The sequence below is a fragment of the Clostridium tertium genome, assembly GCF_017873245.1.
Lineage (GTDB): Bacteria > Bacillota > Clostridia > Clostridiales > Clostridiaceae > Clostridium > Clostridium tertium.
On sequence record NZ_JAGGJY010000012.1, the window covers coordinates 1 to 57,671 of the forward strand.

A 57,671-nucleotide genomic window follows, 5' to 3' on the forward strand; every position below is an offset into this window, starting at 1 on the left:
ACTCAATAGTATAAAATAGTTATATCTCTTACTAAATATTAACTCTATATCATACCTTATATATAATATGTATTACCTATAACTTATTATTATGTTAATTATTTTTACATTATAGGAAATCTCTATATACCCACTTTAAGTTGACTACCTTATGTTTAAATATACTAAAAAAAGTATATTATATATTTTACTGATAATAAAATAGGAGATAAATTTCTAGTTTATCTCCTGTTTTATTATTCCAATTGCAACTCCTAATATATTGACTTCTTTATTTTCCAAACTAATTGGAGCATATAAAGAATTTGCAGGCATTAATTTTGGTAAATCTCCATTTAGGTTTAGTGTTTTTAATGTTGCCTCACCATCTAAGCTTGCAGCTACTATTTCATTATGATTTGCAGTTCCTTGTTTTTTAATAACAACTAAATCACCATCACAAATATCTTTTTCTACCATAGAGTCACCCTTTACTCTTAATATAAAGGTATCTTTTCCTCTTTCAAGCCAATATTTAGGTATATAAAAACTTCCCTCTATATTGTCATCCATTTCTATAGGTGTTCCTGCCGCTATATTATTAAACATTGGAATATCTTCTAATTCATTTTCATTATAACAAATATCATTTCCTTCAAATACTTCTTTTCTATTCGAAGCTGTATCTATATTAAACTCCACAATCCCCTTATTTTTCAAGTTTATATACTTATACTTTTCAACTGTGTCTACTTGTTTTTTCTTTTTTAAATCATATTTAGTTTTAAAGTTAAAGCTCTTTCCCTTTACATCAATCCCTAAAGTATTTACTTTTCTACCTTTTATCATCCAAGAATTTTCTTTATTATTAAGTTCGCTATTTAATATAAAAACAAATGAAGAATGTGGTTTATTTTTATAAATAGCTTTTATAAAATCTATTTCTCCCTTAGTAAACTTCTCCATATCATCTAATATAACATGACTATATAATCCGCCATGATTATTTATATATGAAATAGCATATATAACATGATCATACTCATCCATTAAGCCTTTATTAATTAAATTTTCATTATATAGATCTTTAATTTTATAAATAGATTCTCTTGTATAAGAAGATTTTTTAATTCTTCCTCCACGTCCTTTTCTATCAACTTCAAGATAGTAATCCTTAGAAAAATTACTAGCTTTTATCCATAAAATTTCTTCTAATATAAAGTTCATTGTTGCCTTTTGAAGAAACTTAGATTTTTTATAAAATGATGATATTTCATTTTCTAATTCTTTTAAAATTTCTATACCTCTTACTTTATCTATAACTTGCATAGCTAGTCCCTTTTCTCTTCTAAAGGCTTTAGAATATGTATCAATAAGTTCTTCTAACGTTATAATGTTTAATCTATCCTTTTCTAACGAAAACAATGAATAAAAATAATTCTCATTACTTTCTTTTTTATAAAGTTCCATTGCTTCATATGTCTTAGTATAATTAGATGTTACAAATAAAATTTTATCCTCTTCATAAATACAATAATTATTTTCTAAATTTATAGCCTTATAAATTGATGCAGTACTCTTCCCTGTTCCTTCTTTGCCTTTCAAAAGTTGATATCCAGAACTTTTATGATTTATAAATCTATTTTGAACTTTCGAAAGTTCCATACTTTCACCACCTTAAATCTATCTTATGTTTTCTGTATTTTAATAATATATTTTATAATACCTTATGTCAAATAATCGCTATTAAAAATTCAGCATTCTATTTATAATTAATAAATATCTTTATTCTAAATCTACATAGTTTATTCACACACAAAAATTAATATGTTATATAAAAAAAAGAACCAATAAAATTTCTTTCTTTTACAAGAGTCCATTTTATTGGTTCTTTCATTAAATCTATCACTTAATATATTTTCCAAAGCAATTTAAATAAAATTTTAATTATATATAATCATTCTTAAATCAATAACCTACACCATTAATAATTATATAATTTTAAAAGTAAAACTAAATAAGTTTTAATATGCAATTTCTATTACAGCTTTATTTAAAAGGATTATAAAAGCGACCATGGTTAACTATAGTTGCAATAATCGCTATAATAAATATTAAGCTAACTATTAATATCGCTATATAATCTCTTTTTTCAAACTTTCTTCCACTATACCAAGTACGTTTTTTATTTTTTCCAAAAGCTCTTAGCTCCATTGCTGAACTTATAGTATCTATTCTATCTAAACTTGAAAAAATTAATGGCATCAATATTGCTGCAGAATTTTTAATTCTTTTTGTTACTCTTTCTTTTTTAGACATATCAATTCCTCTAGCTTGTTGTGCAAATGATATATCTTGATAGTCACGTTGAACATCAGGGATATATCTTAATGCTATTGAAACAGAATAAGCAACTTTATAGCTAACACCAATTTTGTTTAATGAAGCTGCAAACTCACTTGGATTAGTTGCAACCATAAATAATAATGCCATTGGTATTATAGAAAAATATTTTAATGTTATATTAAACTGATAAAATAATTGTTCTAATGTTAGTGTATATGGACCTGCAATTTTAAATAAGTCAGTTCTACTTCCATAAATTTGAACACCTTCATATGGTGAAAAAATAAAAATAGCTAAATTATTTAACAATAAAAATATTAATATAAAATAAAGAACAAAGGATACTTGCTTAAATTCTACTTTTGAAATTTTAAATACAAATATACTTAAAATAAACATAAGTATAAGTACGCGTGTATCATATGTAATCATTGAAGCTAATGCCCATATTATCAAAGCAATTAACTTAGACGCACCTGTCAATTTATGAATAGGTGAATTTATATTTGTATATTCAAGCATTTTGCTCATATGCCTCTAATCCTCCTATCATAGTCAATAAACTTTTTAACAAACTCTCTTGGATTATCTAATTTAGCCTTTATTGCTAATTCATATAAAGATGTTTCTTTTAAATTAGCTTCAGATATTACTCTTTTATCTGTAAGTATATTTGCTGCTGTATCATCTGCTAACTTCAACCCATTAGATAATACTATTGCTCTATTTGTGTATTCAAGCATTAAATGCATATCATGAGTTATCATGATTATAGTGACACCTTTTCTATTTAATTCTTGCAAGAATTCCATAATTTCAGTATAGTGCCTAAAATCTTGCCCAGCAGTTGGCTCATCTAAAATTATAACTTCTGGATTTAAAACTAGTATAGATGCAATAGTTACACGTTTCTTTTGCCCGAAGCTAAGTGCTGAAATTGGCCAATTACGAAACTCATATAACCCACAAACTTTTAATGTATCAAGTACTCTTTCTTTAATTTCTTCTTCACTAATTCCTCTAACTTTAAGTCCTAATGCGACTTCATCAAAAATCATAGTCTTAGATATCATTTGATTTGGATTTTGCATAACAATACCAATTTTATCTGCACGCTCTTTAATTGTATCGTTAACTAAATCCCTACCATTAAATAATATTTGCCCTTTAGTTGGTTTATAAAAACCACAAATAAGCTTCGATATAGTAGATTTTCCTGCCCCATTTCTTCCTACTATACTAACCATTTCACCTTTATTAATATTAAAAGAAACTCCTTTTAATATTTCTCGTTTTTCTTCATATCCAAACTTTATATCTTTTAATTCAAGTATAGTTTCAGAATTTATATTAACACTCTTGTCAACAGTTTCATCATACCATTCTTTAAGTTTTTCTCTATATGTATTTAAATTTAATGTATCAATATGTTGTGGATTAATATCTGGAGTAACCTCACAGCCTGCATATTTTAAAGCAGTAATATATAATGGTTCACGTATGCCTGTTTCCGCTAATATATTCGAACTTAAAAGTTCTTCTGGAGTTATATCCGCAGCAATTTCTCCATTATCTACTACTATTATTCTATCTACAGAGCAATGTAACACATCTTCTAATCTATGCTCTATAATTACTATAGTTTTATTTGTTTCTTGTTGTATTTTGTCAATTAATTCAATTGCATTTTTACCTGTTGCAGGATCTAAACTTGCAAGTGGTTCATCAAATAAAAGTATATCTACATCTCCAACCATAACCCCTGCTAAGGTTACACGCTGCTTTTGACCACCTGATAAACTATATGGAGCTGCTTCTAAATGCTTATCTATTCCAACAATTTCAGAAACAATTTCTACTTTCTTTTTCATTTCATCTTGAGGTATACAATCATTTTCTAACTTAAAAGCAATATCTTCTCCTACAGTTAATCCAATGAACTGGCTATCTGGATCTTGAAGAACAGTCCCCACTGAATTAGATAATTCAAAAATGCTCATTTTACTGGTTTCTTTCCCCTTGACTTTCAGACTTCCTGAAATCTCTCCTTTATATGAAAATGGAATAAGACCATTTATACAACTTGAAATCGTGCTCTTACCTGATCCAGAAGGACCAACAATAAGAACTTTTTCGCCTTCATATATAGTTAAGTTTACATTATTTAATGTTGGCTTTGCTTGAGCTCTGTATTGGAATGTAAAATTATCGAACTCAATTACAGGTTTTTTCATAGCAAATCTCCCTTTATATATAAATTATATGTTCCTCGAAAACGTTATTTATGATTAAAAATAATATTTATGATTAAAAATAATAATATATTGTTTGTAATATATACGTAAAAAATACCAGAGACCTAAAGCCCCCAGTATTTTAATTAGATATTACTCTCTATCTAAACTTCCTTTTTTAACTCTAGTCTTAGCATATGTATAAAGTAAAATACTGCCTAATATTCCAACTGTAATTGAATTAGAAATTGCAGCAACTACACCTTGTAAATAAACTTTATTAGCTGGCTCTGCATATATAAGTATATCTAATGTAGGAGCAACTAAAAGCCATGCAATTAAATTAGCAATTACTTGGTATATATTAAAAACAATAATTTCTTTTTTGCCAAATTCACCGTCATTAACTTTTAATTTTTTCCATGATAATCCTATTATAAGACCAACAACAGCTGAAGCTATAACCCAACTAAACCAAGGTGAACCAAAAAATACCAAATCCTTCAAAGCATGACCTATAAAACCTATAGATATTCCTGCAATAGGACCATATAATACTGACATTAATGCTAAAAAAGCATAACTTGTTTCTATATTAGTATTTGGGATACCTGATGGAATAGCTCCAAAACGCCCTAGTATCATAAATACAGCTGCACCTATACCAATCGCTACTATTGTTTTAATAGACATTTTATTTTCCATTATAATTCCTCCTCATTTCATATACAGTGAATAAATACTATTCGTGTTTTAAATTAATTTCTAATCATATATTACTCTAGGAGCTTTTCTGATAGATATTATCCAATTTGTTCCAGTTTGTATATTATAGGCTTTTGAGAATGATCCTTGATTTATAGCAACAGCTAAATTATCTAATGAGTTAACATAAACCAAGGTTTCACCTACATAAACATCAGCAAACGACTTTGCATAAACCATTATATTTCTATAAACTTCTCTTGTATTATTTCTAATAGAAACTTCAACTTTATCTCCATACTTAATACCTAAGCTAGTAAATAATTCTCTTCCAATATTTGTCCATAAGCTACCAAATCTTACATCTAAAACATCTATAGTTCCTGTTACTAAATCATTTTCTTTTATGGATTCAACAACTGGTAATTCTACTATTTCATCAACTGGAATTTTTGGACCAACATGTTCAAAATCTATAACTCCAGCTGCAAGTCTTGCTCCTGTATAGGCATATATATCTCTTCCATGGAAAGTATAAGATGCTCCAGAATTAGGTAATCTATTTATAGTTTCATCGATTTCTCTGGCCTCGACTATCCCACATATTCTTTTAATGTGAGTAAGTGTTCCATTATCTGGGGTAATTATATATTGTCCACTTGCAGTCTTAACTCCTATACTCTTTCTATTTGATCCAACTCCGGGATCGACTACAGATACAAATACAGTGCTTTTAGGCCAATAGACTACAGTTTGAATTAACCTATATGAAGCCTCCCAAATGTTATATTGTGGTATTTCATGTGTTAAATCGAATAATTGAAGTGTCTTATCTACATTATAAGCAACCCCATACATAGCACTAACAGCACCATCTCCAATTCCAAAATCTGATTGGAATACTAAAGCATTTTTCATAAATACTCCTCCTTAGTAATATATCACACCAAAAGTATATAATACGAATATTATTCTAGTCAATATTTTTTTTATTCGCATATATGTATATTATTTTTGGACTTTTTAATAAATACTTCACTATAAACGAAATTTACAATATTCCAAATATAAAATTAACATTTTTCATTCATTAAAAATAAAAAAGTTGACACTTTACTTCCACTAGCTATCTTATTTTGTTATTAAATCACGATTTTTTTAATCATCTAAATAATATATTCATGATATCTCATATTTAAACACTTTCAAAATTCAATGTTCAATTTTAATTTGGTCTATTAATCACCTATATGAATATTTCTTGTTTAAAATACATATTTTTGCTATAATTTAACAAACAACTTATGGAGGTGTTTTAATGAACGATTTAAAAGTTTTAGTCTATTTAGATCTTTTAAAAATTAAAAATTTCTTTTTTCAAATTTTTCATCATCCGCTTTTATTCTTAAAGAAATTATTTTCTATAATCATATTTTTCGGACTTTGCTTTTCTTCATTTATAGTTTCAATATTTAAAAATGAATCTAAAGCTTCTATAGCTCCAGAAATGCAGAAATCTGCTCTAGGAATTATAGCTATAATATCATTAGTTTTTATACTATTTGTATTAGCAAATTATTTAAATGATTATGCTCCAAGTAACTTCTCAATTTCAGATATTAGCTATCTATTTCCTTCCCCTATAAATAATAAATTAATACTATTTTATTCAATGATTCGTAGTGCAATAAAAGGTGTAGCAAGCTTCTTTTTAACGTTTATTTTTATTATATTAATGCTCCTAGCCTTTACTAATTTATCATTAATAGGATTATTGCCAATAGCTTTAGGATTTTTCTTTATATTCTTATTTTTTATTTCTTTATCTTATTTGTTTTTTGCAATAAAAGTTAAAACAGGATTAGTTAAAGGCTTAAAATTTATCTCTTACATATTACAAGGTATTGCATGTTTAATACTTTTATTTTATTTATATAAGTTTTGGAGTCTAAACTTTAACTTTAACGAATTGTCTATGTCTATTTTTGATAGCTTTCTTGTTAAATTACCTATAATTTCTTCTATAGTTAAATTTATATCTTTACTTTTAACAGAAACAATTACACCGCCAATATTTGATATATTATATTTATTATCATTAATTATTATTAATTGTTTCTTATTTATAACTCTTAATGTTGAATATTATGAAGAAATAGCTGAAAAGGTATCTACACAAAATGAAAAATTAAAGCAGTTAAAAAACAACAAGAGAGATGTTCATTCACAAATGGAAAAAGATATAAAAAAAGTTAATTTAAATAGTAGTTCTAAAGAAAGATGGGGATCATTATCATTATATTGGAAAGCTTCAATTATTAGAAAAAGAAAACAGACTTCATTAAAAAAATATTTATTATTATTAGTTAATATTATTATTGGAATAATCGGAGGATATGTTACTTTAAAAGGAAATCAATTAGTTTCATTGTTAGTGATTTCAATTGGTACAGTTTATATAGTTCTTATTTCATCTAATTTTTCCGAGTTATCTAGAGAATTAAAAAATGTATATATTTATATTATCCCAGGAAAACCAATAAATAAAATTCTTTCTACAGTCTTAGACGAACTTTTAATGTTAGCAATTAGAATCAGTATAATGCTTATTCCTTCTATTATATTAGATTATAAATTCTTAATCTTAGGAATAGGATGTTACTTAATTACTATAGCATTCTCATTAGTAGTAAAATTACTTAACTTAATCGTAATACTTCTTATGCCAAAGGATAATGAATCTGGGCCAGGAATGCTTGTAACTTTCGTGCTAATGATACTTATAATGATTCCATTTGTTGCAACTGTAGCTACTTACAGTATAACTACTAATCCATATATAGCATTTGGAGTATTAACTGTAATTGTTGGGATTTATATAAGCTTATTAATGTTGTTATGTAATAAAATATTTGATTTTATAGAATATTAATTTGGAGGAAATTATGTTAGAAGTAAAAAATTTATCTAAATCTTTTAAGAAAAATAAAGCAATTGATAATATATCATTTAAATTAAACACTGGTGAAATATCCATATTATGCGGCCCCAATGGTGCTGGTAAAACTACTACATTAAAGTGCATACTTTCTTTATTAAGAAAAGATTCAGGTGATATTTTAATAGATGGAAAATCTACAAAGGATAGAACCATAAGAGAAAATTTAGCCTATATACCTGAAACCCCTGATTTATATAATTTATTAACAGTTTGGGAACACTTTAAATTTATAGCCTTAGCTTATAAAATTAAAGATTGGACAAGTAAAGCTGATGAGTTAATGAATGCTTTCAACTTAGCAAATAAAAAAGATTCTCTTGCTAAAGACTTGTCTAAAGGTATGAAACAAAAGGTATCTATTATAATGGCTTTAATTCATGATCCAAGTATAATTTTAATTGATGAACCTTTTGTAGGTTTAGATCCTAATGGAATAAAGGAATTTAGAGAAATACTATCAAAAATAAAATCTCTTGGAAAAACCATACTAGTTAGTACTCATATCCTTGCTTCAATGGAAGAAATAAGCGATACAATGATTTTAATGAAGGAAGGCAAAATAGTAGATTCTGGTAGCAAAGAATACTTAAAAGAAAAATATAACGAATTAGGTAATATAGAAGATTTATTCTTTAAGATAATTGATAATGCTTAATTAAAATGAAAAATGCTAATACTCTATTTTGAAGTATTAGCATTTTTATTTATATCAAGTTTTGCAATCATAGGGTAATGATCTGAAGGATATTTACCATTTTTGTTATACTCTAATATTTCAGTATCTAAAACTTTAAACTCTTCGGTTACAAATATATAATCTATATGAAGACCTTTTTTATTTCCTTTAAACTTACTCATAGTAGACATATTATAAATTTCTTTCTTGTGATCTTGTACAGCTATAAATTTTTTACTACTATATTTACCTTCCGAGAAATTTTTAATGGCTTTACTTGTTGGACTTGCATTAAAATCTCCCATTAGTATAGCTGGATAATTGTCTTTTTCATGTTGTTTATCCATATACTCACCTATTTTTTTAAGTCCATATTCCCTAGCCTTTGATAATAAAAAATCTAAATGTGTATTATATACTCTAACTATATTACCATCATTTAATCTTATTAAAGCTGTTGTGCATATTCTTGGATAAACAGAATACCAAATAGCACTTCCTATTTTTTCAGGATCTTCTGAAAGCCAAAAAGTACTGTATTCTAATATTTTATGTTTCTTAGAAACTAATATATCATTTCTTTCTATAAAATACTTAAGACTTCTAGGGCTCCCAATTATATTATATCCTGGAGATTCTTTTGAAATATCCTTAAACATTTTATTATTTAGCTCTTGAACACCTATTATATCGCAATCATTATTGTTTAATATATCATAAACTATTTCTTTTCTTTTATTCCATCTATTATTTATATCTAATAAGAAATCTGTCCTTAAGTTAAAGGTCATAACCTTCATACTTCTACCTCACGCCATATTCTAAAGTTATTTTGCTTCTATAGATAATCTTTGTCTAATTTTCACCCTATCTAAAGAATAACCAGCTATTAAAAATATTATACCACTTCCTATAGGTTGCATTATATCTATAAAGAAAGTTGCAAGTGGAGCTACAAAGCTACCTGATATAACAGCTCCTGCTAAATAATATCCAAACCATCCTACAATACCAGCTATAACTATTGCTAGTACATTTTTTTTACATATTATACTATCTCTTTTAGAAGTAAAAAATAATACCATTATAGGTTTAATTATTATTGTAGGTAACACCCATATCATTCCACCAGCCAATGCATCTGCAAGTCCAGCTCCTATACCCGCTGCAAGCATTGCATATGGAGTAGGTAAAAGTACTGCTGCAAGATATATGAATGTATCTCCTAAATGTACATATCCTCCATTAAATCCTGTTGGGATATGAATAGATATTGTAATACATATAAAAGCTGCAAATAATGCTGCCAAAACTAAACTTCTTGTTTTAATTTTTGTTTTCATTTATCAAAATCAACTCCTTTAAAAATACTTCAAACATTATTCCTTCTTTTGGATTAGTTTTAAATTTAGATGTATAACTAATTGCTTCATATATAAAGTTAGTTGCACTTTTAATTGCAAAATTTAAATTATGATTATTTAATAATAATCCTATAATAATTGAAGTAAAAATATCCCCTGTTCCGCTATATGATTCATTATTAAAAACTGATTTTACTATAAAAAATTCATCTCTTTCTTTATCGTAAGCAAAATTATAAATTTCACTTTCTCTTATTATTCCTGTAATAATAATCTTTTCTGGTCCCATTTGTGCTAGTTTTTTAGCAATTCTCATAACTTTTTCATTACTTGTATCATACTTTTTATATTCTTCTCCTGTTAATATACATGCTTCTGTTAAATTTGGTGTTACTATACTTGCAATAGAAACAAGTTCTTTCATTTTATTACACATATTTTTTGTAAAAGTATCATAAAGTATTCCATTGTCTCCCATAACTGGATCTATAACAATTAAAGAATCTTTATTATCTAATACAAAATCTAAAACTATGTCAATTTGCTTTTCAGAACCTAAAAAGCCACTATATATGCAATCAAAGTTTATATTGAGCTCTTTCCAAACATTTTTATAATTGTTCATTTCATTAGTTATATCTAAAAATGAAAACTTATCAAATTCAGTTTGAGAAGAAAGTATAGCTGTAGGAAATGGACAACATTGAACTCCTAAAGTCGATAATATAGGAAGTGCTGCTGTTAGTGAACATCTTCCTATTCCAGATAAATCATTTATTGTAGCTACTTTTTTTACCCCATTCATAAGTGCACCTGCTTTTTAATTAAGTTATTTATTTTATAATAATCCAATAATTACATTTTGTCCATTGTACCGATACAATATTAATTTGCAAAAAAATAGAACTATTTATGCTTAATAGTTCTATTTTTTATTGATTTCATTTTTAAGATATTACTATAATTCTATTACTTTATTTAATAACTCATTACTTCTATTAATAAAGTCATTCATTTCTTCAGAACTTAACTCCTTATTAGCTATTAAAGCTAAATCTAAAATATACTGACATATTAAATTAATATCATCCTTTTTACTTTCAAAGTCTACAGATGCTAGCTTTTTAATTATTGAGTTATTATTATTTATAACTAAAGTTTTTTCTTCCATAAACATATTTGGCATTTCCATTCCACCAAACATTTTGCTCATTTCAGCCATTCTTCTTGATTGTTCAGAAACCAATATCATAGCAGGAGTTCCTGAATTTTTTAGATTTTCAACTTTAATATTATTTACTTTATTAGAAGTTGCTTCTTTAAATAACTCTTCCAGCTTAGTATTTAACTCTTTTGAATCTTCACTTTCACTATTTTTAAGTGTTTCTGAAATATCAGAGTCTATTCTAGTAAATATAACTCCATTTTCTTTTGACTCTAAAAAGCTAATAAAATGGTTATCTATTGAGCAATCTAAAACTACAGCATCTAAATCCGCTTCCTTAAACATTTTAATATATTGTGATTGTTGCTTTTCATCTGTTACATAAAAGACCTTATTTTCATGTTTATCTTTATTATTTTCTAAATATTCCTTTAATGTTATATACTCACCATTTAGTCTTCTAAATATAACAATGTCCTTTATTTTATCATAGAAGCTTTCATCTCTCAAACAACCGTACTTAATAAATATTTGAATGTCCTTCCAAAAGTTATTAAAGCTTTCTCTTTGATTTTTATATAGTCCAACTAATTTATCTGCAACCTTCTTAACTATATGCTTAGATATTTTTATAACATCCTTATCTTTTTGAAGAAAACTTCTAGATACATTTAAAGGTAGATCTGGACAATCTATTGTCCCCTTTAATAATAGTAAGAAATCTGGTATAACTTCTTTTATGTTATCTGCAACAAAAACTTGATTATTATAAAGTTTTACTTGCCCTTCAGTAGCTTCCAGTTCATATTTAAGTTTAGGAAAATATAATATTCCTTTTAGGTTAAATGGATAGTCTACATTTAAATGAATCCAAAATAATGGATCATTAAAATCTCGGAATACCTTTTTGTAAAATTCTTTATATTCTTCATCAGTACAATCCTTTGGAGATTTCATCCATAATGGAGTTGTATCATTTAACGGTTTAATATCTTCTTCCTTAACTTCTTTACCTTCTTCTTCTAAATATATTTCTATAGGTAAGAATGAACAATATTTTTCTATTATTTCTCTAACTTTATACAATTCTAAAAATTCATTACTATCATCATCTATAAAAAGAGTTATTGTTGTTCCTCTCTCTTTTCTATTTAAAGATGGAGATATCTCATATTCTGTACCACCATCACAAATCCAAGTTACTGCTTCTGCTCCTTCTAAATAAGATAAAGTATCTATCTGAACTCTTTTTGCAACCATGAAAGCAGAGTAGAAACCTAGCCCAAAGTGACCTATTATATCTTTTCCATCTTCCATTTTATCTTTATATTTTTCTATAAAATCCTCTGCACCTGAAAATGCAACTTGATTTATATATTTCTTAACTTCATCTTCAGTCATTCCAATTCCATTATCAATAAATTTTAAAGTATTATTTTCTTTATTTAACGAAACTGTAACCTTATATTTTTCATTTTCATTTCCATTAGTTTCTCCTAAAGAAACTAATCTTTTATATTTGCTTATAGCATCGCACCCATTACTAATAAGTTCCCTAATAAATATATCTTTGTCAGAATATAACCACTTCTTTATAATTGGAAAAATATTTTCTGTATGTATTGAAATATTCCCTTTATTTTTCTCCATTAACAATCCCTCCTCTTTACCATAATTATTTTATTTAAAAGATACTATTATGTCAATATTTACTAAAGCTTGTTTTAGTTATTAAAATATCTCTACTAACAATTAATTGAATAAAAACTAATTTTGTAAAACAAAGCTTAGTTTTTCTTTTACTTTCTTTGATTTTCATTTAACAAGTTATATAAATTTACACCTTAATATAAAAGTCTAAATATATAGTGTTAAGTTTATTATAAAAACATATTGTAAAATAATTCCTAGAGGCTATATAATATTAATATAATGAATTATCTATTAATTTGTAAAGAAGGTTTTATTTTGAAAAAGCTTATTCTTAATACTTTATCTTGGATATTAGTTGTATCTTTATTGTCTTTTTACCTACATAATACTTTAAATTTTCCTTTAATTAATTATATTTTTATATTAGGAATATCCCTTATAGCTTTGGGTATTATAGCTATTATACGCCCTATACTCCAAAAATCTAAATTAAATAATTCAATTAAAAATACTATCAATTTTAGAATTATTGAAAGTAATAGTATCTCCATTTGTTTAGCAGGAGTAATTTCCTTATTGGCTTGTATTTTATTGTAATCTAAAAATAGATCTATAGCTCAATTGAAAATGTAGAATGCATAATAAAAGTAAAAACTATTGAAAATAATTTCAAAATAATATAGGCTTCAGTATTTCATCCTTAAATACACTGGAAATTTTGCATTCTACATTTTATATTAAAGCACTTTCTTAATAGTAATATTTTTTTAATATTATATGCCTTACTCTTCAATTACTTTAATAATATTGTCTTGTACTCCAATTACTTTTAATCTATTTTCAATATATTCTTTAATTATATCAATAGCTTCTTTAGTAATTTTTTCACCTGCGCAAACTAAAGGAATTCCTGGTGGATATGGAATTATCGACTCTTTAGCTATTTTCCCCAAAGCATTATTTATATCTAAGCTAGTACTATTTAAATTAAAAACCTCATAAGGCTCTAATACTTTAACAGGTGATATTTTTGAAAACACTGCATTTTTTTCATTAGTTTTCAACACATTTATATTTAAATTCTTAATAGCTAAATATAATTTTTCAAAATCCTCTTCTGTATTTGAAGGAGAAAAAATCAGAACTATTCCTCGTGAAAAACTCATTTCAGCTTGTATCTTATTAACTCTAAGATAGTCTAAAAGTTTATGACCACTATATCCTTCATTTAAAGTAATTAAATATCTACTTTTATCTATTGTATATTTATTAAATAAATTCTCATCACTTATTACACTCACTTTACCTAATAAGTTTATTTTTTCTTTCCACTTTTCTGCTCTTTCTTTTAAGTTACCATAGTCATCTTTTCCGTAATTATCTAGATAATATCTAGCATAATCTAATGAAGCCATTATTAAATATGATGGTGATGTAGTCATAAAAGTCTTTACATAAAAATCAATATTTTCTTCATTATTATTTACTAATAAATATGCTCCTTGTGTTAAACTAGGTAGTGTTTTATGAGCACTTAATACTACATAATCCCCAAGATTAGCTAGTGACTTTGGTAAATCCTTATTTACTACAAAATGAGCACCATGAGCACTATCAATTATTACTTTTAGTCCTTTTTCTTTTAATTCTTTTATTTTATTTTCTATATCGTAAGATATTCCAAAATAATTCGGACTTGTAATTATTATTCCTTTTGGATTAAATGCTTTACTTAAAGCTTCATTTATTTCTTTTTCTCTAGGCGGCAAAAATATTCCTATATTTTCATCTATTACAGCATCTATATAAACTACCTTAAGTTTTCTTAAAATAAGTCCATTATAAATTGACTTATGGCAGTTTCTTTCTACTAATACCTCGTCCCCCTCTTTAAAAGCAGCAAATATTGAAGCTAAATTCCCTGAAGAGCTTCCATTTACAAGAAAGTATGCTTTTTTTACATTATAAGTTTTTGCTAGAAGCTCCTCCGCTTCCTTTATTACCCCTTCTGGGCAATGTAAATTGTCTAAAGGGTCCACTTCTGTAATATCCAAATCCCCTAGAGTTTCTTTAAACTTTTTTCCTAATGAATCTCTTAAAAACGCTTTCCCACTTTTATTTCCTGGCATTGATAAAATCAAATTTTCTTCTTTATGATATTTTAATAATTCTTCTAATAAAGGTGCTTTACTCATTAATATCTCCCTTTTATTTATACTTAAATTATGAATAAAAAATTGTATTATATTTATAAAAAGTAAATATAGCTTTGTTATTCTTTTCCTTCGTATCAAGTCAAGAGCAATCCACATATATTCACTTACAAACTAATAAATTAAAATAATTATAGATTCAATTATCTTAATTGCTTATTACTTGTATAGATTTATTTTCTAACACTTTTTTAGCTACATCCAAAATATAATTTTTATCTATAGCATCAAGATTATTAAATTCTTCTGAATATATTTTATAATCTCCAAACATTGTACTATACGTTGATAATTCTTTTACTAAAATTATATTTTGTTCTTCTCTAAACCATCTCTTTAGTTTCATAGACTTTTTAAAATCAAATATATCATCATCACTTATATTTACTTCAAACCTTTCAATTTTATCTATACATTCATTTATTAATTCTAAAGATTTATCTAAATTTTCTTTTGAAGTACTATAAGTTATTTTATAAAGCTTTATGTACTTTTCATAAGAAATCTTAGTTAAAATATCATATACAAGTCCATTTTTTGTTCTTAATGTATCGAATAATAATGAATTAACTCCTTCTCCAAAATACTCATTAAATATTCTTAATGCTTTTATTTCGTTATAGCTTAAATCATCTATTGGAAATATAACTTGAACTTTACATGTATTAATTCCCTCTTTAATTTCTTTATAAACTCCAAAGTTAGTCTTATCATAAATTATTTTTTCTTTATTATTTCCATTATACTCAGTACTCCAATTCTCAAAATAGCTTTCAACTATATTTTTAACTTCTTCAAATTCTAAAGAAGAAACCACTGCTATAGAAGTCTTATCTGGTAAGTAATTATCTTTATAAAATTGTTTTATATCTTCTAATTTTATTTTTTGTAAATCTTTATTTGTACCTATAATTGGATACTTTATTCTTCTTTCTCTAAAGCTATTTAAAAATAGTTTATCTTCACAATATTGCTCTAATTCCTCATCCCACTCTCTTAACTCTTCCTTTATTACATTCATTTCTTCTTCAAATCCCTCAGTTGGAAATATAGGATTTAAAATTATATCTGAAAAAAGTTCTACACCTTCTTCAAAATCTTCATTTAACATAGTTCCATAGTAAATAACATATGGAAAGTTTGTCATGGCATTTTGAAATCCAAAAATTTTACTTAAGTTTTTATTTATTTTTTCCTCATTTCTCTTTCTTGTGCCTTTATAAACCATATGCTCTGTTGCATGAGCAAGTCCTAATAAGTCTTTTTCTCTACATGCGCCTGCATCTATTGATATAGACATTGATGTTAAATTAGATGTAGTTTTTGTATATATAAGCTTCATCTTATTTTTTAATATAAATTCCATCTTATCCTCCAAAACTTATTTTTTTATTATCATTGTAATATAAAAAGTTGGTATTTGAACATAAGCAAATACCAACTTTTATATTTAAAATTATTCTGCCTTTAAAGCAATTGCACATTCAATTCTCTTCTTTTGCATTTTACAACCAACTTCATAAGGTATTTTCATATCGCCATTGAAGCTAAAGTTATTTGCTTGACATCCTCCACTACAATAGAATCTTGCCCAGCAATCTCTACATTTAGGCTTGTTGTATATATGAGCTTTTTTAAATTCTCTTCCAAGGTCTTTATTGTATGTATCATCATATATACTTCCAAGTTTAAATTCTTCTTTTCCTACAAATTGATGGCATGGATAAACATCTCCCTGTGGAGTTATTGCAACATATTCAAATCCTGCTCCACAACCTGAAATTCTTTTATAAACACATGGTCCACCATTTAAATCAACATTAAAATGATAGAAGTTATACTCTCCATTTTGTTCTCTTTTTCTTCTTGCCATATCTTCATATAATTTATCATAATTTTTCATTATTTCTGGTAAATCTTCTTCTCTTAATGCAAGAGGATGTCCTTTTTCTAAAACCACTGGCTCTATAGAAACTTCATCAAAGCCTTCATTTACCATAGCCATTACATCTTCAAAGAAATCAGTATTTGCTCTTGTAAATGTTCCTCTAACATAATACATCTTTCCAGGTGTTCTCTTTTTTATCATCTTCTTTATATTTGGAAGTATGTCATCATAAGATCCACTTCCATCAACTTTTATTCTAACATTATCATTAACACATTTTCTACCATCTAATGAAAGTATGATATTTCCCATTTCCTTATCCATGAAATCCATCATATCATCATTTAAAAGAGTAGCATTTGTTGTCATTGTAAATCTTATATTTTTCTTCCACTCTTTTTCATTTTCTCTCGCATACTTTATTATTTCTTTTACAGTATCCATGATCATAGTTGGTTCTCCACCAAATAAATCTATTTCTATGTTTCTTCTTGGACCACTTCTTTTTACAACATAATCTATTGCCTTTTTAGCAGTTTCTAATGACATGATACCCTTATGTCCATTATATTCTCCTTCATCTGCAAAGCAATATTTACATCTTAAATTACATCCATGAATTATATTTAGGCAAACTGCCTTTATATAATCTCTATCATCCATTGATCCATGAGCTATATCTTCATACTTATCTTCTGAATATAATAGTCCATCTTTTACAAGTTCCATTATTTCATCATAGGCTTCTATAATAGTTTCTTTATCATATTTATCACATAAAAGCTTTAATGTTTCTTCCTTATCCTTCATTCCATCATCATGTACTAAATCATATACTAGCTCGTCTACTATATGAACAGCTCCTGTATTTACATCTAATACAAAATAATTATCACCTTGTTTAAATTTGTGTATTAAAGACATTTTCTATCCCTCCAAAAGCTTTGCTTAACATAAAAAGTAAGCAGCAACTTAATTGTTGCCGCTTCTTGTTAATTAGTTTTCACACTCTAAGTTTGCAACTGTACATGAAGTTTTGCAAGCTGATTGACATGAGTTAGCACATTCTTTACAACCTGGTTTTACTAAGCTGTTTTTGATATTAGTCTTATTGATTGTCTTGATATGTTTCATGATTATACTCCCCCATTCTTCCAAAATACCCAAAGATTATAACATAAAAAATTCACTTATAAAAGATTAAATTTCTAAATTTGGTGAATTTCTTATTATGTAACCGTTATATGGTATTCTAACTCCTACTCCTGTTACATCAAATTCATAATCTGTATCTTGTAATGCTTCCTTACCTTGTGCTAAATTTAGCGCTATTCTATAAAGAACTTTTGCTTTTTCTTCAGCATCTTGCAAAACTGTACCTGTCATAAAGCCTTTTTTAATCATTTCCCTAACTTCCTCTGTTCCACCTATACCTACTACTGATATAAACTTATTTGGATCACCTAAATTATACCCTTTTTCTTGAAGTGCCAAGACAGCACCTATTGCCATATCATCATTATTTGAAATTATTACTTCAATATTATCGCTATATTTATCAAATAAAGACTCAATCTTTTGTTTAGCACATTCTTTTTCCCAGTTACACACTTCAGAAGCTATTTCATTAGTTTTAATTCCACTTTCATTTAAAAATCTTATAACACATTCACTTCTTAATTGAGCTTCTACATTATCTTTTTCTCCTTCTAATAATATATAATCTAAACTACCATTTCCATTCTTATCCTTTATATTTTCATTTTTTATCTCATTAATTATCATTTCACTTTTAATCTTACCTGCATCACAAGCTTGTGTTCCTACATACAAAGATTTATTATAAGATTTAATTCCATTCAATGATAATGGCTCTCTATTAAAAAATATTACAGGAATATTATTTTCCTTGATTTTATTTATTACAGAATCTGATTCATGTACATCTACAATATTTAATAGTATTACATCTACTTTCATTTTTATAAGTTCATCAATTTGCTTATTCTGTAATTCTTGATTTCCTTCAGCATTATAGAATATAAAATCTATTTCATCTTTATTTTCACTTTCAAGTTTTTCTAATTGTTTTTTTATTTCAGAAATATAATAAATATCTTCATTATATAAAAGTACTCCAGCTCTTAATGGTGTTGTATTAATTGTATTAGCACTTATATCTAACCTAAATATGTTTATAATTATAATCACTACAATACTAAATAAACTAACTTTTTTCATATTATTCTTCACATCTCCTTTATTTACTAATACAGTTATCTATATAATTTTTTTATCACTTTATAATTTCAAATATTATTTGCATACTCTATAATTTAAGAAGTATTATTAATCATAAAAATAACTATATATAATTCTACTATAATTTTTTAATTTCTTCCTAAACTATAAATTCTAACAGTTTTTTCCTTAACAATCTATTTGTAATTCTTATTTAAATATAAAACTCAAATTATAAATTAGGTGAATTTCTTACTATGTAACCATTATACGGAATCCTAACACCTACGCCTGTTACGTCAAATTTATACTCTGTATCTTGCAATGGTGGGTTCCCTTGAGCTAAATTTAAGCCTATTCTATAAAGTGCTTTAGCCATTCCTTCAGCATCTTGTATAACTGTACCTGTCATAAATCCATTTTCTATCATTTTTCTAGCCTCAGTTGTTCCATCAACTCCTACTACAGATATGAACTTATTTGGATCTCCTATGTTATATCCTCTTTCTTGAAGTGCCAATATAGCTCCTATTGCCATTTCATCGTTATTTGAAATTATTACTTCAATATTATCTCCATAATTTGAAAATAAAGACTCAATTTTATTTTTAGCACATTCCTGTTGCCAATTACAATATTCAGATGCTATTTCATTAGTCCTAATTCCATTTTTATTTATTGATTTTATAACACATTCACTTCTTAACTGCGCTTCTATATTATCTTTATCGCCTTGTAATAATACATAATCTAATATACCGTTTCCATTCCTATCCTTTATATTTCCACTTTTCATCTCATTAATTATCATTTCACCTTGAATTTCACCTGACTCACATGCTTCAGTTCCTATATATAAAGACTTTCCATAAGATTTAACTCCCTTTAATGATGAAGGTTCTCTATTAAAAAATATTACAGGAATATTATGTGCTTTAATTTTGTTTATTATTGAATCTGCTTGATGTATATCCACAATATTTAATAATATTAAATCTACTTTCATATTTATGAGTTCATCTATTTGCTTGTTTTGCAATTCTTGATTTCTATCGGCATCATAAAATATAAAATCTATTCTTTCTTTATTTTCGTTTTCTATTTTTAACAAGTAATCTCTTACTTCAGAAATATAATAATCATCTTCATTATATAGTAGTACTCCTGCTCTTATAGGCTTAATGTTCGTTGTATTAGCATTTATATCAGCACTAAATATATTTAATATTATAATTACTATAATACTAAATAAACTTACTTTTTTCATATTATCCTCCACCTTTTCTGCAATTATTAATAAAGTTTTTATATCTGAATTTATTTTTATTCCTATATATTTTTGTAATTTGAAAATTTAATATTTATATTTATTCTTACAAGTTATAATTCCTAGAATTAGTATTAATCATAAAGGCATTTTTAATACCAATTTAAAATATGATTTACAACTCTTATTTTCCATATACTTAAATATAAAGAATAAATTACAACTTGTAATATTAGTAACATACTGATATTATAAATTTAGTCTTAAGTAACTTCCAAGTGGAGTGAAATAGATGTTACACAAGTTTATTGTGGAGAGTGATTATGGCAAATCACTCTTTTTTATTTAAACTCATTTTTATTTTTTATATTCAATAAAAAGTATAGCTATATAAATTAGCTTTTTCTTTGGTTTATTTTAAAGTTAACGTAAACTTATATAGATATACTTTAAAAATAAATAAATTAAATAAAAAATAAAGGTCTTTATAGACCTTTATTTTTTATTTACTACTTCTCTTTAATTTAATAACATATTTACAATCCTTATAGTTATATAAAATATCAATTTTATATATTTGATGAATTTCTTATTATATAACCATTATATGGTATTCTTACTCCTACCCCTGTTTCATCGAATTTATATTCTGTATCTTGCAATGGTTCTTTTCCTTCTGCTAAATTTAATCCAATTCTATAAAGAGCTTTTGCCTTTGCTTCTGCATCATGTAGAACTGTACCTGTCATAAATCCATTTTCTATCATTTTTCTAGCTTCAGTTGTTCCATCTACACCTACTACAGATATAAACTTATTAGGATCTCCTATATTATATCCTTTTTCTTGCAGTGCTAAAATAGCTCCTATGGCCATTTCATCATTATTTGAAATTATTACTTCTATATTATCCCCATATTTTGAGAATAAAGATTCAACCTCTTTTTTTGCACACTCTTTTGACCAATTACAAACTTCATTAGCTATTTCATTAGTTTTAATTTTATTTTCATTTAAGGATCTTATAACACATTCACTTCTTAACTGCGCTTCTATATTATCTTTTTCTCCTTCTAATAATACATAATCTAAACTGTCATTTCCATTTTTATCTTTTATATTTCCATTTTTTATCTCGTTTATTATCATTTCACTTTTTATCTTCCCTGCATCACAAGATTCTGTCCCTACATATAAGGATTTATTATAAGATTTAATTTCATTTAAAGATAGCGGCTCTCTATTAAAAAGTATTAAGGGTATATTATTTTCTTTAATTTTATTTATTATTAAATCTGCTTCATGTATATCCACAATATTTAATAATATTAAATCTACTTTCGTCTTTATAAGTTCATCTATTTGCCTATTTTGCAATTCTTGATTTGCATCTGCATCATAAAATATAAAATCTATCATTTCTTTATTTTCATTTTCTATTTTTAATAAATGATTTCTCAATTCTGAAATATAATAATCATCTTCTTTATATAGTAATACTCCTGCTTTTATAGGATTTATATTAATTATCTCAGCATTTATATCTAAACTTAAGGTATTCATAATTATACTTATTATAAAACTAAATAAACTTATTTTTTTCATATTCTCCTCCACATCATCTTTAGTTCATTAATAAATTAACTTTATATAATTTTATATTTATTTCTACTTATATTTTGGAAAATAAAATTTATATAATCATCTTCTATATAGTTTAATCTTTAAATTAGTATTAATCATAAATATATTTTTAATACGCTATTAAATTATTAATATAAATTGAAAATATTTCATTTAGCAAACTCATTAAATAAAACTTAATAAAATTTAGAGTTCTAATCTTCTATATAATTTAAGACATAGTCTAAACTATAACTTGAATCATTCATAATATATTGCTAATATAAATTTAATCTTAAGTCACTTTTAAGTGGAGTGAAATAGATATTATACAGGTTTATTGTAAATAGTGATTATGGCAAATCACTATTTTTTTATTTTAACTCACTGTTATTTTTTATAAATCAACTTAATATTTTGATAGTTAGATTTAATTGTTTTTATACTTTACAAAAAAAGGCCTATAAAAGACCTTTTTTCATAAGTTTATATTTTTATTTATTATTTAAATGCTCTTCTAATTTTCTTATATTACTCTTTTTACCTATAACTACTATTAAATCATTTTCCCTTAAAATATAATTTGGGTCTACTTCTATTATAGTTTCTTCATCTCTTTCCAATGCAATAATATTTAAATTAAAATCATTTCTTATTTTAGATTTTAATATTGATTTTCCATCTATTTTTGAAGTAACCCTTAACTCCTCTATATGAATATCATTATTTAACTCAATAAATTCTAATGCTTCTTCATTTAATAATCTATTTGCAATTCTAATTGCCATATCATTTTCAGGATATACAATTTCAGCACCTATTTTTTTTAATACACACCCTTGTTCATATGTTATTGCTTTGGAAATAACTCTCTTTACTCCCATATTTATTACATTTAATGTAGTTAAAATACTTACATCGATCTTCTCTCCTATACATACAAATACAGTTTCACAATTCTGAATTCCTGTTTCTTCTAAGGTTTCCTTATCTAAATTATTAACTACAAAAGCATTTTCTGTAAGAGATCTAATTTGCTTTATCTTATTTTCATTATTGTCTAATACTATTACTTCCTTACCTGCTTCTATTAAAGTCTTTGCCAAAGCAAAACCAAATCTTCCTATTCCAATTATTCCAAACTCAATTTCAGGTCTATGATTAAACATTATCTACCTCTCCTATCCTATTATAACTGTTTCTTCTGAATAATAAGCATTTGCCGTTTCTTTAAAATACCAAATTGTAGCAATAGTCATTGGTCCAAGTCTTCCTATAAACATGATTATTGAAATTATAATTTTACTTAAATCAGTAAGGTTTGGTGTTATTCCTGTTGATAACCCTACTGTTCCAAAAGCACTAGTTACTTCAAACAATAGTTGCATAAAGGTATAATTAGGCTCTAACACACTTAATATAAAGGTTCCTAGGCAAACAACGAACAATGCTAATATAGTTATATTAAAAGCTTTAAATACTGCACTAGTAGGTATCTTCCTTTTAAAAGCAATACAATGTTTATTTGTAGCTGTACTATAAATACTTTTATATAATGTAAATATAGTAGTAGTCTTTATACCACCACCTGTTGACCCAGGAGATGCTCCAATAAACATTAAAATAACTAATACAAATAATCCTGCATTTGTAAAATTGCTTAATGAATAGGTACTAAATCCTGCTGTTCTCGCAGAGGTACTAAAAAAGAATGCTCCAAGCCAAGAAATCTCTTCAGTAAACTTTAATAATATTGTTCCAATTACTAATAATATAGAAGTCATTGTAATTACTACTTTTGTATGTAAACTAAACTTTTTAAAGGATCTTTTCATTAAAATTTCTTTAATTACTAAAAACCCTAATCCTCCAAATATTATTAATCCGCATGTAGTCAAATTTAATAAAATATTATTTTGGTATGGTATTAAATTTTGAAGTCCTCCAAGTATATCAAATCCTGAATTATTAAATGCTGCAATGGAATGAAACATACTTATTCCTAATGCATCTAATGGCTTATAGTCCTTTGAAAAAACTAAATAACTTAATATTACACCTATTGTCTCGAATGTTAATGTCATTAATAGCACTGATTTAACTAATCTTACTAGTCCCTTCATAGATTCTAAATTCATAGACTCCTTGATAAGTGTTCTTTCCTTAATTCCTACTCTTTTCCCCATAAGTAAAATAAAACCCACACCTACTGCTGTCACTCCTAATCCACCTATTTGAATCAATAAAGCTACCACAGTTCGTCCAAAAACAGTAAATGTATCAGCTGTATCTATAGCTATTAATCCAGTTACACAAACTGCACTGGTAGAAGTAAATAACGCATCTACAAAAGAAACTTTAGCGCCACCATTTATAGATATTGGTAATTTTAATAAAATTGCTCCTATAATAATAACTGATAAAAATCCTAAAACTATAATTCTACCAGGCTTTAATTTCTTCATTAATTTCATATAAAGCTCACCCCTTTGTGACGTCTTTTTATTATTATTTCCTTATATTAATAATTTTAGAATTGAAATAAATTCCTATCTTCTTCATGATCTGAATATATTAAAATCTTACTTTTTCCCCACAAAATTTACCATGATTTTTATGATTAATTATATATAGACTCCTATGTACTGTCAATTTTATTATTCTTATTCATATTCCTATAAAAATTGCAATAGATTAAAATAACCCACTCTAATTTCCTTTATCTTCTTAAATCGTTGCAAATTCTTACTTTAATTAAACAAATAAATATTTTAATAAAAAAACTCCGTATCAATTTTAAATTGATACGGAGTTTTTATTAAATTTATTCATCCCATCCTTCAGGGAATTCAGCATTGTGGTAGATCTCTTGAACATCATCATCATCTTCAAGTAAGTCTAACATCTTTTGGAACTTCTTAGCATCATCTTCGTTGATTTCAGTATATGTATCTGGAACCATCTTAACTGCTGCTTCTAAGAATTCTAATCCATTTGATTCTAATGCTTCTCTGACAGTACCAAAATCTTCTGGTGTAGTTGTTATAACAAACACTTCCTCTTCAGCTGCGAAATCTTCTGCACCAGCATCTAAAGCAAGCATCATAATTTCATCTTCATCTTTATCTTCTCTTTCAATAACAATTTCACCTTTTTCTTGGAACATGAAACCTACACAACCTGTTGCTCCCATGTTTCCACCACCTTTAGTGAAAGCACTTCTTACATTTCCTGCTGATCTATTTTTGTTGTCTGTTAAAGTTTCAACTATTACAGCAACTCCTGATGGACCATAACCTTCATAAACTATTTTTTCATAATCAACTCCAGCAAGTTCTCCTGAAGCTTTCTTTATTGATCTTGTTATAGTATCATTAGGCATATTTGCTGCCTTTGCTTTTGCTATTACATCTCTTAATTTTGGATTAGTGTCGGGTACAGGGCCACCATTTTTAACTGCAATAACAATTTCTTTACCTAACTTTGTAAAGATTTTCCCTCTTTTAGCATCCGCTTTTCCTTTTTTATTTTGTATATTATGCCATTTTGAATGTCCTGACATTTTTATTCCTCCCAACATTAATCAAAAATTTTATAAATATATTGGAATTATAACACAATTATATTATTATGACAAACTTTCTTATATATTCTTAAATTAGTAATATGCTACATTATTATAATTATATTTTTTAAATATAATTCAATTAATAGTCTATACAATAAAACTAATAATATCTTAATAGTTAATATATTCATAAGTAAATTACAAATTTTATAATTTTAAATCAACTTATAAAGCCTATTTTCTTCTTTAAAATATATTCCTTCATCTTGCTTATCCACTTTTATTTTCCCATTTGATATTTCAATTATCTCTTTTTCAATATCACTAGCTTTTTCTATTTCTGCTAATATATGAACAACCACTTTATCTGTATACTCTGTATCTTCTATATACCAGTTATTTTCATTGCATTTATATTGAATTTTACCTAACATATCATAATCCATATGAAATAATAGTCTTACTCCATTTACTTTTTCAACTATTCCACCAGCCTTTAAAGCTATAGATGCTCCCTTTGTATATGCTCTAGTAAGCCCTCCTGTACCTAATAATATTCCACCGTAATATCTGGTTACTACTATTGCACAGTCTGTTACATTACTTTTTTTCATTACTTCAAGTATTGGTATTCCTGCTGTTCCTTGTGGTTCACCATCATCGCTATATCTTTGAATCCCCATATTTTCTCCAATAACATATGCAAAACAATTATGAGTGGCTTGTTTATGTTTATTTTTAATTTCTGATACAAATGCCTTTGCTTCTTCTTCACTTTCACATCTTTTCGCATAACCAATAAATTCTGATTTTTTCTCTACAAAACTATCTTCTCCAAAATCTCTTATAGTAATGTAACTCATTAAAGTTCCTCCTTAATTAAACCTATACCTTTTATTATCTTATCTTTACTTACTTGTGAGAAACCAATTCTAAAAAAGTAATCTCCATTTTTGGAATCTCTATAAAATATTACTCCTGGAGTAATAAATACATTTTTTCTTTTTAACTTATAGAATAGCTCCTTAGATGTTATACTTTTATCTTTTAATTTTATATAAAAATAAAGTCCTCCTTTAGGATCTATATATGTTACTTTATCTAAAAGCTCATCTTCAATTAAACTTTTTATTAATTTATATTTTTTCTTATATTCCCTACATTGGTAAGCAATATGCTCTTTCCAAAATCCTTCACTTATATAAAGTTCCAAAGCCCTTTGCATAAGACTTGAAGTAGTAATATCAGTATTTATTTTAGAACTTTGTATAATTTCATTAAATGAAGCTGGTGTTACCATATACCCAAGTCTTATTCCTGGTAAAAATATCTTTGAAAAACTTTTTATATAAATAACTCTTTCATACTTATCAAGTTTTTTCAATGGTTCATGAATTATATTATTATCATATATAAGTTCAGATAAATAATCATCTTCTATAATATAGAAATCATATTTTTTTGAAAGATCTAATAACTTTAGTTTTTTTTCACGGCTATAACTTATACCAGTAGGATTTTGAAAATAACTCATAGTGTAAAAACAACTGATTTTATTCTTCTTTAAAATTTCTTCAAATTCATCTAAATCTACGCCATCTTCTTTAATTTCTATTTCAAATATATTAGCTCTTCTCCATTTGAATACCGATAATGCTCCCCCATAAGTTGGCTTTTCTACTATAACATTATCATTTATATTTACGATAGCTTTTGATGCTATATCAATCCCCTGTTGTGCTCCTGAAACTATTAATATATTATCTAAATCTAATTTATTGTTCCAAAAAGATTTATTTATGGTTTCTCTTAGTTTTTCATATCCAAGAGGTTCTTTTATTATTAAAGCATTTGCTCCATCCCTATCTAGAACCTTATTTATTACAGATTTAAATTCATTTATTGGGAAATAAACTTCTGTATTTGTTTCTCCCGTAAAATCTATAATCTTTTCCAGTTCCTCTGGTAACATATTTTTAAATATCTTAGAATATTCTCTATTAAATAATGATGTTAGTTCTTTTCTTTTAGCATATGTTCCAGAACCAACTTTTTGAAAAGCATATCCATCTGATTTTAGTTTTTTATATGCATTTACTATAGTAACATTATTTACTTCTAAGATATCTGCTAATTCCCTTATAGTAGGTAATTTTTCTCCATCACTTATATCTTTATTATCTATTAATTTTCTTATACGATTTGCTATTTGTACATATTTAGGAATTTCCTCTTCAAAAGATATCTTAAAAAATTCTTTCATACTTCCCCCAAAGCAACTTATTTTTTATAACTATATACATTTTCAACAGCAAGTAAGCTTCCCTTCGAATCTCTAAATTTTCTTTCACTTCTTGTCAAAATATTATTCTTATATAATAGTTTTAATATTTCTTCAAATTTAATATTAAAATTTTTAAAATATGAATTATTCTTAATTTCAAAAGCACTTAAAGGCTTATCCGTTTCTTTTATATAATCTAATATATCTTTTGCGGACATTTCAATATTATATTCTAAGTAATTTTCAATGTAATTTAAAACACTTTTTATATTTTCATCATTAATATCAGAATAAAAAAGCTCTCTAACCATTTCATTAAGTTCATCATTCAAATTACACGCCATCGTTAATGAATCCTTGCTTACAGTATAGCCGTTAATACTTAAATAAAGATTAGAAAAACTACTTAGTGCTCTAATTAAAAGCTCAGAAGCAGTATACCTACTTCCTGTACTTAGATACTTTTTACAAATTCCTATTTCTTTCAATGTGTTTCCTAAATAAACTAAATTCCATCGTCCTTTATCTAAATCCATTACATATATAAGCCTTTGATAAAGTTCTGTTATTTCCTGATCAATTGAATATATTAACTTAGAGGATATAAGGCAATTTTTTATTATATCTCGCTTTCCTGCTTCAAGAAAATTCTTTTTGAAAGCGTCCTTACCTAAAAATTTTATATGTATTGGTATATCCATAATCTCTGAGTATAAATCTCTTACCTGTTCAAATTCATCTTTATATATTACAAATAAATCTATATTTGATTCTTCCCATAAATCACCAGTAACCATACTTCCAAATACAAAAATGGCTATTACGTCAGTATTTTTCATAAGAATTTCTGTAATTTCCTTATATGATTTTTGATAATCTATAATTGATTTCACCATTAATACGCCCCCTTATTATTTACTATTGTATTACTACAATTTATTATATAAAAAAACTGCAATAAAGTCTAATCTTCATCGCAGTCATCATCTTTTTTACTATCATTCTCAGAATATTTATCATCTTCATTTAAACAGTCAAAACATGATTTATAATCGTTTGGTAAATCTCCACATCTTTCAATATCATTTTCAACAGCGCGCCTATATATAGCATTTCTTTTCTTTAAAGTATCTAAAACACAATAAGCTTCTTTTACTATTTCATGCGTTAAATCAACTGGAAGTTTAATCTGCCTCTTTTTTGCATATGCATTAGATTGTAAATTTTGTGCTGCTATAGATATACCTTGTGCTGATAAAGAAAGAAAATATAGTTCATCTAATAGTGGTTTAACCTTTCTATCATAAAAGTATTTTTCTTCTTCACCACCTATAATTATTGAACCTATATTTGTTTGCATACTGTTTACTGCAGCAGATAAAGTTGTTACTTTAGCTACTGCATCATCCACAGAGTTGCAAGATGAATGATTTAATGCATCTGATGTATCATTTAATCCTGATGTATTATTCAACTGCGTATTATTACCAATTATTGCTGCTTGATCATCTTCAATAGTTATATCTTCTTCGTCATTTGATGAATCTATTGCTACCTCATATATCATATTTTGCACTTAATCATCTCCATAACTTGTTTGTTACAGTATATTCTTAAGTAAGTATGTTTATTATAAAATCACTTGATTTGTTATAAGCTTCGTCATCTACTTCAACAACCATAAATGTTCCATTATCTCGATAATCTTCTTCTAAAACTCTTCCATTTCTATGAAGATATGAATTCATATCACTCCTATCATAAGGAATTAAATATTCACATTTTTTCATTTTATAAGGTAATTTTTCTTCTATTAAGTCAAGAAGATTATCTAAATTTATACCTTCTTTAGCTGATATTTCAATTATTTTATATTCTGAACATGCCTTTTTTACTTCTTCTACTTGTTCCTCTGTAGCTCTATCTATTTTATTTAGAACTAATATAGTTTCTTTACCTTTTGCCCCAAGCTCTTCTAAGACTTCTTCTACAGCTTTTATTTGATCAAGTGCAGAATCTGAAGAAGTATCTACAACATGACATAAAAGATCTGAATATATTACTTCTTCTAAAGTTGATTTGAATGCTTCAACTAAATCATGAGGCAATTTTCTTACAAATCCTACTGTGTCTGTTATAGTAACTATGCCTTTATTTTTTAGTATTATGGATCTTGTAGTTATATCTAAAGTTGCAAATAGCATATCTGCTTCAAAAACTTTTTCTTTTCCTTGTATCTCTTTTTGAGCTGCAACATCACAAAGCTTATTTCTAAGAGTTGATTTGCCTGCATTTGTATATCCTACTAATGATACTCTAGGAATACTTTCTTTTGTCCTTTTTTCTCTTTGGACTTCCCTTGTTTTCTTTATCTTTTTAAGTTCATCATTTAAATCATATATAGTTTCCTTTATATGTCTTCTATCAGTTTCAAGCTTCTTTTCTCCTGGACCTCTTGTTCCTATTCCACCGCCTGTTCTTGAAAGTACTGTTCCTAAGCCTTGAAGCCTACTCATTCTATATTTAAGTTGTGCTAATTCAACTTGAATTTTTGATTCTTTACTTCTTGCTCTCCTTGCAAATATTTCTAAAATTAAAGTTGTTCTATCTATTACTTTAGCACCTGTAGCAGCTTCTAAATTTCTAACTTGGGAACCTGATAGTTCATCATCAAAAATTATAAGATTTGCATGCTTACTTTGTCTTAAACTAGCTATTTCTAAAACCTTTCCTTTTCCTATATAAAAAGCTGGATCAATTTTACTTCTACTTTGATATACTGAATCTAGTACTGGTATATCACAAGCTTTTGTAAGCTCCTTAAGCTCCTCCAAACTTTCTTTAGTATCAGATCCAACTAAAATAGCTTTTTCCCCTTCATCTTCAATAATATCTTTTTCTTTAATCATACTTTCTATATGTTGAATTTTATCTAATATATGAATTGAAAGTACTTCTTCAATTGTAAAATTTAATTTTTCTTCATAGTCTAATAAATCATCTGAAATTGTTATCATTCCTAAAGAGCAATCTGTAACATTACCTTCATGTACTCCTATTGCCATAATTGCATCAAGCTTTAATTTTAATAATGCTGATATATCAAGAGCAGATAAATTAGAAAAGCCATTAGGATGTGTATGTATAACTCTAACACCTGACAACCTTTTTTCTCTTATGTCTATCATAGATACTTCAACTGAAGTTGAATCTCCAATAGCAACAGAAACAACCTTACCTCTTCTATCTACTGCAACGCTTATTTCCCTATCCAAAATAGAAGTCAGCCTTGAGATTACCTCTATTATTTCTACACTACATGCCTCATCCTTTAAAACCTTTACTTTATAAAGCCTTTCAAGCTCATCTAAATAAGTTTTTTTAATACCATCTATATTTCCAAATATCATTAATACCACCTCACTTATATACTATTAACAACTTTCATATAATTCTATACTATTAATTAGATATTGTAAATATAGCCAAATCAATATAATATCTATGTTTATCGAATCAAAATACCATTTATATTATATAAATTATATTGAATTAATTACATATAATAAATAATAACATATAAATTCATATTATACTTTATAAAAACTTAAAGTATGGTGAAAAAGTCTTCAAAAATGAGTTGCAAGAATTTGAAATAATATGTAATATAAAAATAATAATATAATTAATATTGCAAAAGCTAATTATAAATTGATTAAGTATAACTATTATAAATATTTTATAATGTAATTTTTATAAAATATTGGGTTTTATATAGAACATTTTAGGAGGATTAAACTAATGGATGACAAGAAAAGAAACATACTTTTTACAGAAGAGCAAATCAAAACTAGAATAGCAGAGCTTGGAAAGGTTTTAACTGAGGAATATAAGGACAAGAAACTTTATGTGCTTCCACTTCTTAGAGGTAGCTTTGTTTTTGGAGCAGATTTATTTAGAGCTATTGATTGCAGGGCTAAAGTTGGTTTTATGACTACATCTAGCTATGGGCATGGAGAAGAAAGTACTGGAGAAGTTAAAGTTGTAAATGACATTCCTGATAATATAGAAGGATGGGATGTATTAATCGTAGATGATATCATAGATACTGGCTACACTATGGAATTTGTAGTAGATTATGTAAAAAAACGTGGAGCTAATTCAGTAAAAACTTGTACTCTATTAGATAAACCTTCAAGAAGAAAGGTTGATTTGAAACCAGATTATTGTTGTTTTGAAATAGAAGATCTATTCGTAGTAGGTTACGGACTTGATTATGAAAGCTTCTATAGAAATGTTCCTTATGTATTTAACTGGGAATCAAAATAAAAATACATATTTATTTTTTAATATATCAATTAATAATATACATGTAAGTAATTAGATATTAAATATACTTGATTAATCTACCCCAAATTATAAAAGCTCCTAAAATTGGGGCTTTTATAATTTGGGGTAGATTTAACTAAATCATTTCTTTATTTTTGTAATTTTCTTATTTTCTCATGAATATTTTAACTTATAAATTGGCTAATGTATCTTATCAGTCGTTAATTGTTATTTACTTTCAAGGTTTATTTAGCTCAATTGCAGTATTAGGAATTTTCCCAACTATTATTGTTTCTGCAACTGGTATTTGGCATGCTACTTCTACATCCCTACTATTTAATGGTACTACTATCTTCATCTTCATATTAACATTCAAATAAATCTTATGTCTTGTTTGATTTATTCCTGCACTTTCAAATACCGACTCATAACTGCTAGTTATGTTTCCTATTTGAGTCATTTTTATATTCACTTTAGGCCCCAAATTATAAAAAACTAAATTTTTAGTCATATATCCTAAGGGAACTTCTAACCCCATCTCTTGTAATTTCCCAAATTTATCGTTAGATGCTAAAATCAATTTTGACGATAGATAATTTAGTTTTACAGTATCGGCTCTTAGCATAGTTATATTTCCATCATTATCTTTTTCTATAATTATCATGTCAGAATAATCAAATTGATTTGAATAAATATCCAAAGCTGTTTCATTTATAATCTTTGTTGCTTCTCTTTTTAACTGCTCTTCTCCTATAGTTAAAACAGCCGGTAAAATATTTTTATCAAAAAAATACAATATAGAATTAAATAAGACACAAATGGCAATAATACCCAATATAAGTTTGGGATGTTTAATTTGAAATCGCATTTTAGGTTTTTTTGTATAATACTTCATAGACACCTTCTTGAGTTATTATTTTACTCTTTATATAAATATGCTATAATATTCTATATTATTTATTTTATACTTTAAATAATTTTAAATTGCAAGGGAGGAACAAATGGCTACTAAAGATACTTCTAGAACAGAAAAAAGCCAAGCTAATGTTAAGAAAAATAAAAACAGCGGCAAAAATTCTAAAAAGAAAAAAAATCAACCTAAATATAAGAAAATTTTGAAAGGTACTTTTCTTGGAATATTAATAGCAGGGCTTCTTTGCTTTGTTGTTGGACTTGGTTATGTATTTGCAATAATTAAAAGTACTGAACCTCTTGACGTAAATGCGGTCCTAGCTTTAAATGAACCTTCAATGATTTATGATAGTGAAGGTCAATATATTGATAATCTACCAACTCAAGAAGAGAGGTATAAAGTAAATTTAGATGAAATGTCCAAATACTTAAAAGATGCTTACATTTCAATTGAAGATGAACGTTTTTATAAGCATCCTGGCGTAGATATAAAAAGAACTTTAGGTTCAGCTTTAAGATCTGCAAAATATTTCTTTACAGGAAGCGGAAACGTGCAAGGTGGATCTACTCTTACTCAACAATTAATAAAAAATACATTATTAACAAACGATGTTAAAATTGAAAGAAAAATTAGAGAAATTTATCTTTCACTAAAACTAGAAAGTAAACTTACAAAAGATCAAATATTACAAGCATACTTAAATACCATTCCTCTAGGTGGTAAAATTTACGGAGTTGAAGCTGCTTCAAAGTACTATTTTGAAAAAAGTGCTAAAGATTTAACTTTACCTGAATCTGCATTTATTGCTGGTTTAACTCAAGCACCTAGTGCTTATAGTCCTTATGATCCTGAGAATATTGCAGATCCTACAATATACTTAGATAGAACAAAAACCGTTCTTATGAAAATGAGGGATTTAGGTTATATAACTCAAGAAGAATATGACGAAGCTTATGCTTTTACAGATGCAAATCAATTTGCTTTTTCTCAAACAGTCATTAATTACAAAATTAATTATGAATGGTTTGTATATCCTGCTTTAGATCAAGTAAGGAGAGATTTAAAGGATGTATATAAATATACTGATGAAGAAGTAGATAGATTATTTGCTACTGGTGGTTTGAAAATTTATACTACTATGGATAGAAAAATGCAAGATTCTACTCAAGCTGTTTTAAATGATAGAAATAGCATTCAACAACTTGATATATATGCTAATCCAGAGGTTACCGATGAAAATGGAACTCCAGCACTACAAGCTGCTGCTGTAATTATGGATTATAGAACAGGCCAAATTAAAGCTATGGTTGGTGGTAGAGGTGAGCAACCTGCTAGATCTACAAATAGAGCTTATTATGCTTTAAGATCTATAGGGTCTACTACAAAACCTTTAACTGTTTATGGACCTGCAATTGATACTAAAACTATTACTGCTGGTACTATCCTAGATGATGCTGGTCTTCCATCATCTATTCAAAGTAAATATGGTGGATATAATCCAGCAAACTGGAACAAAGTTTCAGACGGATTAATTACAGCAAGACAATCACTTGCATTATCTAAAAATGTACCAACAGTTCTTATTGAAGACAAACTTGGTATTGAAACTGGATTAGCCTATGGGGAAAAATTAGGATTAGTCTATAGTGAAGAATCAAAAGGTATAGCTACTATATCTTTAGGTGAATTTACAGAGGCCGAAGAAAACCCTGATGGTGGTAATCCATATATTCTAGCTTCTGCCTTTGGAAGCTTTGGTAATAACGGCTTATATACTGAGCCTATATTATATACTAAAGTTGTTGATGCTACTGGTAAAGTTATATTAGAACCTAAACTTAATCAAACACAAGTATTTTCTCCTCAAACTGCATATATAATGAGAGATTTACTTAAAGGTCCTCTAAGCTTTGATGGTTCTTTAGCTAAGATTCCTAATATGCCTGTAATAGGTAAGACTGGTACAACTAGCAATGTTACAGACTTTTTATTTGCTGGATTAACCCCATATTATTCAGGTGCAGTATGGATTGGTTATGATAATCGTTCTGCAATGGGAGGTGCTAGTTATAGTTCTTCAGCTGCTTCATTATGGGGTGCTATTATGGCTCCAATACATGAAAACTTAGAATATAAAGAATTTGATGGAAATCCTGGCGGTGTTACTAGTGTTGCTATTTGTAAAGACTCTGGAAAAAGACCTACAGATTTATGTAATAAAGATCCAAGAGGTTCAAGGGTATATAATGAGTTATTCATTGCTGGAACTGAGCCTACAGGAGTTTGTGATGTTCACGTAACAGCGAAAGTTAATAAAAACAATAACAAACTTGCAACAGAAAATACTCCAAAGAATTTAATTGAAGAAAGAGTATTTATAAAGAAAGCTAATCCTTCTTCTGGTACAGCTGATTATCAATATGTACTTCCAACAGAAAAAGATGATACAAAATATGTTCCAAAGGATGAAGCATTCAATTTATCTGATTTAGGAATAACTATAGGAAGTAACGCTGATAATGCTATAGAATTGTTAAAATCTAAAGGAGTAAATGTAAAGATTTCTAACAATGATGCTAAAACTAGAATAATTAAGAGTTTGTCAGCTGATAAAGCTAAAAAAGGTGATACAATAACTATAGAATTGAAAGACTCTGAAGAAAATAATAATGGCGAAAATAACAATGAACCTAACAACAATGGCAATAATACCAACAATAACAATACTCCACCACCAAATTCTGATAATGATTAATTAAATACATCAAAAAGAGAATCTATTAGGTTCTCTTTTTTTATCTACTTTCCATTATCTACTTTTTATTATGCATAAGTTGTCAGAATCTAATTCATTATAATGCATGTATTCATATAAAACCACTTATTTATCGTATTTTATGAATTTTATCAACTTTTTTCTTGCATTTTCCTTATGTTTAATATATTATAATCTAAGATGAAATTTGTATTATTTACGAAAGAAAAGGGGGATTTTTATTTTATGGAATTTTTTAATAATATAATCTTAGCATTTAATGATTTTTTATGGACTTATGTACTAATAGCCATGTTAATTATAATTGGACTTTACTTTACTATAAAAACTAGATTTGTTCAATTTGGAAACCTTAAAGAAATGTTTAGACTTCTTGGAGATGGCGCTACTGCTGAAAAAAAAGAGCATTCTGTTTCATCTTTCCAAGCCTTTTGTATAAGTACTGCTTCTAGAGTTGGTACTGGTAACCTTGCTGGTATTGCAACTGCTATTGCAATAGGTGGTCCTGGTGCTATCTTTTGGATGTGGCTTATAGCACTTGTTGGAGCAGCCTCAAGTTTTATAGAATCAACTTTAGCCCAAATATATAAGGTTAAAGATGGACATACTTTTAGAGGTGGTCCAGCTTATTATATGGAAAAAGGACTAAAAAAAAGATGGATGGGTGTTACTTTTGCACTACTTATTACAATTGCATTTGGATTAGTATTCAATTCAGTCCAAGCAAATACTATTACTCTTTCTCTAAACAATTCATTTGGATTTAATAGAGCATTCATTGGGGCATTGATAACAATATTTACTACTATCATTATTTTTGGAGGAGTTAATAGAATTGCTAAGGTTTCGAGTATTTTAGTTCCAATTATGGCAATAGCCTATATAGTTGTTGCGCTATTTATTGTTGTCAAAAATATAGGTCAAATTCCTTCAGTCATAAAATTAATATTTGAAAATGCATTTGGTATAAATCAAATTGTTGGTGGTGGAATCGGTGCTGCATTAATGCAAGGTATAAAAAGAGGTTTATTCTCTAATGAAGCTGGTATGGGTTCAGCTCCAAATGCTGCTGCCACAGCAACCGTATCACATCCTGTTAAACAAGGTTTTATACAAACTCTTGGTGTATTTACTGATACAATAATAATATGTAGTTGTACTGCATTTATAATTTTATTATCAGATGCTCCACTTGATGGCACTGTAAAAGGAATAGAACTTACTCAAATAGCACTTAACTCTCAAGTTGGTTCTTGGGGTGGAATCTTTATTTCAATTTGTATTTTATTGTTTGCATTTAGCTCTATTGTTGGAAATTATTATTACGGCGAGGCCAATATTCAATTTATAACTGATAAGAAGATTTACTTACAAATTTATAGAATTGCAGTAGGCGCAATGGTATTCTTTGGCTCACTTGTCAGCATGGATATTGTTTGGAATTTAGCTGATGTATTTATGGGCTTTATGGCTATAATAAATTTAATAGCAATTGTATTACTAAGTAAGATTGCGTTTAAAGCATTAGATGACTATAAGAAGCAAAAAAGATCTGGAATAAAAGATCCTGTATTTGATGCTTCATCAATTCCTGAACTTTCTGATGAAGAAATAGAATGGCAATCAAATAATGAAAATGATATAGCTGTTTAATATAAAAGAGATTTGAATAAATTTAATATTCAAATCTCTTTTTTGCTAGTTTTATTTATTTTTCTTAATTTATTGCTACAGTATCTAAATTGAAATTTATTACTTCTCCTGAATCAGCTCTTACACATATAGAATATACTTCTTCTTTTTTATCATTATTAATTACTTTTACATTATAAATATATGATAATACCATTTCATTATCTTTTACAGCGACAAAAGCAATCATAGGATTCTCCAAATCACTAACTTTAAAATTAAGATTGACAAAGTGTCCTTTTGCTATATCTCCAGCCTTAACTTCATCAATGTTTATTTCTTTGATATGTTTTATATGATCCAACGGATAGTTTGAATACCCTTCTAACTTTCCTTTACTTTTATCAATTACTACACTTATTTCCTGCTTATAGTAAGGATATCCATCTTTACACTTATAAAAAACTATATTATAACATGGACTATTTTCCTCTTCTCTTGACCTAACTTCTTTAAATTTGAACTCATCATTAGTAATTTCATTAACATACTTTGTTGCTAAATTAATAGCTTTTTTTTCATCTATAACTTCATTTGTAAATGTACTTCCTAAATTTTTATTAGAAAATCCCAGCACATTATAATCTTTATCTATATCTACCCCATAATTTCCAACTATAACAGAGTATTGTATTTGGGAACTTTTATTAGCTAGTTTATTTAAAGTTGCTTCTTCATCTATTTTACTATTATTTTTATATTCCTCTATTATATTACTATCCGACAAATTTTCTATAAATTTCTTTGCTACAATAACTTCTTTTGTTCCTTTATTTAGTATGTTGTTTATCATAAATACTATAAGAACTAATAATACTGCAATAACTATACTGAAAACTATAGTTCCTTTTTTTAGTCTCATTGTATCCTCCTTAACTTCTTGTATTAATTTTAATCCTATAACTATATTTTCTTAATACAATAATTTTAATAAAATCTTAATTGTTATATTTATATTTTACATTATACAAGTTATAATATAAAGTATTTTTTACTTTTTAAAGTTAATAATATTTAATATTATTAACTTATTTTAAACATACTTGTATTTATATACTATTTATTCTATAATCCATGTATACAATTAATTTACTATAAATGGGGGATTTTAATATGAATTTATCAAAATTAATAGAACAAAAGAAAAAAGAAAAAGCTAAGAAAGAAAAAGCTAAAGTTGCTAAAAATGTAGCATTAGGAGCTACTATTGGTGTTGCTGCTGGACTAGCTAGTGGATTATTATTTGCACCTAAGTCAGGTAAAGATACTAGACAATCATTAAGGAAAACTGCTAATGATTTAAATAATACAATTAAGAGTAAAGCTATAGATGTTACTGAGGATGCTAAGAGTAATTTTAGTGATGCTAAAAGTAAAATTGCAAAATATCTTGAGTCAAAAAAAGCTATAACTAACGATTCTTTAGAGGAATCTTCAAAAGAAATGACAGAAGAAAGTGATAATAACCTTCAAGAAAATTCAAATATTTAATTAAATAGTATGCTTATTTTATAAATATTAAGTGAGGATATATAATATGACTATTACTATTAATCTTAATACTCTTTTATTAACCATTATAGTTATCGTTTCTGTTATAGCTTTAATTTATTTAATTTTAGCCCTAAGAAAACTTATTGTACTTATTGATACTATAAATACAACTCTTAAAGATAATAAAACAAATTTAGATAGTACTATACAGAATTTAAACGGAATCTCTGAAAATGTTAAAGATATAAGTGATGTTGCTGTTGAAACTACAGCAGAAGCTATTGTTATGAAGGATGGAATTGTTAATCAATTAGATACTATAAAAGATATCATAAATATAATAGTTGGAGTATTTTTAAAAAAATAATATACATATGTTATAGGACAGTAAATAGTTGATTAAAACAACTATTTACTGTCCTATTTAAATACTTCATTCTTTATTTTATGCATCCTATTATATCTTTTATATCTTTAATACCTTGGTCTATACAAAACTTTTCCATTTCGTCTATTATTTCTTTTCCTGCCATAGGGTTTATAAAATTTACTGTACCTATTTGAATTGCAGCTGCTCCTGCCATCATAAACTCTATTGCATCTATTCCATTAGAAATACCACCTAATCCTATTACAGGTATGCTGACAGCTTTTGATACTTCATGTACCATCCTTAATGCTATTGGCTTTACAGCCGGTCCTGAAAGTCCTGCATATATATTATTGAATATAGGCTTTCTTTTATACGGATCTATTGCAAATCCCTTCAATGTATTTATTAGTGATATTGAATCAGCACCAGCGTCTTCACAGCTTACTGCCATTCTCACTATATCTTCTGCATTAGGAGAAAGCTTAACCATAAGAGGTTTATCTGAAATTTTCTTTATTTTAGAAACAACTTCATAAGCTACATTTGACTTTATTCCAAATGCCATTCCCCCTGATTTTACATTAGGACATGATATATTAAGTTCTATCATATCTATATCGGTATCTCTTAATTTTTGAATTGCTTCCTCATAATCCTCAATACATCCTCCACCAACATTTGCAATAATATTGGTGCCAAGTTCCTTCATTTTAGGAAGTTCTTCTTTTATAAATCTGTCTATTCCAGGATTTTGAAGTCCAACTGAATTCATCATTCCTGATGGTGTTTCATATACTCTTATTCCTTCATTACCACCTTTAGGATTTAAAGTTAATCCCTTTGATGATATTCCTCCTAAAATTCCAACATCATAAAAGTTATTATATTCTGCTCCAAAACCAAAGGTTCCTGATGCTGCTATTACTGGATTCTTAAACTCTATTCCATTTATATTTACTTTCAACATTTACAAAACTCCTCCTTTGATTTTAAAGTTCAACATAATATCCATCAAATACTGGACCATCTTTACATGTCCTTTTATTTCCATCCTTAGTTTTACATGTACATACAAGACAAGCCCCAACTCCACAAGCCATATGTTTTTCCATAGATACATATATTTTTACATTTTTTTCTTTACATATATCTATAACTTTTTTCATCATTATTTCTGGACCACAGCAAAGTACGGTATCATATTCCTCTACATTAAGGATCTCAGTTATAAATCCCTTATGCCCATAGTTACCACTATTAGTGCTTATATATGTTCCATCTACATAATTCTTTATTTCATCTATTAAATAAATTTCATCCCTAAATCCTGCATATAAATCTAATTTAGAGGCATTATTATTTTCTTTAAGCTTTTTAGCTACCTCAAGCATTGGTGCAGTACCTATACCACCAGAAACCAATGCAACTCTACCAAGCTTTTCATATACATTAAATCCATTTCCTAATGGTCCAGTAAGGTTTATATAATCTCCTTTTTCTAAACTAACATATTCTTTTGTGCCATTTCCAACAACTGCATATAAGAATGTTATAGTCCCTTCATTTTTTTCACATACACTTATTGGCCTCGGAAGTAATGTTTGTCCACCTAATTTCAACATGTAAAATTGTCCAGGCTTTACTTCATTATTATCTTCTACAAGCATTTTGTATATTCCATCCACTATCTTTTCGTTTGATATAACTTTTGATTTAGTATACGATACCTTCATTAGTTTTCCTCCTATAGACTCTCTACCGCTGCTCTTATTTCATCTCTCATTCTAATAGCTTCTTCCCTTGCGCATAATGCAAAGTCTTTTTCCATGCCTTCCTTCTTTTTATATGCTAAAAGTATAGCTCTTGAAGAGTTTACCACTCCTCCATTTCCATTATTTAAATATAAAGCCACATCTTCTGCCTTTCCACCTTGAGCCCCATATCCTGGTATCAAGAAAAACATATTTTTAAATCTTTTTCTTATTTCAATACCTTCTTCAACATGAGTGCATCCTATAACCCCACCTATGCTTGAGTATCCACATTCTCCTACTATTTTTTTACCAAGCTCAGCTATTTTATCACCAACTACCTTATATACATCTCTGGAATCTGTAGTCTTTAGCATTTCTATATCTTCTGCTCCTGGATTAGAAGTCCTAACTAATGAGAATAGTCCCTTGTTTCCTTTTTCCATATATGGCATATAAGGCTCTATACTATCCATCCCCATATATGGGCTAAGAGTTATAAAATCAGCTTCAAAATCTCCTTCAAAGTGAGCTTTTGCATATTGCTTGGCTGTTGCTGCTATATCTCCTCTTTTTATATCTGCAATTATAATTGCATCTTTTTTTCTTAAATAATCTAAAGTTTCTTTATAAGCAATCATTCCTTTTAATCCTAAAGCTTCATAATAAGCAATTTGAACTTTAAAGCACGCTGCCACATCGATAGTTGCATCTATTATTTGCTTATTAAACTCAAATAATGCTTCAACTTCCGATCTTCCTTCAAAAAGATAACTAGGTATATATTCAAGTGCTGTATCTAATCCAACGCAAACTACTCCTCTTTCTTCTACTCTATTAAACAATTTATCCATTATTAAACTTTTCATATTTATCTCCCTACTTCTTATAAAGAATCCTTCCTGCTTTTATTGTCATTTGAACTTCTCCATAAAACTCCATACCTTGAAAAGGAGTATTTTTTCCCTTTGAATTAAATTCCTCTGAGTTTACTTTGATCTTCTTATCTAAATCTAATAAGACTACATCTCCTTCAACTCCAGGACTAATTCTCCCCTTATTCATACCTAGAATATCCGCACAGTTCTTTGACATAATTTCACTTAACTTATTTAAATTTATAGCTCCGGATTTAACCAAGCTTGTATAACATATAGGAAATGATGTTTCAAGCCCAACCATTCCAGGTGATCCTTTTTCTTTATCTTCTTTTGTATGAGGAGCATGATCTGTCCCTATACAATCTATAATTCCATCTTTTATAGCATTTATAATTTCATGCGCATCCTCTTTTTCTCTTATAGGAGGATTTACTCTATAATTGTTTATATCTTTTGTTAATGATATATGATGAGGAGTAACCTCGCAAGTTATATTTCTAAAGCGCTTCTTTGCACTCTTAATATACCCTATAGCTTCTTTTGTACTAACATGGCACATATGAAGCCTTGCCCCAGTTTCTTTTGCTAAATAAATATCTCTTAATGTCATTATATTTTCAGCTATTCTCATATCTATATCTGAGAAACTATGATCTTCTGCATGAGACATTATTACCCATCCATGTTCTTTTGCTTTTAGCATAGCTTTATACATAATTTCAGAGTCCATAATTCCAACGCCATCATCTGATATTGCTTTAAGCCTATTATCATTAGCAAAGTTATCTAAATGCGTTATATCCTTGCCATTAAAACCTTTTGTAACAGATATACATTGATGCAAATCTATTAAATTTAACTCTTTCTCTCTGTTTCTAACTTCTTCTAAAACTTCTTTACTAGAACATATTGGCTTAGTATTTGCCATCAGACATACTCCAGTATATCCACCTCTTAATGCTGCTTTAGACCCTGTTTCTATATCTTCTTTGTAAGTAAGCCCTGGTTCCCTAAAATGTGCATGAGTATCGATAAATGAAGGCATTAAAGTTAACCCCTTAGCGTCTATAACATTTATAGCATCTATATTAATATCTAATCCTACTTCTTTTATATTTCCATTTTCTATATAAATATCTCCAATAAAATCTTGTGAGTAATCTACTATTCTAGCATTTTTTATTAGCAAATTCATAATTTCACCTCATAGTTTATATTTAAATCTATAAATCAGATAGACTTGTTATGTGATCACAATAATCACACTTGTATGTTCCTTTATTCTCATCTATTAGGTTAAATGTATGCGGAACATATTGTTCTACCTCTGTTATACATCTTGGATTACTGCAAATCAGAACATCTACAACCTTTTTAGGTAACTCTGGTTTTATTTTTCTAGATATTTGTCCGTCCCTTACCTCGTTTATAGTTAGATTTGGTGATAATAATCCTAAAATTGTATAGTTTATTTCTGAAGAATTTTCTATTTTAATTATGTCTTTTTTGCCAACTTTATCACTTTCTGCATTCATTATTAATGCAACTTGGCTATTAACCTTATCTAGATTTAAATAATTAAATATTTTTATTCCCATTCCAGCCTTTATATGATCTATTACTAATCCATTTTTAATACTTGTTATTTCTAACATCTAAGCCACCCCCAAAAGTTTTGCAATTAATGCCATTCTTACATACATTCCATACTCTGCTTGCTTAAAATAGCAGGCTCTATCATCTCTATCAACTTCTATGGAAATTTCATTTACCCTTGGTAGTGGATGCATAACTATCATATCTTTTTTAGCTAACTTCATCTTTTCTACATCTAAAATATAGCTATCTTTAAGCCTTATATATTCCTCTTCATTAAAAAATCTTTCTTTTTGAATTCTAGTCATATATAAAATATCTAGTTCATCTATTACGTCTTCTAATTTTTCAACTTCTTTAAATTCTATATTATTTTTTATCAATATTTCTTCTCTTATATAAACTGGTATAGATAATTCCTTTGGTGAAATTAAGATAAATTTAGTTCCTTCATATCGTGACATAGCTTTTATAAGTGAGTGAACTGTTCTTCCATTTTTTAAGTCTCCACAAATTCCTATTGTATGATTTGTTAAACCATCCTTTAAAGACTCTATTGTTAAAAGATCAGTTAATGTTTGAGTTGGATGCTGATGTCCTCCATCTCCTGCATTTATTACAGGAACTTGTGAGTACATACTTGCAAGTTTAGCAGAACCTTCCATTGGATGCCTCATAGCAATTATGTCAGAATATATAGACACCATAGTTATAGTATCTGCTAAAGTTTCTCCCTTTGCAGTAGAACTTGAATTTGGCTCAGAAAACCCTAGAATTTTACCACCAAGTCTCATCATTGCAGCTTCAAAGCTAAATCTTGTCCTTGTACTTGGTTCATAAAATAAAGTTGCTAAAATTTTTCCATCACAGATATGAGAATACTCCCTTGGATTTGCTATTATTTGATGTGCTAATTTAAAAATTTCTTGTAATTCTTCTTTTGAAAAATCCATTGGATCAATCAAATGTTTGCTTTTCATATTCATTATACATCACTCCTTGTTAACATCTCCGTGTTAAATTTAAAGGTATATATGTTTTCAATTTTGTTATTTTACTTAAATAAGCTTATTAATCTTTAATTTTATAAAATAGTAATAATACAGATTATTAATTGAAACATATATTATAATAATTTACACAAAAAAACCTTCCTTATTTCAAGGAAGGTATAATAGGCCCTAAATAAAAGTCTTTTACTATTACAATCTCTTCCTTGTTAATCTCTCTGGATTAAATTAAAGGTCATCTTTTCCAATAGGATAACACTTATATAATATATTGTCAAGAAAGTATTAATAAGAACCTCTCTTGTTAGTACTAATTTATATAAAATTATACTTTATATCCATTCTCTAGGAACATAAAAACATATTCTATATGATCATTTTGCACATTTGCCTTTTAAACTAAATATAATATAAATTATATTGAAATAAGGTTTATATTATATTTAGTTAGGAGATTTTTATATGTATCCGAATGATTATAGTGCTTTAAGACGTTATCGTAGACAAACACACAATCACGAATTCCTAGGAAGTACTAGATTTACTGAAGAAAGCGATGATAGACATAATCATCGCTTTGCAGGTATCTCAAGTGAAGCCATACCGTACAATGGATCTCATGTTCATAAAATAAAAACTAGTACAGACTTTTTCGGACATTATCATGATATATGTATTATAACAGGTCCTGCTATACCTATAAGTAATGGTAAACACATTCATTTGGCAATTGCTACTACAACATTTGTGCAAGGGCATGTTCACGAGTTTATTTTCACAACATTAATCGAAGCCCCTGGACTATAATTTATGCTATTGAGCCCGTTTTAAGGGTTCTTTTTTTATATTTATAATATTAATATTTTGATCTTAAGCTATACTTATTTTCTAAAAAGTTAATTATTAATTTATAGTCATACATTTTATTTAATATTTTCATATCTTTTTGTAACTTTTTTTATACATATATCATACTATTAACTATGAAGTTAAGTTCCTGAAAAGGTATATATTGGACTATAAAATTCTCCAAGGAATAACTATACTATTAGTTATTCCTTCTTCCATATATTTGCCTTTTATATATTTATATAAATGAACTCATCTATCTCCTTCATAGCTACAGTTCTTAAAAATTCATTTATCGATATATCCTTTAGATCACAATATTTTTTTATTAATTGTTTTTCTTTACTGTTGAGTCTAAGCTCAACTTTATCATCTAAAATAGAGTCTTCCTTCTTCTTAAAAATAAACTTAATTAAATTTAATATATTACCCATTATTGCCCTCCATAGATATATATTTAAAATTATCTTACTGAAAAGATAGTTTAAAAACTATTTTAATTCTATAGTAGTTTTAAACGATCTTACATTACATATTTATTATATTGGTAACAAAATTATTACAAAATTTTATTATATTTATATATTTTGTCTTTATAAATACTCATTTTGTATATTTAAACATTTATAAAGACAAAATAATTGGGAAAGGTGGTTATTTAGATGAAAAAATTTATAGCTATTATTTTTATTTCTTTATTTTTAAACTTTAATATAGTAAAAGCAAATCCTCAAATTTCCTCAAATATATTAAAGGAAGGTGTTTATAACGTAAATAATATTACTAACACACTTGGCAACGTTCAAAATGTTCAAAATGTCTCAAATTATAGTTCTATATATCTAATTCTCTTAGATCAAAATGAAACAGTGTTACAAACAATAAAAATGAAACCACAATCTGAAACATATGTATTAAACAATTTTGGAAAAAACTATAAATTAATATTAATTGGCGATGGTGAAGCTTTTTTATCTTAAAGCTAAGATTTAATCATATAAATATTTGCTATTTCGCCTAAAAATACCTACATATAATATATATTCAATTAATTAAAATAGAAAGGTAGATGTTAAAGTGAAAAAATTTCTTGTCATACTATTAGTTCTTTTATCAGTATCTTACATACCTACTAATGCTGTTATTCAATTTGCTGAACCTCCTCTTAAAGAAGGAGTATATAGAGTAAATACTTTTACTACCCCATTAAATGAAATAAATTATATCGAAAATACTTCAAAAACAGATGACGTTTACTTTGTAGTATTTAATGAAAATGATACCTTAATTCAATCAATAAAGCTACCTCCAAACTCTTCTAAACATAAAATTTCTCCACTAGATCCAAGCTATAGAATAGTAGTTATCGGAAAAGGTACTATTCTTTTATCAAAAGAATAATATAGTTATTTTTTATAACCATACTAAATACTTTTCTATAAATTATTTATAGTGTTTATGAATAACTTATTAAGAATTTGAAGGATAACCAAATATAACATCCAATAGATATGTTATAAATTAAATATCTAAATCTAAGAATATTCTATTCTAAACAATATAAAATAGAGGATAATTATAATAACTATCCTCTATTTTACTTCAAAAATTTATGCACTTTTATGTCTTTCAATTTAAACAAACATTTCATAAACCTTTAATATATAAATATGTCAAGGATTAATGCCAATTATTCATCACATTATCCCACATAGTTTTTCCACATTTAGCTAATGTAACTGTTCCATAAACACTATTAGGTATTCCCATAGATAAAACAGTGAATGTAAAATTCCCCTTTGATAATCTAATTAATTCAGTATCATTTTCTACTCCATTCTTATCCCCAGTCTTACTTGAAATTTCATATTTCAAATCATCTGGAATATATAGAGCTAACTTATTTTTAATTTGCTGTCTTGTTAAAATATCAATTAACATCTGACTATTTTCTTCATTTAAATAGGTTGAATTATATAAATGTCTCCAAATTCTAGCAAGATCTAGTGCACATGTTATATTTTCAACTTCACTTTTAGTCTTTCTTTCATCAGTTGTTTTTCTATTTAGCACTGTATTTTTCAGGCCCATTTCTTTTATATCTTTATTTATTTTTTCCATTCCAACAATATCAATTATTTTATTTGCTGCTGTATTATCACTTTGTATTAACATAGCAACTAATAACTCAAAAACAGTGTATTCTCTTTCATTAAACTCATGAATTATCCCTGTACCATAAACTTTATCTTTTCCATCAATTTTTATTTTATCTAGAAAGTCAATTTTTTTATCTTCTACACTTTTAATTAATGATACAGCTATAGGCAGCTTCATACAACCTGCTGCTACCATTTGAACGTTTTCATTATAACCATAAATGTATCCACTCTTCAAATCCTCAAAGAAAAATCCATATGTCCCAATTCTTGATTCTAAATATTTCTTTATCTCTTTCATAATACCCTCCAGCTTTCTTTACTGTATTCTCTGCCTAATAAAATTATATCATATTGTCAGAAAATTTTGAAGTATCAAATAAAAGTTTATATAACTTTTATTTAGTTTTTTATTTAAATTTAATAACAAAAATAGTGGTAGAGTAAAATATCTACCACTTCGTTTATAATTAATCAGCAAATGAAATTCCTATTTTTTTTGCAACTTTAACTAATTCTCCATCTGGATCAACTAGTTTTGATTTTTGACCTATAACATTCTCTAAACTATCACTAGACATTTTTCCATCTTTAAGACAAACCATATCTCCAAACTTACCTTCATTAATAAGTTCAACAGCTCCAACTCCATATCTTGTTGATAGAATTCTATCATATGTTGAAGTTATTCCACCTCTTTGAATATGACCAAGCACTGTGCATCTTATTTCTTTATCTGGTAATAGCTTTTCTAAATCTTCAGCTAATTTATTTCCTATTCCACCAAGTCTTATTGGATCTGGACTATCAGCAACTATCTTAGCAACTACTACTTCTCCATCTTTAGGTTTTGCGCCTTCTGCTACTACAACTATACTAAATCTTCTCCCTGCAGCTTCTCTTTCTTTTACTTTCTCAGCAATTTTATTTATATCATAAGGCATTTCAGGTAAAAGTATAACATCAGCAGATCCTGCAATACCAGATTCTAATGCTATCCAACCTGCTCCTCTACCCATAACTTCACAAATCATTACTCTATGATGTGACTCCGCTGTAGTATGTAGTCTGTCTAACGCTTCAGTGGCAACATCTATAGCCGTATTAAAACCAAATGTTACATCTGTTGATGCTAAATCATTATCAATTGTTTTTGGAACACCTATTACTTTAACACCTTTTCTTGCAAAGTCTCTTGCTGATGTTAAAGTTCCATCTCCTCCTATTACAACTAATACATCTACTCCTTCTTTCTTTAAATTGTCTACAGCTACATCTGATACATCTTTTTTTACCATAACGCCATTTTCTTCTACTAAGTAATCAAATAAGTTGTCCTTGTTTGAGCTATATAATATAGTTCCTCCTCTATGAAGAATCCCTGATACGCTATCTAAAGTTAAAGGTACGAAATCATTGTTGTATAATCCCCTGTATCCAAACTTATAACCTATTACTTCCATTCCATAGTTTATTATAGCTGTTCTTGTTACGGCCCTTATAACTGCATTTAATCCTGGACAATCTCCACCACCTGTTAGTAATGCTATTTTTTTAATTTGTTGTGACATTTAAAACTCCCCCTACCCAATTCAGTTACTTTCAAATTGATTATACATTTAAAATTTTCTGTTAATTCTTTTTTTTTGAATATAACAATTTAGCTTCATTTAATGCACTTGTTTTCAAAGCATTATTGTTAATTCTCTTATTTAATGATAGCATAAAGATAATATACTGAAAAGTAAAATTATCTTTATTTTCAATATTTTTTATATTTTTGTAATTTTCTCATAATTATTGTTTTAATTTATATGAAATTAACTAAGTTATATTGAAATATAGTATTAAATACTTTATAATATGTTTATATTTATTTTAAAGATAGGGGATTATTTATGAGAAGCTTTAACGAAGAATTTTTAAAACTTGAGGAAGAAAGAACTACTTTAAAAAAACTAAAATCAAAGATTTCTACTCTTGATGTAGAAATAAATAAAACTAATGAATCATTAGAAGTACTAAAAAAAATTTTAGCCAAAGAAAAAAAGGATGTAGATAATTTAGAATCCTTTAGCCTATCATATGTTTACTATAAAATTAAAGGATCAATAGATGAAAAGCTTTCTAAAGAAAAACTTGAATTTTTAGAAGCACAAGCTAGCTACTTAGAAAAAGAAGACTACTTAAATAGATTAACATCTAATAAAAAACAAATGCTAAAAGATATTAACGATATTGGTGATATTGATTTAAAATATGATGATCTTTTAAATAATTCGGCTGAATATATTATAAAATTTAATAACGGGAAAAGTGAAAAAGTATTATTAATTTTAAATAAATTAAAAAACACCTCCCTAGAACTTAAGGAAATACAAGAAGCTTTATTTGAAGGCGATAAACTAATCCCTTATATAGATAAAGCTATATCAAACTTAAATAGTGCTCAAAACTGGGGTATCTATGATATGATGGGTGGAGATTTTATAGCAACAATGGCTAAACGTTCCAAAATGGATGATGCTTCAAAATCAATAAATTCAATAAAAATAATGTTAAATAGATATAATGCTGAATTAAAAGATTTAAGTGATGAAATTAATGTTAATTTAAATCTTGATAGTATGTCTGGTATATTTGACTATTTATTTGATAATTTTTTTACAGATTATTTTGTACAAGGTAAAATTAATTCTGCTTTAGATTCCACAAAAAACTTAAAAGCTAAAGTAAATAATATACAATCAAGCTTAACAAATAAAGCTCAAAATTACAAAAAAGAAATTGAAAACCTAAAAAAAGAATTAGAAAATGAACTAAAAAAATAAGAGTACAACTAGGTACTCTTATTTTTTAAAAATCATTTTACATAGTTAAAGTTACTATTCCAGCAAGTGATAATGCTAATAAAACTATACCTGCAATAATTCTATATATAGCAAATATTCTCATAGGCTTCTTCTTTAAATAGCTTACGAACATATCCATAACTATTATTGATACTATAAAAGCTACAATAAAGCCAATAATTAATGCCACTATATATGTAGAATTCATTATTGAATAATCAAATTTAAATAAATCCATAGCTGATGAACCAATCATGGCTGGAACTGCTAAAAAGAAAGAAAACTCTGCTGCTACTGGAGTTGCAAGTCCTGCAATCCATCCCCCCATTATTGTTGAAGCACTTCTTGACATTCCTGGCCACATTGATAAAACTTGGAATAATCCAACTTTTAATGATTGCATTGGAGTTAAATCAAAAACATCAACTGTTGTAGTTTTTCCTCTTTTTGAAGCCCTATTTCTAAATCTATTTTCTATTATTAGTAATAATATACCACCAACAATAAATCCAACAACTACTGCAGAAGGTTTAAACAAACTTTTTATATCATCATATAAAGTTAAACCTACAATTAGAGCTGGAATTGATGCTATTATTACATTTATTCCAAATCTGAAACCTGATTGTCCTTTTTTCCCTAATGTAAAGATATAAGTAAAGAAATCAACTACCGCTCCCCAAAGTTTATTCCAATATAATACTACTACCGCTAAAATTGCTCCAAGTTGTATAACTACCTCAAACATCTTTGCAAATTCTTCTGCACCAACAGCACCCGACCTAAAGCCTATTAGACTTCCTACTAAAATCATATGTCCTGTTGATGAAACTGGTACAAATTCCGTAAGACCTTCTACTATAGCTATAACTATAGCTTTAAGTATATAGATAAAATCTAAACCCATTCTTTTTCCTCCTTTTAAGACCTGTTATAATTACAACAAATCTTATTATACCTTTATAATCTTCTACTGTCTATTGAATATAATCCATTAAATCTTAAGATTATATTAAAGAAACTTAAAAATAAAATAAAGAAAACTTTATATTTTATTTTTTATAATCTATTTCTATACTACTTACTACATTTTCACCATCTATTGAAAGCTCTATTAAATTATCTCCTTTAGTTAATAAAATATCTGAATATTTTTTAACTTTTCTAAATCCACTATCCTTTTCTTTTATATAATATTCATCCATTATTTTGCCATCCTTAAAAGCCCCAACTACAAAACTACTATTTTCTTGTTCATTTTCAAGTGATGTTTTTTCTTGCTTTTTCATTAAAACTAAATATGCTTTTTCATCACTTGAAACAAGTGTATCAATAGGGTTTTTGTTTATTAAATCTTTATTTTGTGTGAATATTGTAGGCACAATATAGCTTCCTTTAAACTTAAAAGTTATATCACTTTCATTTTTAATATAAGTTACATAGCTATTACTTTTTTGCATGTCAGTAGTATTATCAATACTTATCGTATAAGTATATAAAGACTTCTTTAGCATTGGTATATAATCACTTCTATCACTTTTTCCTGTGTAATTTAAATTTCTAATGTCTCCATCAAGAAGCTCTAATGCACTACAAGGAAATCCTTCTTTATCAAAATATCCTCTATCAATAAAATCAATCATTATCCATTTATTAGCTTCTTTGCTCCAAAACTCAACTATATAATATGAACTTTGCTTACTTAATTTAGCATCAGTTCTTCTAAACTCTCCAAGTCTTGCTGTATACCCTACACTTTCAAGAAAATCTCTATAAATTATACCAAGATCTCTAGCTGAAGCCTTCTTAGCTCCATTCTTTTCCTTTAATATATCAAATCCATTTATTCCTTTAGTATTAGGAACATCATCAAATGTAATTATTTCATTTAAAATTTCCGATATTTTTATGGCCTTTTTAACTTTATCTTTTTCACCTTCTAATTTTTCTTCTATACTATACATATCTTTAAGTATTTTTATTTTTTCATCATTCTTTTCTCCATAAAAGAATTTTATATTGCTTTCATTATATATATTATCCCACTTTTTAATAGTAACATCATTTGAATATTTTGATTTAAAAATAAATATAAACCCGATACATATTACTAAAATAACTACAATTAGCCTAACTATTTTTTTAGATTTTTTCAATAAGATCCCCCCATAAATATAATTATATATATAATATAATTATAATAATACCAGAAATTGTATTATTTTTCTACATAAAAAAAAGTGCCTACTGGCACTTTTAATAAAACAGTTTCAATCCTGTTATTTTAAACTCTTGGGAGCTATCTTTTAAAAACTTATCATAAACCTCTTTTGATTTATTATAATTTTCTATAAGAGAATTCTTAGTACTTTCGTCCATACTTGCTGGAATTTCTTCATATGCTGCTTTTATATTTTCATATCCTCTTGCAATATCATTTTCAACCATTAAATAATACCAACCTGCATTATTTAATGCCAATATATCTTTTTCATTCATAGAATAAGCTTTACGAGTAAGCTCAATTCCCTCTTCATTCTTTGAACTCTTTAAATATACAGCACCTAAAGTTCTATAGTATTCCGGATTATCTTCATCAAGCTTTATTGCTTCCTTTAAGTTGTTAGAAGCATCTTCCCACTTTTCATCAACTATATCTAGCTTAGCAAGTTTAAAATACAACTCACTATCATCTTTTTTAATATTTAAAGCTAACTCATAATAATTCCTAGCCTTTTCATTATTAGATTCATAATTTGAATAATAATTTGCTATTTTAATTATTGTTTCATAGTTGTATGGCTCTTTTTTCATAGCAGTTCTAAAATACGCTTCTGTTGGCTTAATATTTCCTTTTGCTAATAAAATATCAGGAATTAAGCTTTCATAATTATTAGTATATTCTTGATTGGCTATTATGCTTTTTTTAGCCAAGTTAAACGCTTCTTCATACTTTTCATTATTAAATGCCTTTACCGCTGAAATATAATATGTTACATATGAATCTTTCTTTTCTTTTTCTGCTTTTCTTTCAGCTGCTTCTAAATATTCTTCTGCTTCTGAATTATTATTTCTAGATTTACATATTTCATAATTTATAAAATCACTTGCTATTCCATCAACATTATTATCATCTAAATCTTTCATTAATTCTTCTGCATCATTTGCAGTTTCTTTTGAAACAGAATAAGCTTTTGCTAGAAGCATTTTATATGCATCCTCATTTGTATTATTCTCTATCTTAGCTTGTATTGATTCTATTAATTTTTCACTATTAAATGAAGACATATCTTCTATAACATCATATATTTTCAATTCATTCTTATCTAAATACCATGCATCTTTTAAGAGTTCAAGTCCTTTATCCCATCTATTAATTAGCATATTCATATTAGCTAACACACAAACATCATAAGCTGATTTTTCATCTATAGGATACTCTTCTGTTAACATTTCAGCTTTATATATATGGTTATTTGAAATATAAGCTGAGAATAATGTCTTTAAAATTTCTTTGTTCCTTCCATACTCACTTATATATTGTTCTCCAAGTGAAATAGCTTCATCATATTCTTTGTTCATTATAAAGGTAAACAGCATAGAATTGATCAATTCTATATCTTTATCTTTATATTTATCAAAGCCCTCTTCTTTTATTATTCTATCTCTTTTTATTATTGCTTCCTTTAAAAGAGAACTTGATTTTTTAATATCACCTTTTATAGAATATATATCAGCAGATTTTACTGTCCAAATTGGCCAATTTTCTTCTTTTTGCATTTTATTATATTCTTCAATTGATTCATCATACTTATTTTCATAATATAGATATTCTGCACTATTTTTAGTTATGTTAATTTCCTCAACAGTTGTAAAGTTCTTTATTCCTAATATCATAGCAAGTACAAATAAACAAGGAATACCAATCATAACAACTGGTTCAATATATGGATTTTTTTCATTCATTTTTTTGTATGTATTATTTATTTTTTTGCTTGTCCTATTAATGCTCTTTCCCAATGGCTTAATTACAATTTTTAGTTTTTTAACAAACGGTTTCAAGCACTTTATTATAGTAGAAAAAAGCTTGTCTGTTTCTTTCATAACTTAATCCACCTTTTCATTTTATCTACACAATTATTATATAATATACATTTTATCAAATATTTTTAACTATTACAATTGAAATCTTTACAAATTTCGCCTAATAATTAATACTTATTTTAAACATATTAAAATTAACGAAGAAACTTTAAATAAATTTAATTTAATTTTAAAAAGCTAATAATAAAACTATTATCAGCTTTTTAATTTCAACACTAATTTATATTTTTTAATCTTTCTTCAATCTTTGCAACAATCATATACATAACAAATGCTATTACTGAAAGAATTACAATACTCATCATAACCATATCTAATTGTGAAATTTGTCCACCATATACTATTAGAAATCCTAATCCTTCTCTTGCTACTAAGAATTCACCCATAATAACCCCTACCCAAGATAAACCAACATTTATTTTTAATGCAGAAATTAATACTTGGATATTTGATGGGAATACAAGATACCTTAGTGTTTGAAACTTTGTAGCTTGTAGTGTTTGCATAAGCTTTAGTTTACCTTTATCAACTTCATTAAAGCCTGTTAATACTGTTATTATTGTAGTTACTATAGAAATTAAAAGTGCTATAACGATTATCGCTGTCATACCATTTCCTACCCAAAATATTACTATTGGTGCAAGTGCAACTTTGGGTAAAGCATTTAATACTACTAAGTATGGATCTAACACTTTTGATGTAAAAGGTGATGCCCATAATACAATAGCTATAATTGCTCCAAGCACCGTTCCTAATGTAAATCCTAATATTGTTTCATAACAAGTTATTAATATATGCTTAAGCAATGTTCCTTCTTTTACAAAAGATATAAATGAATCAAGTATCCTAGATGGACTTGATGTTAGAAATGGATCTATCCATTTCATCCTTGCTGCTACTTCCCATAAAACAATAAATATTAATAATATAGCTACTCTAAATACAGCTATCTTAATTCTATCTCTTTTTACTTTTTTAATATAATCCTCATGTTCTTTACTCATTTACACTGTCCAACTCCTTCCATAGCAAATTGAAATATTCATTAAATTCTGGTTCCTTTCTTCTTTGAAACGGAGTTGCCTCAGCATTTTTAAATGTTATCTTTACATCTAATTTTACCTTTGCAGGTCTTTTCGTAAGAACTATTATCCTATCAGAAGTTGCAATTGCTTCTCCTAAATCATGAGTTACCATTATAGCTGTTTTTCCTTCTCTTTTTATTATACTCTTAACATCATCACACACTTTAAGCCTTGTTTGATAATCTAAAGCTGAAAATGGCTCATCTAAAAGTAGAACATCTGGATTTAATGCAAGAGTTCTAATAAGTGCTACCCTTTGCCTCATTCCTCCTGAAAGCTCTGCTGGCTTATGATTTTTAAACTTAGATAATTGATAATTATCTAACAACTTGTCAGCTCTTTGTATATTTTCTTCATTGTCTAAGCCTTTTATCTTTAACCCTAATAATACATTGCTTCTAACAGAAAGCCATTTAAACAAATAGTCTTTTTGAAACATGTATCCCATTTTATCTAATCTATTATTTATATCTTTATCTATATAAATTATTTTTCCATCAGAAGGTTTTAAAAGACCACTAATAATATTTAAAAGCGTTGATTTCCCACATCCTGATGGCCCTATTATGCTAACGAACTCCCCCTTTTCTATTGAAAAATTTACATTTTCTATAGCCTTTGTCTCACCCTTCAAAGAGTGATAAGTTAAACTTATATTTGATATATCTATTAAACTCAAATCTATACCTCCTTTCTAATTTATGTAAATATTTATAGAAGGAAGTTTATTAGCTAGCTCTAGTATTCTAGAGCTAGCTCTTGAAGATTTACTTAGAATTCATTGCTTCTTCTGAAAAACTATTATTAACTATCTTTTCAAATGACGGTCTATCTGTCAATAAGCTACTATCATAACTTTCTATTACATCCATTAATCTAGTTAGATCTTCTTCTTCAATTGATGGCTTAGTAGATATAGCATTTATCTCTTTGTAATTCTTAACAACTGAAACTATTATGTCTTTATCAGTTCCTGGGAAAAATGAAATTATTGAATCAGCTATTTCTTCATCACTATGTGATTCAACCCATTGTTGACCTTTATAAATTGCATTTGTAAATTTTTGAAGTATTTCTGGGTTTTTATCCATGTAAGATTTAGTTGTAAAGAAACAAGTATAAGGTAAGTCTCCAACTGCTTCTCCGATTGATGCTATAATCTTACCACTACCTTCTTTTTCTAACATAGAAGCTGTTGGCTCAAATAATGTTACATATTCACCTGTACCAGCTTTAAAAGCACCTGATGTAGCAGTGAAATCTATATTAGTTACCATATTTACATCAGTTTTAGGATCTAATCCATTTTGTTTTAATACATATTCAAATGCCATTTCTGGAACACCACCTGGTCTTCCTCCTATAACTTCTGCTCCTTTTAAATCAGTCCATTTAAAATCTTCATCTGCTTCTCTTCCAACTAAAAATGCTCCATCTGTTTGTGTTAATTGTGCAAAGAGTACTGGGTAATCCTCTCTGCCTTGATTATTAATGTACACAGTTTGCTCAGGTCCACAAAATCCTATATCTGCATTTTTACTTAAAACTTGTTGCATTGTTTTATCAGCACCTTGTCCTGTTGCTAAATCTATTTCTAATCC

At 27.0% G+C, this 57,671-nt stretch carries 52 protein-coding genes (1 of these 52 running past the window's edge); 11 read left to right on the top strand and 41 right to left on the bottom strand.

From position 1 onward, the window contains the following. Window positions 1-216 precede the first annotated feature (216 nt). The 5 genes from lexA to J2Z25_RS12945 all read right to left on the bottom strand — a co-directional run bounded on the left by lexA (window position 217) and on the right by J2Z25_RS12945 (window position 6,182). Entirely contained in the window at window positions 217-1,644 is a 1,428-nt protein-coding gene (gene lexA / locus J2Z25_RS12925) for a transcriptional repressor LexA (RefSeq protein WP_209740909.1), read from the bottom strand. A gap of 384 nt (window positions 1,645-2,028) precedes the next feature. Continuing rightward, window positions 2,029-2,856: an energy-coupling factor transporter transmembrane component T family protein gene (locus J2Z25_RS12930; protein WP_008679439.1), complete on the bottom strand. Its 828-nt coding sequence runs from the start codon at window positions 2,854-2,856 to the stop codon at window positions 2,029-2,031. Beyond that, complete coding sequence (locus J2Z25_RS12935) at window positions 2,853-4,559, bottom strand: ABC transporter ATP-binding protein (RefSeq protein ID WP_209740910.1); 1,707 nt, start codon at window positions 4,557-4,559, stop codon at window positions 2,853-2,855. The genes J2Z25_RS12930 and J2Z25_RS12935 overlap by 4 nt, the downstream gene beginning before the upstream one ends. A 153-nt stretch (window positions 4,560-4,712) precedes the next feature. Beyond that, window positions 4,713-5,264: an ECF-type riboflavin transporter substrate-binding protein gene (locus J2Z25_RS12940; RefSeq protein WP_008679445.1), complete on the bottom strand. Its 552-nt coding sequence runs from the start codon at window positions 5,262-5,264 to the stop codon at window positions 4,713-4,715. Window positions 5,265-5,324: 60 nt separating this feature from the next. Beyond that, complete coding sequence (locus J2Z25_RS12945) at window positions 5,325-6,182, bottom strand: SAM hydrolase/SAM-dependent halogenase family protein (RefSeq protein ID WP_008679447.1); 858 nt, start codon at window positions 6,180-6,182, stop codon at window positions 5,325-5,327. Window positions 6,183-6,582: 400 nt separating this feature from the next. Between J2Z25_RS12945 and J2Z25_RS12950 the strand changes: the two genes are divergently transcribed. Both J2Z25_RS12950 and J2Z25_RS12955 read left to right on the top strand, forming a co-directional pair. Then, window positions 6,583-8,196: a putative ABC exporter domain-containing protein gene (locus J2Z25_RS12950; protein ID WP_209740911.1), complete on the top strand. Its 1,614-nt coding sequence runs from the start codon at window positions 6,583-6,585 to the stop codon at window positions 8,194-8,196. Window positions 8,197-8,209: 13 nt separating this feature from the next. After that, window positions 8,210-8,920: an ABC transporter ATP-binding protein gene (locus J2Z25_RS12955; protein WP_209740912.1), complete on the top strand. Its 711-nt coding sequence runs from the start codon at window positions 8,210-8,212 to the stop codon at window positions 8,918-8,920. Window positions 8,921-8,943: 23 nt separating this feature from the next. Here the strand turns inward: J2Z25_RS12955 and J2Z25_RS12960 are convergent, their stop codons facing one another. The 19 genes from J2Z25_RS12960 to hflX all read right to left on the bottom strand — a co-directional run bounded on the left by J2Z25_RS12960 (window position 8,944) and on the right by hflX (window position 31,616). After that, window positions 8,944-9,741, bottom strand: coding sequence for an endonuclease/exonuclease/phosphatase family protein (locus J2Z25_RS12960; protein ID WP_209740913.1), 798 nt, complete (start codon window positions 9,739-9,741; stop codon window positions 8,944-8,946). 27 nt (window positions 9,742-9,768) lie between these two features. Further along, window positions 9,769-10,284: a TIGR04002 family protein gene (locus J2Z25_RS12965; protein ID WP_008679451.1), complete on the bottom strand. Its 516-nt coding sequence runs from the start codon at window positions 10,282-10,284 to the stop codon at window positions 9,769-9,771. Then, window positions 10,268-11,110 (bottom strand): pyridoxamine kinase, encoded by an 843-nt coding sequence (locus tag J2Z25_RS12970; RefSeq protein WP_209740914.1) that lies wholly within the window; start codon window positions 11,108-11,110, stop codon window positions 10,268-10,270. The genes J2Z25_RS12965 and J2Z25_RS12970 overlap by 17 nt, the downstream gene beginning before the upstream one ends. Before the next feature lie 153 nt (window positions 11,111-11,263). Beyond that, window positions 11,264-13,120 (bottom strand): molecular chaperone HtpG, encoded by a 1,857-nt coding sequence (htpG, locus tag J2Z25_RS12975; RefSeq protein WP_209740915.1) that lies wholly within the window; start codon window positions 13,118-13,120, stop codon window positions 11,264-11,266. Between the two features lie 785 nt (window positions 13,121-13,905). Next, entirely contained in the window at window positions 13,906-15,318 is a 1,413-nt protein-coding gene (locus J2Z25_RS12980) for an aminotransferase class I/II-fold pyridoxal phosphate-dependent enzyme (RefSeq protein WP_209740916.1), read from the bottom strand. Between the two features lie 166 nt (window positions 15,319-15,484). Next, the gene (locus J2Z25_RS12985; protein WP_209740917.1) at window positions 15,485-16,702 is read right to left on the bottom strand and encodes a M16 family metallopeptidase; all 1,218 of its coding nucleotides are present in this window, start codon (window positions 16,700-16,702) and stop codon (window positions 15,485-15,487) included. Window positions 16,703-16,792: 90 nt separating this feature from the next. Next, the gene (gene scfB / locus J2Z25_RS12990; protein ID WP_209740918.1) at window positions 16,793-18,148 is read right to left on the bottom strand and encodes a thioether cross-link-forming SCIFF peptide maturase; all 1,356 of its coding nucleotides are present in this window, start codon (window positions 18,146-18,148) and stop codon (window positions 16,793-16,795) included. A gap of 72 nt (window positions 18,149-18,220) precedes the next feature. After that, a complete protein-coding gene (gene scfA, locus J2Z25_RS12995; RefSeq protein ID WP_016208429.1) occupies window positions 18,221-18,358 on the bottom strand; it encodes a six-cysteine ranthipeptide SCIFF in 138 nt (45 codons plus the stop codon). Between the two features lie 66 nt (window positions 18,359-18,424). Then, on the bottom strand, window positions 18,425-19,465 hold the full coding sequence (locus tag J2Z25_RS13000) for a galactose ABC transporter substrate-binding protein (RefSeq protein ID WP_008679459.1): 1,041 nt from the start codon (window positions 19,463-19,465) through the stop codon (window positions 18,425-18,427). 232 nt (window positions 19,466-19,697) lie between these two features. Next, entirely contained in the window at window positions 19,698-20,732 is a 1,035-nt protein-coding gene (locus J2Z25_RS13005; protein WP_209740919.1) for a galactose ABC transporter substrate-binding protein, read from the bottom strand. 569 nt (window positions 20,733-21,301) lie between these two features. Next, window positions 21,302-22,336 carry a galactose ABC transporter substrate-binding protein gene (locus tag J2Z25_RS13010; RefSeq protein WP_209740920.1) on the bottom strand — a complete coding sequence of 345 codons (1,035 nt, stop codon included), beginning with the start codon at window positions 22,334-22,336 and terminating at the stop codon, window positions 21,302-21,304. A 512-nt stretch (window positions 22,337-22,848) separates the two neighbouring features. Continuing rightward, the gene (locus J2Z25_RS13015; RefSeq protein ID WP_008679463.1) at window positions 22,849-23,523 is read right to left on the bottom strand and encodes a potassium channel family protein; all 675 of its coding nucleotides are present in this window, start codon (window positions 23,521-23,523) and stop codon (window positions 22,849-22,851) included. A gap of 12 nt (window positions 23,524-23,535) precedes the next feature. Continuing rightward, entirely contained in the window at window positions 23,536-24,828 is a 1,293-nt protein-coding gene (locus tag J2Z25_RS13020; RefSeq protein ID WP_209740921.1) for a TrkH family potassium uptake protein, read from the bottom strand. Between the two features lie 350 nt (window positions 24,829-25,178). Continuing rightward, window positions 25,179-25,916 carry a YebC/PmpR family DNA-binding transcriptional regulator gene (locus J2Z25_RS13025; protein WP_008679466.1) on the bottom strand — a complete coding sequence of 246 codons (738 nt, stop codon included), beginning with the start codon at window positions 25,914-25,916 and terminating at the stop codon, window positions 25,179-25,181. 221 nt (window positions 25,917-26,137) lie between these two features. Continuing rightward, window positions 26,138-26,785: a YigZ family protein gene (locus tag J2Z25_RS13030; protein ID WP_008679469.1), complete on the bottom strand. Its 648-nt coding sequence runs from the start codon at window positions 26,783-26,785 to the stop codon at window positions 26,138-26,140. Further along, the gene (gene pdxR / locus J2Z25_RS13035) at window positions 26,785-28,185 is read right to left on the bottom strand and encodes a MocR-like pyridoxine biosynthesis transcription factor PdxR (protein ID WP_209740922.1); all 1,401 of its coding nucleotides are present in this window, start codon (window positions 28,183-28,185) and stop codon (window positions 26,785-26,787) included. The genes J2Z25_RS13030 and pdxR overlap by 1 nt, the downstream gene beginning before the upstream one ends. Before the next feature lie 17 nt (window positions 28,186-28,202). Further along, on the bottom strand, window positions 28,203-29,102 hold the full coding sequence (locus J2Z25_RS13040; RefSeq protein WP_209740923.1) for a nucleotidyltransferase domain-containing protein: 900 nt from the start codon (window positions 29,100-29,102) through the stop codon (window positions 28,203-28,205). A 68-nt stretch (window positions 29,103-29,170) separates the two neighbouring features. Further along, complete coding sequence (locus J2Z25_RS13045) at window positions 29,171-29,782, bottom strand: hypothetical protein (protein WP_209740924.1); 612 nt, start codon at window positions 29,780-29,782, stop codon at window positions 29,171-29,173. Between the two features lie 37 nt (window positions 29,783-29,819). Continuing rightward, window positions 29,820-31,616: a GTPase HflX gene (gene hflX, locus J2Z25_RS13050; RefSeq protein ID WP_209740925.1), complete on the bottom strand. Its 1,797-nt coding sequence runs from the start codon at window positions 31,614-31,616 to the stop codon at window positions 29,820-29,822. Between the two features lie 391 nt (window positions 31,617-32,007). Here hflX and hpt point away from each other — a divergent pair, with 391 nt between their 5' ends. Further along, window positions 32,008-32,535: a hypoxanthine phosphoribosyltransferase gene (gene hpt / locus J2Z25_RS13055; protein ID WP_008679476.1), complete on the top strand. Its 528-nt coding sequence runs from the start codon at window positions 32,008-32,010 to the stop codon at window positions 32,533-32,535. A 238-nt stretch (window positions 32,536-32,773) separates the two neighbouring features. On the opposite strand, the gene yunB is transcribed toward hpt, so the two are convergent. Continuing rightward, window positions 32,774-33,430: a sporulation protein YunB gene (yunB, locus tag J2Z25_RS13060; RefSeq protein ID WP_209740926.1), complete on the bottom strand. Its 657-nt coding sequence runs from the start codon at window positions 33,428-33,430 to the stop codon at window positions 32,774-32,776. Between the two features lie 106 nt (window positions 33,431-33,536). Between yunB and J2Z25_RS13065 the strand changes: the two genes are divergently transcribed. After that, window positions 33,537-36,203: a transglycosylase domain-containing protein gene (locus tag J2Z25_RS13065; protein ID WP_245173351.1), complete on the top strand. Its 2,667-nt coding sequence runs from the start codon at window positions 33,537-33,539 to the stop codon at window positions 36,201-36,203. Between the two features lie 246 nt (window positions 36,204-36,449). Continuing rightward, the gene (locus J2Z25_RS13070) at window positions 36,450-37,877 is read left to right on the top strand and encodes an alanine/glycine:cation symporter family protein (protein ID WP_209740927.1); all 1,428 of its coding nucleotides are present in this window, start codon (window positions 36,450-36,452) and stop codon (window positions 37,875-37,877) included. A gap of 64 nt (window positions 37,878-37,941) precedes the next feature. Here the strand turns inward: J2Z25_RS13070 and J2Z25_RS13075 are convergent, their stop codons facing one another. Then, window positions 37,942-38,778, bottom strand: coding sequence for a hypothetical protein (locus tag J2Z25_RS13075; protein WP_209740928.1), 837 nt, complete (start codon window positions 38,776-38,778; stop codon window positions 37,942-37,944). Between the two features lie 251 nt (window positions 38,779-39,029). Between J2Z25_RS13075 and J2Z25_RS13080 the strand changes: the two genes are divergently transcribed. After that, window positions 39,030-39,407, top strand: coding sequence for a YtxH domain-containing protein (locus J2Z25_RS13080; RefSeq protein WP_209740929.1), 378 nt, complete (start codon window positions 39,030-39,032; stop codon window positions 39,405-39,407). Window positions 39,408-39,453: 46 nt separating this feature from the next. Further along, window positions 39,454-39,777: a hypothetical protein gene (locus J2Z25_RS13085; protein WP_209740930.1), complete on the top strand. Its 324-nt coding sequence runs from the start codon at window positions 39,454-39,456 to the stop codon at window positions 39,775-39,777. A 73-nt stretch (window positions 39,778-39,850) separates the two neighbouring features. Here J2Z25_RS13085 and J2Z25_RS13090 read toward each other — a convergent pair whose 3' ends face one another. From J2Z25_RS13090 to pyrB, 6 genes are read right to left on the bottom strand one after another with little or no spacing between them, the layout of a single operon-like run. After that, a complete protein-coding gene (locus tag J2Z25_RS13090; protein ID WP_209740931.1) occupies window positions 39,851-40,750 on the bottom strand; it encodes a dihydroorotate dehydrogenase in 900 nt (299 codons plus the stop codon). Between the two features lie 22 nt (window positions 40,751-40,772). Continuing rightward, complete coding sequence (locus J2Z25_RS13095) at window positions 40,773-41,516, bottom strand: dihydroorotate dehydrogenase electron transfer subunit (RefSeq protein ID WP_209740932.1); 744 nt, start codon at window positions 41,514-41,516, stop codon at window positions 40,773-40,775. Window positions 41,517-41,527: 11 nt separating this feature from the next. After that, entirely contained in the window at window positions 41,528-42,403 is an 876-nt protein-coding gene (gene pyrF, locus J2Z25_RS13100; RefSeq protein ID WP_209740933.1) for an orotidine-5'-phosphate decarboxylase, read from the bottom strand. A gap of 10 nt (window positions 42,404-42,413) precedes the next feature. Further along, window positions 42,414-43,610, bottom strand: coding sequence for a dihydroorotase (locus J2Z25_RS13105; protein WP_209740934.1), 1,197 nt, complete (start codon window positions 43,608-43,610; stop codon window positions 42,414-42,416). Window positions 43,611-43,638: 28 nt separating this feature from the next. After that, entirely contained in the window at window positions 43,639-44,070 is a 432-nt protein-coding gene (locus tag J2Z25_RS13110; protein ID WP_008679496.1) for an aspartate carbamoyltransferase regulatory subunit, read from the bottom strand. Beyond that, a complete protein-coding gene (gene pyrB, locus J2Z25_RS13115; RefSeq protein WP_209740935.1) occupies window positions 44,071-44,997 on the bottom strand; it encodes an aspartate carbamoyltransferase in 927 nt (308 codons plus the stop codon). It lies immediately after the preceding gene. A 486-nt stretch (window positions 44,998-45,483) separates the two neighbouring features. Here pyrB and J2Z25_RS13120 point away from each other — a divergent pair, with 486 nt between their 5' ends. Beyond that, entirely contained in the window at window positions 45,484-45,828 is a 345-nt protein-coding gene (locus J2Z25_RS13120; RefSeq protein WP_209740936.1) for a YmaF family protein, read from the top strand. Window positions 45,829-46,100: 272 nt separating this feature from the next. Here J2Z25_RS13120 and J2Z25_RS13125 read toward each other — a convergent pair whose 3' ends face one another. Continuing rightward, window positions 46,101-46,304 carry a DUF6290 family protein gene (locus tag J2Z25_RS13125; RefSeq protein ID WP_008679503.1) on the bottom strand — a complete coding sequence of 68 codons (204 nt, stop codon included), beginning with the start codon at window positions 46,302-46,304 and terminating at the stop codon, window positions 46,101-46,103. 228 nt (window positions 46,305-46,532) lie between these two features. Here J2Z25_RS13125 and J2Z25_RS13130 point away from each other — a divergent pair, with 228 nt between their 5' ends. Continuing rightward, window positions 46,533-46,850: a hypothetical protein gene (locus J2Z25_RS13130; protein WP_008679505.1), complete on the top strand. Its 318-nt coding sequence runs from the start codon at window positions 46,533-46,535 to the stop codon at window positions 46,848-46,850. A 97-nt stretch (window positions 46,851-46,947) separates the two neighbouring features. Further along, window positions 46,948-47,271 (top strand): hypothetical protein, encoded by a 324-nt coding sequence (locus J2Z25_RS13135; RefSeq protein WP_209740937.1) that lies wholly within the window; start codon window positions 46,948-46,950, stop codon window positions 47,269-47,271. Between the two features lie 279 nt (window positions 47,272-47,550). Here the strand turns inward: J2Z25_RS13135 and J2Z25_RS13140 are convergent, their stop codons facing one another. Together J2Z25_RS13140 and J2Z25_RS13145 are read right to left on the bottom strand one after the other, a co-directional pair. Beyond that, entirely contained in the window at window positions 47,551-48,330 is a 780-nt protein-coding gene (locus J2Z25_RS13140; protein ID WP_008679509.1) for a serine hydrolase, read from the bottom strand. 169 nt (window positions 48,331-48,499) lie between these two features. Continuing rightward, on the bottom strand, window positions 48,500-49,600 hold the full coding sequence (locus tag J2Z25_RS13145; RefSeq protein WP_008679510.1) for a 6-phosphofructokinase: 1,101 nt from the start codon (window positions 49,598-49,600) through the stop codon (window positions 48,500-48,502). A gap of 327 nt (window positions 49,601-49,927) precedes the next feature. Here J2Z25_RS13145 and J2Z25_RS13150 point away from each other — a divergent pair, with 327 nt between their 5' ends. Next, on the top strand, window positions 49,928-50,860 hold the full coding sequence (locus J2Z25_RS13150; RefSeq protein ID WP_209740938.1) for a hypothetical protein: 933 nt from the start codon (window positions 49,928-49,930) through the stop codon (window positions 50,858-50,860). 37 nt (window positions 50,861-50,897) lie between these two features. Here J2Z25_RS13150 and J2Z25_RS13155 read toward each other — a convergent pair whose 3' ends face one another. The 6 genes from J2Z25_RS13155 to J2Z25_RS13180 all read right to left on the bottom strand — a co-directional run. Then, a complete protein-coding gene (locus tag J2Z25_RS13155) occupies window positions 50,898-51,788 on the bottom strand; it encodes an undecaprenyl-diphosphate phosphatase (protein WP_209740939.1) in 891 nt (296 codons plus the stop codon). A 145-nt stretch (window positions 51,789-51,933) separates the two neighbouring features. Beyond that, window positions 51,934-53,037 carry a hypothetical protein gene (locus J2Z25_RS13160; RefSeq protein ID WP_209740940.1) on the bottom strand — a complete coding sequence of 368 codons (1,104 nt, stop codon included), beginning with the start codon at window positions 53,035-53,037 and terminating at the stop codon, window positions 51,934-51,936. Between the two features lie 100 nt (window positions 53,038-53,137). Beyond that, the gene (locus tag J2Z25_RS13165; RefSeq protein WP_209740941.1) at window positions 53,138-54,985 is read right to left on the bottom strand and encodes a tetratricopeptide repeat protein; all 1,848 of its coding nucleotides are present in this window, start codon (window positions 54,983-54,985) and stop codon (window positions 53,138-53,140) included. A 215-nt stretch (window positions 54,986-55,200) separates the two neighbouring features. Further along, a complete protein-coding gene (locus J2Z25_RS13170; RefSeq protein WP_209740942.1) occupies window positions 55,201-55,989 on the bottom strand; it encodes an ABC transporter permease in 789 nt (262 codons plus the stop codon). Then, complete coding sequence (locus J2Z25_RS13175) at window positions 55,982-56,749, bottom strand: ABC transporter ATP-binding protein (RefSeq protein WP_008679516.1); 768 nt, start codon at window positions 56,747-56,749, stop codon at window positions 55,982-55,984. The genes J2Z25_RS13170 and J2Z25_RS13175 overlap by 8 nt, the downstream gene beginning before the upstream one ends. A gap of 88 nt (window positions 56,750-56,837) precedes the next feature. Beyond that, window positions 56,838-57,671, bottom strand: the 3' portion of a protein-coding gene (locus tag J2Z25_RS13180; protein WP_209740943.1) for an ABC transporter substrate-binding protein. Its footprint extends 195 nt past the window's final position; 834 of the gene's 1,029 nt are visible here — the last part of the coding sequence; its start codon lies off the right edge, out of view; the stop codon is at window positions 56,838-56,840.

What these genes read in the sequence shown, in the direction of transcription:
- J2Z25_RS13010 (WP_209740920.1), bottom strand. Translation starts at nt 22,336, where the DNA reads ATGAAAAAAATAAGTTTATTTAGTTTTATAATAAGTATAATTATGAAT.
- htpG (WP_209740915.1), bottom strand. Translation starts at nt 13,120, where the DNA reads ATGGAGAAAAATAAAGGGAATATTTCAATACATACAGAAAATATTTTT.
- J2Z25_RS13075 (WP_209740928.1), bottom strand. Translation starts at nt 38,778, where the DNA reads ATGAGACTAAAAAAAGGAACTATAGTTTTCAGTATAGTTATTGCAGTA.
- J2Z25_RS12930 (WP_008679439.1), bottom strand. Translation starts at nt 2,856, where the DNA reads ATGAGCAAAATGCTTGAATATACAAATATAAATTCACCTATTCATAAA.
- J2Z25_RS13025 (WP_008679466.1), bottom strand. Translation starts at nt 25,916, where the DNA reads ATGTCAGGACATTCAAAATGGCATAATATACAAAATAAAAAAGGAAAA.
- J2Z25_RS13120 (WP_209740936.1), top strand. Translation starts at nt 45,484, where the DNA reads ATGTATCCGAATGATTATAGTGCTTTAAGACGTTATCGTAGACAAACA.
- J2Z25_RS13065 (WP_245173351.1), top strand. Translation starts at nt 33,537, where the DNA reads ATGGCTACTAAAGATACTTCTAGAACAGAAAAAAGCCAAGCTAATGTT.
- hpt (WP_008679476.1), top strand. Translation starts at nt 32,008, where the DNA reads ATGGATGACAAGAAAAGAAACATACTTTTTACAGAAGAGCAAATCAAA.
- J2Z25_RS13000 (WP_008679459.1), bottom strand. Translation starts at nt 19,465, where the DNA reads ATGAAAAAAGTTAGTTTATTTAGTATTGTAGTGATTATAATTATAAAC.
- J2Z25_RS13080 (WP_209740929.1), top strand. Translation starts at nt 39,030, where the DNA reads ATGAATTTATCAAAATTAATAGAACAAAAGAAAAAAGAAAAAGCTAAG.
- J2Z25_RS13170 (WP_209740942.1), bottom strand. Translation starts at nt 55,989, where the DNA reads ATGAGTAAAGAACATGAGGATTATATTAAAAAAGTAAAAAGAGATAGA.
- pyrB (WP_209740935.1), bottom strand. Translation starts at nt 44,997, where the DNA reads ATGAATATGAAAAGCAAACATTTGATTGATCCAATGGATTTTTCAAAA.
- J2Z25_RS13125 (WP_008679503.1), bottom strand. Translation starts at nt 46,304, where the DNA reads ATGGGTAATATATTAAATTTAATTAAGTTTATTTTTAAGAAGAAGGAA.
- J2Z25_RS12985 (WP_209740917.1), bottom strand. Translation starts at nt 16,702, where the DNA reads ATGGAATTTATATTAAAAAATAAGATGAAGCTTATATATACAAAAACT.
- scfB (WP_209740918.1), bottom strand. Translation starts at nt 18,148, where the DNA reads ATGTCTTTAATACACAAATTTAAACAAGGTGATAATTATTTTGTATTA.
- J2Z25_RS13005 (WP_209740919.1), bottom strand. Translation starts at nt 20,732, where the DNA reads ATGAAAAAAGTAAGTTTATTTAGTATTATAGTAATTATAATATTAAAT.
- J2Z25_RS12935 (WP_209740910.1), bottom strand. Translation starts at nt 4,559, where the DNA reads ATGAAAAAACCTGTAATTGAGTTCGATAATTTTACATTCCAATACAGA.
- J2Z25_RS13145 (WP_008679510.1), bottom strand. Translation starts at nt 49,600, where the DNA reads ATGTCACAACAAATTAAAAAAATAGCATTACTAACAGGTGGTGGAGAT.
- J2Z25_RS12965 (WP_008679451.1), bottom strand. Translation starts at nt 10,284, where the DNA reads ATGAAAACAAAAATTAAAACAAGAAGTTTAGTTTTGGCAGCATTATTT.
- lexA (WP_209740909.1), bottom strand. Translation starts at nt 1,644, where the DNA reads ATGGAACTTTCGAAAGTTCAAAATAGATTTATAAATCATAAAAGTTCT.
- J2Z25_RS13155 (WP_209740939.1), bottom strand. Translation starts at nt 51,788, where the DNA reads ATGGGTTTAGATTTTATCTATATACTTAAAGCTATAGTTATAGCTATA.
- J2Z25_RS13130 (WP_008679505.1), top strand. Translation starts at nt 46,533, where the DNA reads ATGAAAAAATTTATAGCTATTATTTTTATTTCTTTATTTTTAAACTTT.
- J2Z25_RS12960 (WP_209740913.1), bottom strand. Translation starts at nt 9,741, where the DNA reads ATGAAGGTTATGACCTTTAACTTAAGGACAGATTTCTTATTAGATATA.
- J2Z25_RS13015 (WP_008679463.1), bottom strand. Translation starts at nt 23,523, where the DNA reads ATGTTTAATCATAGACCTGAAATTGAGTTTGGAATAATTGGAATAGGA.
- J2Z25_RS13090 (WP_209740931.1), bottom strand. Translation starts at nt 40,750, where the DNA reads ATGTTGAAAGTAAATATAAATGGAATAGAGTTTAAGAATCCAGTAATA.
- J2Z25_RS12950 (WP_209740911.1), top strand. Translation starts at nt 6,583, where the DNA reads ATGAACGATTTAAAAGTTTTAGTCTATTTAGATCTTTTAAAAATTAAA.
- J2Z25_RS13140 (WP_008679509.1), bottom strand. Translation starts at nt 48,330, where the DNA reads ATGAAAGAGATAAAGAAATATTTAGAATCAAGAATTGGGACATATGGA.
- J2Z25_RS12940 (WP_008679445.1), bottom strand. Translation starts at nt 5,264, where the DNA reads ATGGAAAATAAAATGTCTATTAAAACAATAGTAGCGATTGGTATAGGT.
- J2Z25_RS13095 (WP_209740932.1), bottom strand. Translation starts at nt 41,516, where the DNA reads ATGAAGGTATCGTATACTAAATCAAAAGTTATATCAAACGAAAAGATA.
- J2Z25_RS12955 (WP_209740912.1), top strand. Translation starts at nt 8,210, where the DNA reads ATGTTAGAAGTAAAAAATTTATCTAAATCTTTTAAGAAAAATAAAGCA.
- J2Z25_RS13105 (WP_209740934.1), bottom strand. Translation starts at nt 43,610, where the DNA reads ATGAATTTGCTAATAAAAAATGCTAGAATAGTAGATTACTCACAAGAT.
- hflX (WP_209740925.1), bottom strand. Translation starts at nt 31,616, where the DNA reads ATGATATTTGGAAATATAGATGGTATTAAAAAAACTTATTTAGATGAG.
- yunB (WP_209740926.1), bottom strand. Translation starts at nt 33,430, where the DNA reads ATGAAGTATTATACAAAAAAACCTAAAATGCGATTTCAAATTAAACAT.
- pdxR (WP_209740922.1), bottom strand. Translation starts at nt 28,185, where the DNA reads ATGAAAGAATTTTTTAAGATATCTTTTGAAGAGGAAATTCCTAAATAT.
- pyrF (WP_209740933.1), bottom strand. Translation starts at nt 42,403, where the DNA reads ATGAAAAGTTTAATAATGGATAAATTGTTTAATAGAGTAGAAGAAAGA.
- J2Z25_RS13040 (WP_209740923.1), bottom strand. Translation starts at nt 29,102, where the DNA reads ATGGTGAAATCAATTATAGATTATCAAAAATCATATAAGGAAATTACA.
- J2Z25_RS12945 (WP_008679447.1), bottom strand. Translation starts at nt 6,182, where the DNA reads ATGAAAAATGCTTTAGTATTCCAATCAGATTTTGGAATTGGAGATGGT.
- J2Z25_RS13110 (WP_008679496.1), bottom strand. Translation starts at nt 44,070, where the DNA reads ATGTTAGAAATAACAAGTATTAAAAATGGATTAGTAATAGATCATATA.
- J2Z25_RS13020 (WP_209740921.1), bottom strand. Translation starts at nt 24,828, where the DNA reads ATGAAATTAATGAAGAAATTAAAGCCTGGTAGAATTATAGTTTTAGGA.
- J2Z25_RS12970 (WP_209740914.1), bottom strand. Translation starts at nt 11,110, where the DNA reads ATGAATGGGGTAAAAAAAGTAGCTACAATAAATGATTTATCTGGAATA.
- J2Z25_RS13150 (WP_209740938.1), top strand. Translation starts at nt 49,928, where the DNA reads ATGAGAAGCTTTAACGAAGAATTTTTAAAACTTGAGGAAGAAAGAACT.
- scfA (WP_016208429.1), bottom strand. Translation starts at nt 18,358, where the DNA reads ATGAAACATATCAAGACAATCAATAAGACTAATATCAAAAACAGCTTA.
- J2Z25_RS13165 (WP_209740941.1), bottom strand. Translation starts at nt 54,985, where the DNA reads ATGAAAGAAACAGACAAGCTTTTTTCTACTATAATAAAGTGCTTGAAA.
- J2Z25_RS13030 (WP_008679469.1), bottom strand. Translation starts at nt 26,785, where the DNA reads ATGAGTTACATTACTATAAGAGATTTTGGAGAAGATAGTTTTGTAGAG.
- J2Z25_RS13070 (WP_209740927.1), top strand. Translation starts at nt 36,450, where the DNA reads ATGGAATTTTTTAATAATATAATCTTAGCATTTAATGATTTTTTATGG.
- J2Z25_RS13085 (WP_209740930.1), top strand. Translation starts at nt 39,454, where the DNA reads ATGACTATTACTATTAATCTTAATACTCTTTTATTAACCATTATAGTT.
- J2Z25_RS12980 (WP_209740916.1), bottom strand. Translation starts at nt 15,318, where the DNA reads ATGAGTAAAGCACCTTTATTAGAAGAATTATTAAAATATCATAAAGAA.